Source organism: Bradyrhizobium sp. NBAIM08 (genome assembly GCF_020193935.1).
Lineage (GTDB): Bacteria > Pseudomonadota > Alphaproteobacteria > Rhizobiales > Xanthobacteraceae > Bradyrhizobium > Bradyrhizobium yuanmingense.
The window spans coordinates 337186-394204 of sequence record NZ_JADYVR010000002.1; the positions used below are offsets into that span (position 1 = coordinate 337186).

Sequence of the window (57019 nt, forward strand, 5' to 3'; positions counted from 1 at the left end):
GTGGTCGCGTTCAGGATCGAGGCCAGCCCACTCGGAATGAAAGTCTGGCCGATCACGATCAGCGAGAACGGGATGACGTTGTTGAGCAGCCCGATCGCGAAGAACGGCGCCCAGCCCGCCCAGCTTTTGGGAAAGCCGATGCCATGTGCGCGCAGCAGCGGCAGCAGCATCGCAGCGCCGAGCGCCACGCGCAAAAACACCAGTGTCAGCGGCGGCAATTCCCGCAAGGCCGCGCCGTTGAAGAAGAACGAACCGCCCCAGAGGATCGAGAGCAGAGCGAGCAGCGACCAGTCGCGCACGTCGATCCGGTGGTCATTGTCGGGCATGGGGACTTACCTCAGCCCCATGGCCTAGGCCGGTGCGATCAATGTCGCCACCCGATTTCTGACGAGGTCCCGGTTTACAAACCGATGCTCGGCGCGAATGGAGTGACTGAGGGGCACCGGTTAGCGCGGTTTGACTAGGATGGCTTCTTCGGCCGCGACACCAGCTCGATCATCCTGCCTTCATCATCGTCCGGCATCACCGCTTTCGCCTGCGCGTACGCCTCGACCGCGGCGCGCGCGACCAGCGGCTTGCCCGCGAGCAGGCTCTCGGCGAGCTTCACGGCGTAGGCGGCATCCTTGTGCCGCAGCGCTGCGGTGAAGGTCGCGCCGCTGAAATCGCGGGCGACCATGCGCTTGGAGTGACGCGCTACCTGCGGGCTTGCCGCGACGCCTGCCTGGATCGATTCCAGCACCAGGTTCATGTCGAGCCCGGCCTGCTCGGCAATCGCAAGGCCCTCGGCGAGGCCGGCGATCTGGATCGCGCCCATGAGATTGTTGATCAGCTTGTAGACCGTGCCGGAGCCGACCGCGCCGAAATGGCGGATGGTCGAGCCGATCGGCGTCAGATAGGGCCGCGCGCGCTCGAGATCGGCCGCGTCGGCGCCAACCAAGAGCGTCAACTTCCCGGCCGCCGCCGCGTCCGGCAATCCCGTCACCGGGCAGTCGATATAGATCAGCCCGCGCGCGTTGAGCTCGCGGCCCATCTCACGGGAATGGTCATAGGAGACGGTGGAGCATTCGATCGCGATGGTGCCGGCCTTCGCCGTCTTGGCGGCGCCGTCAGGCCCGAGCCAGACCGCGCGCGAGGCCTCGTCGTCGGCGACCATGGTCACGACCGCGTCGGCATCGATCGCGGCATCCTCCGGCGAGGTCGCCCAAATCGCGCCGCGCGCGATCAGGTCCTCGGCCTTTGCCTTGCTGCGATTCCAGATCGTTACCGTGAAGCCGGCATCGAGATAGCGGCCGGCCATGCCATGGCCCATCCGCCCAAGCCCGATGAAGGCGATTCGGGACATGGCTAGTCCACGTCCTCGACGTCGCCGGCGGTGGTGCCGAAGGCGCGCTGCGCCAAGGTCGCGGCCATGAACTCGTCGAGCTCGCCATTGAGCACGCCCGATGTGTCGGAAGTCTGCACGCCCGTGCGCAAATCCTTCACCATCTGATAGGGCTGCAGCACGTAGGAGCGGATCTGGTGGCCCCAGCCGATATCGGTCTTGGCGGCCTGGTCGGCGGCGGCTTTCTCCTCGCGCTTCTTCAGCTCGATCTCGTACAGACGCGCGCGCAGCATGTCCCAGGCCTGCGCCCGGTTCTTGTGCTGGGAGCGGCCGGCCTGGCAGACCACGGCGACGCCGGTCGGGATATGCGTCAGGCGCACCGCGGATTCGGTCTTGTTGACGTGCTGGCCGCCGGCACCGCCCGATCGCATCGTGTCGACGCGGACGTCGGATTCCTTGATGTCGATCTTGATGCTGTCGTCGATGACGGGGAACACCTGCACGCTCGAGAACGAGGTGTGCCGCCGCGCGTTGGAATCGAATGGCGAGATGCGCACCAGCCGATGCACGCCGGCTTCGGTCTTCAGCCAGCCATAGGCGTTGTGACCGGAGACCTGGATGGTCGCCGACTTGATGCCGGCCTCTTCGCCCTCGGACTCTTCGAGGTACTCGACCTTGAAGCCGTGGGTTTCGGCCCAGCGCGTATACATGCGCAGGAGCATCTGCGCCCAGTCCTGGCTCTCGGTGCCGCCGGCGCCGGCGTGGACTTCGAGATAGGAATCGAAGCGGTCGGCTTCGCCCGAGAGCAGTGCCTCGAGCTCGCGCCGCGCCACTTCCTTCTTGAGGTTCTTCAGGGCAGCTTCGGCTTCGGCGACGACGCCGTCATCGCCCTCGGCCTCGCCGAGCTCGATCATGCCGATGTCGTCTTCGAGCTCCTGCTCGACCTTACCAATTCCGCTGAGCGCATCCTCCAGCGAGGTGCGCTCCTGCATCAGCTTCTGGGCTTTCTGGGGGTCGTTCCAGAGGTTGGGATCTTCTGCGAGCTTGTTCAGCTCAGCGAGGCGCGCCGTCGATTTCTCGACGTCAAAGATGCCTCCTCAGCAGCCCGACTGACTGCTTGATCTCTTCTACCAATCGTTCGATTTCGGCGCGCATGTTGTTCTCTGTCTTGCGGAATCCCGCGTGCAGTTCGAAAGGGGATGTAGCGGCGGCGGCCGCAAAGCGCAACCGCCCGAGCCGTGATCGCCGGCCTTATCCGCGGCCTACCACAACCCGCCAGTGCCCGGCCGGAAGAGGAAGCCGGAATCCGGCTGCTGCTGCTGCACCGGCATGCCGCGCCCGTCGGCGTCGGCAACGCCGATGACCGAATAATTGTCCGGCGGCGCCGTGCCGGGCTTGAAGGCTTCGAGGATGGTTCCGCCGGTCTCGCCGGGGCCGGCGCGCATGCCGGTCTTGGCGACGACGCGCACGAGCTTGATGCCGGCGGGCACCTTGAACGGGACCGCGGGCTTGTCGGCGAGCGCGAGCTTGAGGAAGTCACGCACGATCGGAGCAGCGAGATGACCGCCGGTCGCGGCATTGCCCTTACCGAGCGGACGAGGCTTGTCGTAGCCCATGTAAACTGCGACTGCGATGTCCGGCGAGAAGCCGACGAACCAGGCGTCCTTGGCCTCGTTGGTGGTGCCGGTCTTGCCGGCGACGGGCTTGCCGACCTCCTTGATCACCGTGGCCGTACCGGACTGCACCACACCCTCCATCAGCTCGGTGATCTGATAGGCGGTCATGGAATCCAGCACCTGCTCGCGGCGGTCGATCAGCTGCGGCTCGGGCTGGTTCTTCCAGCCGCCCGGCGCGTCGCAGCCGCGGCATTCGCGCTGGTCGTGCTTGAAGATGGTGCGGCCGTAACGGTCCTGGATGCGGTCGATCAGCGTCGGCTTCACGCGGCGGCCGCCATTGGCGAGCATCGAGTACGCCGTGACCATGCGCATCGCCGTGGTCTCGCCGGCGCCGAGCGCGTAGGAGAGATAGTTCGGCAGTTCGTCATAGACGCCGAAGCGGCGGGAATATTCGCCGATCAGGGGCATGCCGATGTCCTGCGCGAGGCGCACCGTCACGGTGTTGAGCGATTGCCGCAGCGCATTGCGCAGCGTCACCGGTCCCTGGAACTTGCCCGAGGAGAAGTTTTCAGGCCGCCACACGCCGGCGCCCTGGCCCTGGTCGATCTCGATGGGCGCGTCGAGCACGACGGTCGAGGGCGTATAGCCGTTGTCGAGCGCAGCCGAATAGACGATCGGCTTGAACGACGAACCGGGCTGCCGGTAGGCCTGCGTGGCGCGATTGAACTGGCTCTGGTCGAACGAGAAGCCGCCGACCATCGCGAGCACGCGGCCGGTCCAGGGATCCATCGCCACCATCGCGCCGGAGACTTCCGGAATCTGGCGAAGCCGGTACTGGCCCTCGACGGGGTGGCCGTCCTTGTAGAGGGGATCGGCATAGATGACGTCGCCGGGCTGGAGCACCTGCGACACCGCTGTCGGCGTCTTGCCTCTCGTGCCGCCCTGCAGCGCCCGCGCCCAGCGCACGCCGTCGACCGTGACGATGCCGGTCTCGCGCTGCTTGCTCACCGCACCGCCGAGCTCGCGGCCAGGCTGAAAGCCGATCCGTGCCGACTGATCGCTGGTCTCCAACACCACCGCCATGCGCCAAGGCGAGATGTCGGACAGCGACTTGATCTCGGCGAGCTTCACGCCCCAGTCGCCCGAAATGTCGAGCTTGCTGATGGCGCCGCGATAGCCCTGCTGCTCGTCATAGTTCACGAGGCCGGCGACCATGGCCTTGCGCGCCATGACCTGAACCTTCGGATCGAGCGTGGTGCGAACCGACAGGCCACCCTCGTAGAGCTTCTTCTCGCCGTAGCGCTCGAAAATGTCGCGGCGGACTTCCTCGGCGAAATATTCGCCGGCAAAGGTGTGGGCGCCGTTGGAACGGCTGGTGACGGCGAGCGGCTCCTTGCGCGACTTGTCGGCGTCGGCCTGCTTGATCCAGCCGTTTTCCACGAGACGGTCGATCACGTAATTGCGGCGCTCGATGGCGCGGTCGCGGTTGCGGACCGGATGCAGCGTCGCCGGCATCTTCGGCAGCGCCGCCAGATAGGACGCTTCCGCCACCGTCAGCTCGTTCACCGACTTGTCGAAATAGACCAGCGAGGCCGCCGCGATGCCGTAGGCGCCGAGGCCGAGATAGATCTCGTTGAGATACAGTTCGAGGATTTTGTCCTTCGAATAGGTCTTCTCGATGCGCATCGCCAGCAAGGCTTCCTTGATCTTGCGTGAGAAGGAGACCTCGTTGGTGAGCAGGAAGTTCTTGGCGACCTGCTGCGTGATCGTGGACGCACCCTGCGGACGGCGGTTGGAGCCGTAGTTCTGCAGATAGAGCAGGCCTGCGCGAGCCATGCCGGTGTAGTCGATGCCGCCATGCTCGTAGAAATTCTTGTCCTCGGCCGCGAGGAAGGCGTTGATCACAAGCTTCGGCACCGCCTGGATCGGCAGATACAGCCGCCGCTCCTTGGCGTATTCGCCGACCAGCGAACCGTCGACCGCGTGCACACGCGTCATCACCGGCGGCTCGTAATCCTGAAGCTGAGAGTAGTCCGGCAAGTCCTTGGAGAAATGCCAGATCAGGCCTGCCACGGCCCCGACGCCAACAAGGAACACCACTGTTCCCGCGGCGAACAGGAAGCCCATGAACCGCACCAGCAAGCGCATTATCTGTTTATCCGTTCAAACTCTGGATCAGCCCAGTATCAGCCCTTTGGCACACAAAACGGTACCAACCTCACGCCGCGAATTCACCGGCTTACGCAATCACATCGAGGCCGGACTTAAGACGCTTGCCGAACAGGTTCTCGCCGATTCCGGAACCCTCTACCGGTTTCTATAAAGCGTCCGCTGTGGCCAAACTAGGGCCTTCGGGCCGGGAGGAACAAACCGGCTCAGTTCGACGTCCCCGCCGTGGCCATCCGCTTCGTCAAAAATCCGTCGATCGCCTGGGCCATCGAGCCCACGGCGCGGGAGCGCCAGCCCTCGGAGACCAGCTGCTCGAGATCGCCCTTGTTGGAGACGTAGCCGATCTCGACCAGCACCGATGGCACGTCGGGCGCCTTCAGAACCCGGAAGCCGGCGGATTTCAGGGGATGCTTGTGCATCCGCACCGTCTGCTTCATTTCGCTCATCAAATGGCGGGCGAAACGGTTTGAAAAGGTGCGGGTTTCCCGCTGTGTGAGGTCGATCAGGATGTCGGCGACGTCGGTCGGCTCCTCCGCGAGGTTGAAGCCGGCGATCGCATCGGCGCGGTTCTCCGCATCCGCCAGCCGCTGGGCCTCGGCGTCGGACGCCTTGTCGGAGAGCGTATAGATGGTCGCGCCCTGCGCATCCCCTTCCGCCCGCGGCAGCGCATCGGCGTGGATCGAGACGAACAAGGCCGCCTTGAGATTGCGGGCGATCTTGGTGCGGTCATTGAGCGGAACGAAGGTGTCGTCGTCCCGCGTCATGACCACGCGGTACTTGCCGGCTTTTTCCAGCTTGTCGCGGAGCGCCAGGCCAAAGGCCAGCACCAGGTTTTTCTCGCTCTCGCCGCTCGACTGCGTCCCGTTGTCGATGCCGCCGTGGCCGGGATCGATCACCACCACCGGTCGAGTATCGGCCTTCTGCTGCGCGCCATCCGGGGCCGCGGCACTGGGAACCGTGGCAGGCGGCGCTTCAGCGATTGCGGGCCGCAGCTCGGGACGGTTCTCGGGGGCACGTGACGACACGAAGGCGGTGCGGTCGACCTCCTCCAGCTCGAGCACGAGCCGGGCGGGTTGGCCGTTGGCCGCCTCCAGCACGTAGGATTTAGCGATCTTCGCCGGTCCGGTCAGGTCGAACACGATTCGCGAGCCGCCGGGCATGACGAGCCCGTAGCGGAAGGCCTTGACCAGCCCCCGCCCCCCGCTTCCGGTCCCGGCGGGCAGCTGAAAATTGACCTGCGGCACGTCCACCACCACGCGGTAGGGGTCGCCCAGCGTGACGGCGCGGAAGGTGACGGTCTGGTCGAGATCGAGGATGAAGCGGGTCTGCTTGCCATCGCCGGCCAGGCGGGCGGCCGAGGCGACCGGAAAATTCGCCGCAACGGCAGCAGGTTGCAGCCGGCTCTCGGCGGCGATCAGGCGCGCGGAATCGGCACAGGGCAATGCCGCAGTGCATAGCAACACGCCCCCCAGCAAAATCCGTCGATTTGTGCGGCTCGCCACCGATTCCGTGCCTCCGAGCAGCTCTCTTAACGCAATAGAACCACAGGGTTAATCGATCCTTAATGACGGAAACGCGAAACTCGGCGACTGTGACCGCCGTGCGACGCTCCCTTGCACGGATGGCTCATTCCTCGTATGTACGGAATGCTGACGGCCGATATTTCCGGTTGTGTCGCATTCAGCCTCCCGGTGCAGCGCCGGAACTCTCAAGGTTTGAGAATTCCAGCGTTTTCCACTTCCCTCTATGACCAGCGCGGTGCGCGGCAGCGAGGTGGAGCGGGTCAAGCCCCGGCGGCGGACGGTCTCGGGCTACCACTCATGTTGCCGGGACGGTTCTGACAGCGGCGTAACCCATTACCCGGTCCCTTGATCCCAAGGGGGCGGTTCGTGATCCCCAAGGCGAGCGCGCTCGCGCCGTGCCTGGCCAGCAGCAACTGATTGAAGGGCGGCCTCGCCGCCCAGTGTTTCATACGGGCCGACGCTTGATGCGCCAGACTGTGCCGACGAAATCTGAAGGAGCATTCGCGACGCTGCGGAGTGACAATCCCGTGCGTCGCAATGGTCCTGAAGCTTCCGGTTCGGCAAGGCGCGAGAGACGGCGTTTCGGCCTTCCCCTCACCCCCGAATCAGGTGGACCGTCGCGTCACCCGCCGGCGCGATACGCGCCCACGGCTTATCGCGTCCGCCGCCGCCAAGAGTTAAGACATGCCCAACAAGATGTTGATCGATGCCACCCACCCGGAGGAGACCCGGGTCGTCGTGGTCCGCGGCAATCGCGTCGAAGAGTTTGATTTCGAGACCGCGCAACGCAAGCAACTGCGCGGGAATATCTACCTCGCGAAGGTCACAAGGGTCGAACCCTCGCTCCAGGCCGCTTTCGTCGAATATGGCGGCAATCGCCACGGCTTTCTCGCCTTCAGCGAAATCCATCCCGACTACTACCAGATCCCGGTCGCCGACCGGCAGGCGCTGATCGAGGCCGAGGAACAGGCCCATCGCGAGGCCGAGGAAGAAAGCGAGAACCGCTCGCACGGCCGTCGCCGCTCGCGGCACCGCAACGCCCGCCGCCGCGGTCATGGCGAGCGCGTGCGCAGCGACATCGTCGAAGGTCTCGAAGCCGGCGCCGATCCCGCCGCTCAGCCGGTCGAAGGCGCCGCGCTGCCCGAGCATGCCGAGGGCGAGCATCCGCACGCCGATACGGAGCATCATGGCGAGCACGAAGGCCACGATCCCGATCATGGTGACCATGATCATGACGAACATCGTCATGCCCGCGATGACGAGCACGATCACGCTCACGATGATGCCCACGGCCGCGAGGACGAGCGCGATCATCACGATCATGATCACGCCGACGAGGCGCCCGCGCCTGTCGCGGCGGTCGGCGCCGAGCCCGCGGTCGAGACCGCTGCCGAGCCGCAGCCGGCGCCAACCTTCGACGTTCCCGCTCCCGAAGCTCATGCCGCGGAAGCTCTGGCGGAGCCTCTGGCGGAGGCCGTGACATCGGCCGCCGAGCCGGCCGAGGCCATCTACGCCGCCGGCGAAAGCACTGAAGCCCCGCATGCGGACGCCGGGGAAGCAGCCGAAGAGGATGACGAGGACGAGGACGGCGAGGATGCCGAAGAGGAAGTCGTCGAATCCGTCGGCGGCGACGACGTGCTCGAGGAAGTGCCGGAGCGCACCTTCCGCCCGCGCCGCCAGTACAAGATCCAGGAAGTCATCAAGCGCCGCCAGGTGATGCTGGTTCAGGTCGTCAAGGAAGAGCGCGGCAACAAGGGCGCGGCGCTGACGACCTACCTCTCGCTCGCCGGCCGCTACGCCGTCCTGATGCCGAACACCGCACGCGGCGGCGGCATTAGCCGCAAGATCACCAGCGCGCAGGACCGCTCGCGCCTGAAGGAAGTGGTGCAGGACCTCGACGTGCCCGAGGGCATGGGCATCATCCTGCGTACCGCGGGCGCCGCCCGGACCAAGCCCGAGATCAAGCGCGACTTCGAATATCTGATCCGGATGTGGGAGACGGTGCGCGACCTCACGCTGAAATCGCAGGCCCCGACCCTCGTCTACGAGGAAGGCTCGCTGATCAAGCGCTCGCTGCGCGACCTCTACAACAAGGAGATCGACGAGATCCTGGTCGCCGGCGAAGCCGGCCACCGCGAGGCCCGCGACTTCATGAAGATGCTGATGCCCGCCAATGTCGGCGCGGTGAAGCAATATCGCGACGGCCAGCCGCTGTTCTCGCGCATGGGCGTCGAGAGCCAGCTCGATGCGATGTTCTCGCCGACCGTGCAGCTGCGCTCCGGCGGCTACATCGTCATCAACCAGACCGAGGCGCTGGTCTCGATCGATGTCAACTCGGGACGATCGACGCGCGAGCACCATATCGAGGACACCGCGCTCAAGACCAACATGGAGGCGGCTGAAGAGGTCGCCCGCCAGCTCCGCCTACGCGACCTCGCCGGCCTGATCGTCATCGATTTCATCGACATGGACGAGAAGCGCAACAACCGCGCGGTCGAGCGCAAGCTGTCCGATTGCCTCAGGCAGGATCGCGCGCGCATCCAGGTCGGCCGCATCTCGCATTTCGGCCTGCTCGAGATGTCGCGCCAGCGCATCCGCGCCAGCGTGCTGGAATCCTCGACCGATCCGTGCCCGCATTGCGGCGGCACCGGCCACGTCCGCTCGGTGTCCTCGGTGGCGCTGCAGCTCCTGCGCGGCCTCGAAGAGATCCTGATGAAGGGCGCCACCCACAATCTCGTGGTCCGCACCCGCACCGACGTCGCGCTCTATGTGCTGAACCACAAGCGCGGCCATCTGCGCGATCTCGAGAACGGCTTCAAGGTCACGCTGTCGGTGATCGCCGATCCCGGCGTCAGCGGTCCGCAGGCCTATGTGATCGACCGCGGCGAGCAGGTGCATACGCTCGAAGCCGCCAAGGCGCTGCTCGTTGCGCAAGCCGCTGCGAGCCCGCCGCCACCGGCCGAAGAGGCCTATGACGACGAGGACGTCTTCGACCTGGAGACGGAATCCGAGGTCGAAACCGACGAGACCGAAGGCCTTGCCGACGAGCAGGCTGGCGGCGAGGCAGCCTCGGAGCAGGACGGCCAGCGCCGCAAGCGCCGGCGCCGCCGGCGCGGCCGCGGCGGCCAGCGCGAAGGAGAGTTGCGCGAGGATACGGCGCCGACCGTGCCTGAGCCCGCGATGATCGCCGGCGAAAGCGAGGAGGAGACCGAGTCCGAGCAGGACGGTGAGGAAGGCGAGGAACAGGCCGCCCGTGGCGAACAGCAGGGCAGCGGTGATCGCCGGCGTCGGCGTGGCCGCCGCGGCGGTCGCCGCCGTCGCGGTGGCGGCGAGGAAGGTCTTGCTGGCTCCATCAGCGACGAGCTCGGCACCAACCCGCCGCCGGAAGCTGCCGATGCAGTGGCCGATTTCGACGGCCTCGGCAGCCAGGCTTCGCCTTCGATCGCGCAGGCCGAGCCGACCGGCGAGCCGCAAGTTGCGGAGCCTGAGCCGCACGCCGAGATCCGAACCGAGGCGCCGGCCCAGCCGGAGCCCGCTCCCGCCGCGACGACCGCAACGCCGGACGAAGAGTCAGCCGGCGACAGGGCCGCGCGGCGCCGCTCCACCGTGCGCGAAAAGGTGAGCTTCCTGGCGAACAGCCAGGCGGAGCCCGCAACGCCGGCGGCGGAGGCGACCGAGCCGGTTGCTGCACCCGCGCCGGCACCTGAGCCCGCGCCGGAGGCGGCAAGCGAAACCCCGGCCGCCCCACGTCGTGCCGGCTGGTGGTCACGCCGTTTCGGCGGCGGCGAGTAAAGGGACAAATGGAATCGAAACCGCCCGGCCCAACCGGGCGGTTTTGATTTGATGAGGTCAGTTGCGATGCAAAGCGCGATCATTCTCGGCGGCGGCATGGTGGGCGTCGGCGCCGCGCTGCATCTGCAGCGGCGCGGCTGGTGGGTGACGCTGATCGATCGCAGGGAGCCGGGCCGCGAGACCAGCTACGGCAACGCGGGGATGATCCAGGCCGAAGCGGTACGCCCCTATCCGATGCCGCGCGACCTCGCTTCGCTTTTGAAGATCGCGACCGGCCGCACCAACGACGTGCGCTACAGCCTCTCCTCGCTGCATCTCCACATCGAGCCCCTGCTCCGCTATTGGTGGCATTCGGCGCCGAAGCGACATCGCGAGGCGATCGAGGCGTGGGCACGGCTGATCGCCTACGCAACGGCCGAGCACGACATCCTGATCCGCGAGGCGCATGCCGACAATCTCATCCGCCGCGCCGGCTACCGAGCGCTGTTTCGCGATGCCGCTTCGTTGGATCTCTCGGTCAAGGCTGCCGAGGAAGATCAGCGCGAATTCGGCGTGAACTACCGCGTGCTGTCGGGCAGCGAGCTTGCCAGGGCCGAGCCGATCCTGCGCGACGATCTCCCGGGAGCGATCCATTGGCTCGACACCTGGACCGTGTCCGATCCCGGCGCGCTGGTCACGGCCTATGCCGAGCTGTTCGCACGGCTCGGCGGCAGGATCGTGCTCGGTGATGCGCAGTCGCTGCGACACACCGCGACCGGCTGGTCGGTGGACACCGACCAGGGCCGCATCGACGCTGCCCACGCCGTCGTGACGCTCGGGCCGTGGTCGCCCGATTTATTGTACAAATTCGGCTATCGCATCCCGCTGGTGCGCAAGCGCGGCTACCACATGCATTACAGCGGCGGCGCTTCGCTCGACCTGCCGCTGGTCGACAAGGCCCGTGGCTACGCCATGGGGCCGATGGCCAAGGGCATCCGCATCACCACCGGCGCGGAATTGACGGGCGCGGACGCGCTCGCAACCCCGGTGCAGCTCGCCAGCGCCGAAGCCTCGGCGCGCGAGCTGATCGACCTCGGCAAGCGGGTCGAGCCGGATCCATGGTTCGGAACGAGGCCCTGCACGCCCGATATGCTCCCGGTGCTCGGCCCGGCCCCGCGCCACCCCGGCCTGTGGATGAATTTCGGCCACGGCCACCAGGGTTTTACGCTGGGACCTGCGACCGGGCGCCTGCTCGCGGAAATGATGAGCGGCGAAACGCCCGCGGTCGATCCCACGCCGTACCGGCCCGAGCGATTTTAGCGAGCGCGTCCTATCCGCGACGCTCGACAATCCGGCGCGCCGCCGGCATCAGGGTCGAGCCGAGCGCATTCTTGACCAGCGAGGCCGCGATGAACGGCACGATGCCGACCTGCCAGGCCTTGGTGGCGCCGAGACCAAGGCCGAATGCCAGCCAGCCGAATCCGGTCGCGAGAATGACGATGTGCCCAACAGCCATCGCCGCAAACAGCAGCATGACGCTGCGATCCCAGCCGCGCTCGGCGAGCCAACCGGTCGCGAACGCGGCCACAACGAAACCGAACAGATAGCCCGCGGTCGGGCCGACCAGCGGCGCGATCCCACCCACGGGACCGGCGAACACCGGAAGCCCGATCGCGCCCTCGGCGAGGTAAGCGATCATGGTCGCGCTGCCGAGGCGCCAGCCATAGGCGGCGCCGATCATCAGCACCACCAACGTCTGCAACGTCATGGGCACGTAAGGCAGCGGCAGATTCACCTTGGCCGACAGCGCCATCAACGCCGTGCCGAGCGCGACCAGCACGACGGCACGCAGCGCGCCGACGGCTTCGCCCGGTCGCGTCGGCCACATCAATGCGGCGAGAGAAGAATGTGGCGTAGCGGCGGACGGGACGGAACGGTCTGACAAGCTGAACTCCGGAAGGCTGAAGAAAACTGGCGCAGTTATTTAAGCCACTCAGCAATCCGGTCAACTGCCTCACGCATCTCCCCTGGCGAGCGCGCATAGGAGAAACGAATGAACGAGCGGCCATGGATGGGATCGAAATCAAGGCCGGGCGTTGCCGCCACGCGCGCCTGCTCCAGCATCTGCTTTGCGAATTCGAAACTGTCGGCGGTGAAGTCCGAGACGTCTGCATAGAGATAGAAGGCGCCGTCGGCCGGCAGGAATTTCGTCAGTCCCGCCTTGGGCAAACCATCGATCAGGACACGCCGGTTTTCCTGGTAGCCGTGCTTGATCTCCTCCATCTCGGCCGCGCCGTCGAAGGCGGCCTCCGCCGCGATCTGCGACAGCGAGGGCACCGAGATCGAGAGGTTCTGCTGCAGCCGCTCGATCGGCCGCACCAGGATTTCAGGCACCACCATCCAGCCGACGCGCCAACCGGTCATACAAAAATATTTCGAGAACGAATTGATCACGAGCGCGTGCTCGGACAGCGCGGCCGCAGTCACGGCCGGAAACGCGTAATCGAGCCCGTGATAGATCTCATCGGAGATGAAGCGGATGCCGGCATCTTCCGCGGCCGCGATCAGGCCGGCGAGCGCTTCACGGGACATCATCGTGCCCGTCGGATTGGCGGGGCTGCCGACTAGAACACCCTTCAGCGGCGCCTTGCGATGCGCTGCGAGCAGGGCCTCGCCGGTGAGCGCGTGACGCGTTTCGTTCGTGGTCTCGATCAGCACCGGCTCGCAGCCGAGCGCGGTCAGAATATGTCGATACGGCGGATAGCCCGGCACCGTCACGGCGACGCGATCGCCAGGTTCGAACATCGACAGAAAGGCCAAGATGAAGCCGCCCGACGAGCCCGTCGTCACCACGATCCGCTCGGGGCTGACATCGCAGCCATAGGCGTCGCGATAATGGCGCGCGATGCGCGCGCGCAAGGAAGGGATGCCGAGCGCGGACGTATAGTCGATTCGTCCGGCCTCGAGCGCCGCATGGGCGGCCGCGATCGCGGTCCTGGGCGCGCCGGCCGCGGGCTGGCCGACCTCCATGTGGATCACATGACCGCCGGCGGCCTCGATTCGGGCCGCCGCGGCCATGACGTCCATCACCATGAACGGGGGAACATCGCTGCGGCGGGAGGGCTCGAGCCACTGCCCCAACCGGTTCCTCAATGTCGCGTCGTGCATCGATTTCTGCTATTGGCTGGCGAACCGGTCCGTCCGGTCCGTAAACGGGGCGCTTGTGCCCCAGACTGGCCGCATTGTACGGCTCATAAGGGCACCGCTCACAAGGGCATATCGCGTATCCGGTCCGCCGCCAATCGCCAAAACCAATCACTGAACTGCTTGACCAAGACCACTTGACCGAGCCCCTTTTGACCAAGACCGCTTGATGTCGCTCCAGATCGCATTGCGCAAGAAGGCCTCCGCCCTCACCGCCCTCGTCACGGCCACGGCGATCGCGCTGACGCCGTTCTCGGCCGCGCGCGCGCAGGCCAAGGGGCTGCCGGTCCTGCGCGACACCGAGACCGAGCAGCTGCTGCGCGAATACACGCGTCCGATCCTGCGCGTTGCGGGTCTGGAGAAGCACAACATCCAGATGGTGATCATCAACGACGGCTCGTTCAACGCCTTCGTCGCGGATGGCCGCCGCATCTTCGTCAATTGGGGCGCGATCCTGCAATCGGAGACGCCGAACCAGATCATCGGCGTGCTCGCGCACGAGACCGGACACCTGGCGGGCGGCCATCTGTCCAAGCTGCGCGAGCAGCTCGCCGCCGCCCAGACCCAGATGATCATCGCGATGCTGCTCGGCGCCGGCGCGATTGCGGCCGGCAGCACGCAGCGCAGCAGCGTAGGCAACAACGGGCTCGCCAATGCTGGCGCGGCCGCCATCGCCGCTCCGCAGGAGGTGATCCGCCGCACGCTGCTCTCCTACCAGCGCCAGCAGGAGGAGAATGCCGACCGCGCCGGCGTGAAATTCCTGGCTGCGACCCAGCAATCGCCCAAGGGCATGTACGAGACGTTCAAGCGCTTCACCAGCGAGAGCCTGTTCGCCGCGCGCGGCGCCGATCCCTATCTGCAGTCGCATCCGATGCCGGCCGAGCGCGTCGCTGCACTACAGGAGTTCGCAAGCTCCAGCCCCTACTGGAACAAGAAGGACGATCCCGCGCTCCAGCTTCGGCATGACATGGTCCGCGCCAAAATCTCCGCCTTCATGGAGCGGCCGGAGACGGTGTACCGCCGCTATCCCCAGACCAACGACAGCCTGCCGGCGCGCTATGCCCGCGCCATCAGCACCTATCTGCACGGTGATCTGCGCAGCGCGCTCGCCCAGATCGACGCGCTGATCCAGGTGCAGCCGAACAACCCGTATTTCTACGAGGTGCGCGGCCAGGCGCTCCTGGAAAGCGGCAAGGCGGCCGAAGCGATCGCTCCCTTGCGCAAGGCCGTCGCCCTCTCGAACAACGCCCCCCTCATCGAGATGTTACTTGGGCAGGCTCTGGTCGGAACCGATAATAAGGCCTACACCGACGATGCCGTTCGAATTCTCCGCGCCGCGGTGGCCCGGGAGCCCGAGGCGGCGCTCGGTTATACCCAGCTCGCGATGGCCTATGGCCGGAAGGGAGATTATGCGGAGGCAGATCTCGCCTCTGCGCAGGCCGCATATTTGCGCGGCGACAACAAAACCGCCCGCGAGCTTGCCACGCGCGCGAAAACACGTTTCGCCGTCGGCACCCCCGGATGGGTCAAGGCCGACGACATCGTGGCGGCGAAGCCGCCGCGCAACTGACGCAAACTCGAACGACGCCCGACCACGACGTCACGACACCGGGCTTGAATCCGCCGGGACGTTTCTCGAAACCTGCTTTGGATAAGAGGATTTGACTATGCCTTCGCTGCGCCTGCTCGCTCCTGCCCTGTTCGCGCTCGCCATGTTCGGCGCAGCCGTGCCCGCCTCGGCCGACAGTTTCTCCGACAGCCAGCGCACCGAGATCGAGAAGATCATCAAGAACTATCTCGTCAGCCATCCCGAGGTGCTCGAGGAGGCCATGGCCGAGCTCAGCAAGCGCCAGGCCGCGGCCGAAACGCAGAAGCACCAAGCCAGCATCGCGCAGAACGCCGAGGCGATCTTCAACTCGCCGCGCCAGGTCGTGCTCGGCAACAGGGACGGCGACGTCACCTTCGTCGAGTTCTTCGACTACAATTGCGGCTATTGCAAGCGCGCGATGGACGACATGCTGACCATCATGAAGGGCGATCCGAAGCTGAAGGTGGTACTGAAGGAATTTCCGGTGCTGAGCCAGGGCTCGGTGGAAGCGGCGCAGGTCGGGGTCGCCGTGCGCATGCAGGATCCCTCCGGCAAGAAATATCTCGACTTCCATCAGAAGCTGCTCAGCGGCCGCGGCGCCGCCGACAAGGCCCGCGCGATGCAAGCCGCCAAGGAAGCCGGTCTCGACACGGCTCGCATCGAGAAGGACATCGCCAGCCCCGAGGTGCGCGCCACCCTCGAGGAGAATTTCAAGCTCGCCGAAGCGATGGGCATGAACGGTACGCCGAGCTACGTGATCGGCAAGCAGATCGTGATCGGTGCCGTCGGTGTTGAAAGCCTGAAGGAGAAGATCGGCATTGCCCGTTGCGGCAAGGCGACCTGCTGATCACAGTTTTACGATAGCGAGAACACAAAAAGGCCGGCAGACATGCCGGCCTTTTTTCTTGCGCTGAACGTTGGCGCCTTCGTGCAAAGTCATTCATCTGGCGTTCAACAAACAAAAGCCGCGGAACAGTCGAAGTTCCGGAACAACTCAAATCCCCTTTCGTTGTCGGCGCGGGCAATGACGCGAATGAACACGTGAGGAGAATTTCGATGTTGAACCGCTTTATGATTTCGGTTGCCGCAGTCGCGCTCGTCGCGGGCACTGGCCTCGCGAACGCGCAGGGCAATATGGGCCGCGACAGCGGCGGCGGCGCCGGTGGCGCGCAGATGCAGCATTCGCAGCCTTCCGGCGGCGCTGCTGAGCGCGGTGGCTCGATGAGCCAGGACAAGGGGACCGTTGGCCAGGCCGGCGGCTCCGGGACGATGAAGTCCGAAGACAAGTCCGGCGCGATGAAGGACGAGCGCTCCTCGGGCGGCGCGATGAACAAGAACGCGGCCGAGGACAAGTCTGGTACCACCAAGGGCCAGCGCACCGATGATCGCGCGCAGGGCCAGATGGACAAGTCCCAGCAGGACAAGTCCAAGAGCATGAGCCAGGACACCAGCAAGTCCGGTGCTAAGGACCAGAAGGACATGAAGGCTGAGGGCAGCAAGAGCGGCACCTCGACCACCGAGACCCGACAGGGCACCGGCACGAGCACCAAACAGAATGCTCAGGGCCAGACTGGCACCAGCACCAACCAGAACGTGCAGGGTCAGACTGGCACCAGCTCGACCCAGAACGCGCAGGGCCAGAGCTCGACCACGGTCGGCCAGGCCGGCGCCGCTGCCAAGCTTTCGACTGAGCAGCGCACGCAGATCACGTCCGTGATCCGCGAGCAGCGCGTCGCCCCGGTGACCAACGTGAACTTCTCGATCTCGGTCGGCACCCGCATTCCGCGGGAGGGCATCACCCTTCACGCCCTGCCGTCTCGGGTCGTGTCGATCTATCCGGAATGGCGGAGCTACAAGTATGTCCTGGTCCGGGAAGAGATCGTCATCATCGATCCGGACACCTACGAGATCGTGGCTGTGCTGAACGTCTAAGGCGGACACGGGCAATCTCAGGGGCGGGCAGCGATGCCCGCCCCTTTGCATGCGCCCGGCAGCCATGCTTCGGACTGGTTAACAAGCAATTTCCGTGGTTTCCGCACAGGTTTTTGCGCACTGGATGAGGTGCTTGAACCCAACCTCAAGGCCCTTCAAGGCTTCCCCTCACGCGCTTTGTTACCTATAACCCCCGCCACGCCGAAGCACCTCTTCCGGGATTGGAATGGCCGAACCTGCAACCGACACGATCCTCGTCCTGAACGGGCCGAACCTCAACATGCTGGGGACCCGCGAGCCCGACAAGTATGGCCATGCGACGCTGGCCGACGTCGAGGCGCTGTGCCGGGACACGGCCGCGACGTTCGGCCTGAAGGCGGACTGCCGGCAATCCAACCGCGAAGGCGAGTTGATCGATTTCATCCACGAGGCGCATGCGCGCAAGATGAAGGGCATCATCATCAATGCCGGCGGCTATTCCCACACCTCGATCGCACTGCACGATGCGCTGCTCGCGGTGCAGATTCCGACGGTCGAGGTGCACGTGACCAACATCCACGCCCGTGAGAGTTTTCGTCACCATTCCTACACCGCGCGCGCGGCTTTCGCCTCGCTCTGCGGTTTCGGCATCGAGGGCTACCGCCTCGCCATCCAGGGCCTTGCCGCCAAGCTCGGCATCAAGCCCAACGCCTGACGCTCCCTTCCAACAGAACATTCGGATCAAACAACATGGCGCGCCAGCCAGACGACAAAGCAGCCGCAAAGTTTTCCAGCGAGGATTCCGCGCTCGTCCGCGAGCTGGCACTTCTGCTCGATGAGACCAGCCTCACCGAGATCGAGATCGAGCGGGCGGGTCTGCGCCTGCGCGTCGCCCGCAACATCAGCGTTGCCGCGACCATGCCGATGCAGGTGACGGCTCCTCCGGCCGCCCTGCCGCTGGCAGCAAGCCCCGCGGCCCCTGCCGCGGCCGATCTGTCGAAGCATCCCGGCGCCGTGACCTCGCCGATGGTCGGCACGGCTTATTGGGCGCCGGAGCCGGGCGCAAAGCCGTTCATCGACGTCGGCACCAAGGTCTCGGTCGGCCAGACCCTGCTGATCATCGAAGCCATGAAGACGATGAACCAGATCCCCTCGCCGCGCGCCGGCACGGTGACGCAGATCCTGGTCGAGGACGGCCAGCCGGTCGAGTACGGCGAGCCGCTGGTGATCATTGAGTGACGCGAATGGGGAATAGCGAATAGCGAATGGCGTCAGCCTTCCCTACTCGCCATTCGCCACTCGCCATTCGCTGCAGGACAACATGTTCGACAAGATCCTCATAGCCAACCGCGGCGAGATCGCCCTTCGCATCCTCAGGGCCTGCAAGGAGCTCGGGATCGCCACCGTCGCCGTGCACTCCACCGCCGATGCCGATGCCATGCATGTGCGGCTGTCGGACGAGAGCGTCTGCATCGGGCCGCCGGCGTCCAAGGACAGCTATCTCAACGTGCCCGCCCTGCTCGCGGCGTGCGAGATCACCGGCGCCGATGCCGTGCATCCCGGTTACGGCTTCCTCTCCGAGAACGCGCGCTTTGCGGAAATCCTCGCCGAGCACAATCTGCACTTCATCGGCCCCAAGGCCGAGCACATCCGCCTGATGGGCGACAAGATCGAGGCCAAGAAGACCGCCAAGCGCCTCGGCATCCCCGTGGTGCCCGGCTCGGACGGCGCCGTCGGTCCCGACGACGATGCGACGGCGATCGCCAGGAAGATCGGCTTCCCCGTGCTGGTGAAGGCGGCGGCGGGCGGCGGCGGCCGCGGCATGAAGGTCGCGCACAGCGAGGCCAACCTGCAGCTGGCGCTGTCGACGGCGGCCAACGAGGCCAAATCCGCCTTTGGCGATGCTTCCGTCTATCTGGAAAAATACCTGCAGAAGCCGCGCCACATCGAGATCCAGATCCTCGGCGACGGCCGCGGCGGCGCGATCCATCTCGGCGAGCGCGACTGCTCGCTGCAGCGGCGCCACCAGAAGGTTTGGGAGGAAGGCCCCTCGCCCGTGCTCGCCGCCGCCGCGCGCGCCAAGATCGGCGAGACCTGCGCGAAAGCGATGCGCGAGATGAAATATCTCGGCGTCGGCACCATCGAATTCCTGTTTGAGGACGGCGAGTTCTACTTCATCGAGATGAACACCCGCATCCAGGTGGAGCATCCCGTCACCGAGAGCATCACCGACATCGACCTCGTGCTGGAGCAGATCCGCATCGCCGCCGGCGGCGACCTGCCGGCCAGGCAGGATGAGGTCCAGGTCATCGGCCATGCGATCGAGTGCCGCATCAACGCTGAGAATCCGCAGACCTTCCGCCCCTCGCCCGGCCGGATCCTGCAATATCATCCGCCCGGCGGCCTCGGGGTGCGGATCGATTCCGCCGTCTACCAGGGCTACACGATCCCGCCCTATTACGACTCCCTCGTTGGCAAGCTGATCGTGCACGGCAAGACCCGCGCCGAATGCCTGATGCGGCTGCGCCGCGCCTTGGACGAGATGGTGGTCGAGGGCATCGAGACCACGCTGCCGCTGTTCCGCGCGCTGGTGCGCGAAGCCGACATCATCAACGGCGACTACCACATCCACTGGCTGGAGCAGTACCTGGCCGGCAAGGTGGAACCAGCGCCGCGATAATCACGTCCTCTCATGGAACCCCTTGCCTCCAATCGCGTTCTGGATGGTTGGGGCCAGTTCCAAGGGGGCGTTTTGAACTCCATTGCCTGCAGACAGGTGAACCGTCGTGACGGCTGAAGGCCAGCGACGGCGCGCATTCTGGCAGATCCTGCTGTTCGCGGCGGGCCTTTTGGTGCTGACCGTGATCAGCGCCGGTTCCGTCTACCTCGTCAACAAGGCGCGGGAGGACAGCAAGTGGGTGGTTCACACCATCGAGGCTGAAAACCAGATCAACGCCCTCCTCTTGGAAATCCGGCGTGCGGAAAGCACCGCCCGCGGCTACCTGCTGACCCAAAGATCGGATTTCAAGGCAGACCACGACAAGGCCATCGCTGCAATCGTGCCAGCGCTCGACAGGCTTACACGCCTGATCGGCGACAATCCGCAACAGCGCAAGAGCATCGAAAAGCTGAGTTCGGTGATCGAGACGCGGCTCGGCCAATTCGCGCAGGAGATGGATTTCATCCGTCAGGGTCAGCCGGAGAAGGCCGCAGGGTTGGTGCGCGAGCTAGCCTCCGCCGATACCACGGCGGCGATTGCCGAAGTCGCGACGGGAATGCTTCAGGAGGAGGAACGGTTATTCCGCCTCCGCACGGCCAACTCCGACCGCAGCCAGACCCTGGCCGCTTCGATGACCGGTATCGGATCCGGCCTGGTTGTGGTGCTGGCGCTGATCTCGATCTGGCTGGTGCGGCGTTCGACACGCGAACGCGATGCGGCCGAAGCGCGCCTGCGCGATGCCAACCTCAATCTCGAGGCCGTCGTCGACGAGCGCACGGCGGATCTGCGCGAAGCCAACGACGAGATCCAGCGCTTTGCCTATATCGTCAGCCACGATCTGCGCTCGCCGCTCGTCAACATCATGGGCTTCACGAGCGAGCTCGAAGAGCTCGGCGGCGACATCTTCCGCCGCATCGGCAGCCTCGCGCACGCCCCCGCGGATGGAGCGCCGCTCGCGCCCGCCGCTCCGGGCGAGATCGCGCTCGAGGGCGCCGACAAGCAGCTCCATGAGGATTTCTCCGAAGCGCTCGGCTTCATCAAATCGTCGATCGCCAAGATGGACCGGCTGATCTCGGCCATCCTCAACCTCACACGCGAGGGCCGGCGCGAATTCCAGCCGGTGAAGGTCGACACGCGCGAGCTGATCGAGGCCATCGTGACGACGCTGGCGCACCAGGCCGCCGAGGCGCAGGCCGAGATTCACGTCGAGCCCCTGCCGGACCTCGTGAGCGACCGTCTCGCCCTCGAGCAAATTTTCTCCAACCTGATCGACAATGCCATCAAATATCTCAAGCCCGGCGTGCCCGGCGAGATCAGAATCCGCGGGCGGACCAAGCTCGGCTACGCTATCTTCGAGGTCAGCGACAACGGCCGCGGCATCGATCCCAAGGACCACCAGCGGATATTCGACCTGTTCCGCCGCGCGGGAACCCAGGACAAGCCCGGCCAGGGCATTGGTCTTGCCCATGTGCGTGCACTTGTGCGTCGCCTCGGCGGCACCATGTCGGTATCATCGGAACTCAACACGGGCAGCACCTTCACGATCACGCTGCCGATCGCCTGGAACGTGAGCAACCGGAACAGAGATCGATGACCCAGCCTGTCACCATCATCATGGTCGAGGACGACGAGGGCCATGCCCGTCTGATCGAGCGCAATATCCGCCGCTCGGGCGTCAACAACGAGATCGTCTCCTTCACCACCGGGACCGACGCCATGCGGCACCTGTTCGGCGCCGACGGCTCCGGGCTGGTGCAGAAGGGCAACGCGCTCCTGATCCTGCTCGACCTCAACCTCCCCGACATGACCGGGATCGACATCCTGAAGCAGATCAAGGAGAACAAGTACCTGAAGGCCTCGCCCGTGGTGGTGCTGACCACCACCGACGATTCCCAGGAGATCAAGCGCTGCTACGAGCTCGGCTGCAACGTCTACATCACCAAGCCCGTCAACTACGAGAATTTCGCCAACGCCATCCGGCAGCTCGGTCTGTTCTTCTCGGTCATCCAGGTCCCGCCCGCCGCCACATGAACCAGCGCACGCCGACACTGCTCTACATTGACGACGACGGGGCGCTGGCGCGCCTGGTCGATCGCGGCCTGACGCGGCGCGGCTTCCGGGTCGTCCATGCCGCGAGCGGCGAGGAAGGGCTCGAGCACATCCGCCGCGCCGCCGCCCAGAACAGCACCGAAGGCGGCATCGACGTCGTCGCGCTCGATCAGTACATGCCGGGCCTCGACGGGCTCGAGACGCTCGAGCAGATCATGGCGATCCCGGACGCGCCGCCCGTCGTGTTCGTGACCGCCTCGCAGGATTCCAGCATTGCGGTGACGGCGCTCAAGGCGGGAGCGGCCGACTATCTGGTCAAGGACGTCCAGGGCGACTTCATCCCGCTCCTCCACGTCGCCGCCGAAGGCGCGCTACGCCAGGCCGAGCTGCAACGGGCTCGCGAGGAAGCCGAGGCCGAGATCCACGCCTCGCGCGACCGCTACGCGGCGCTCGCCGCCGAACGCGAGCTCCTGCTGCGCGAGGTCAATCACCGCGTCGGCAACTCGCTCCAGATCATCGCCTCGCTGCTGCATCTGCAGGCAAGCTCCGCCGCGCAGGACGAGGTCAAGGCGGCGCTGACCAACGCGATGGGCCGCGTCGCCGCGGTGGCGCAGGTGCACCGCCGCCTCTACACCTCGCAGGACCTCAAGAGCGTGGTCCTCAATCAGTATCTGGACTCGCTGCTCGAGGATCTCCGCCGCTCGGCCGAAGGCAACCGCATGTCGCGCCTGACGCTGAAGGCTGAGCCGATCGAGATCGATCCGGACCGTGCGGTCGCCGTCGGCATCATCGTCAACGAGCTGGTGATGAACGCGGTGAAATACGCCTATCCCGACGGCGCCGGCCCGATCCATGTCGAGCTGATCTCGCAAGGCGACGACCTCCTGCTCTCGATCACCGACGACGGCGTCGGCGACAACGCCAAGGCCGATCCGCGCTCCACCGGCATGGGCCAGCGCATCGTCGCGGCCATGGCCACCAAGCTCGACGCCGCGGTCGAGCGCGATCCCGCGCATTCCGGAACCCGGGTCGTGCTGAAGTTCGGCCGCATGCCCGCAAGCGTCGGCAAGACCAGCACCGCTGCCGCCAGCTGAGCGGTCCGGCCGCACCCATCGCAACTGCATTGCGATCCTGCTATGATGGCAAGCCATGACTTCGCGCGACTCCGCCCCGTCTGAAATCACGCCGGCCGTGCTGCTGCGCGCTTATGCCTGCGGCATCTTTCCGATGGCGGAAAGCGCCGACGATCCGACCCTGTTCTGGGTCGAGCCGGAGCTGCGCGGCGTCATCCCGCTCGACGGCTTCCGCGTCGCCTCGCGCCTCGCGCGCACCGTGCGCTCGGATCAGTTTCGCGTCACCGTCAACACCGCGTTCAAGGCGACCATCGCCGGCTGCGCGGCGCCGCAAGTGGGCCGCGAGGATACCTGGATCAACAAGCGCATCCGCGACCTCTATGGCGGGCTGTTCGAGCTCGGCCATTGCCACAGCGTCGAAGCTTGGCAGGGCGACGAGCTGGTCGGCGGTCTCTACGGCGTCAGCCTGGGGCGGGCCTTCTTCGGCGAGAGCATGTTCCACACTGTGCGCGATGCCTCGAAGGTCGCGCTGGTGCATCTGGTCGCGCGGCTCATTCACGGCGGCTTCGAGCTGCTCGACACCCAATATGTCACCGAGCACCTGAAGAGCTTCGGCGCCGTCGAGATCTCGCGGCGACGCTATACCGCGCTGCTCGACAAGGCGCTGGCGGGCGAGCCCGGCGATTTCCTGAAGCTCTCCGCCGGCGAAGCGATCCCGGGCGCACGAGCCCTCGAGATCATCGCTGCGCGGCAATAACGAACAGCTCGGTTAGCGGCCAAATCCGGGAATGCCGAACAGGCCTGGGCGCTGCTCCGGTGGTGGCGGCGGTGGCGGCGCCGGTTGCTGCTGCTGGATCGGCGGCAGCGGCTGCGGCGGGCGCTGCTGCACCTGCTTGGGCGCGGCCTTCTTCTGCGCGGGCGGCGGTGGCGGCGGCTTGGCCGCGGCCGGATCCGGTGCCGCCGTCGCCACAGTCTGCTGCGGCTCTTTGCAGTCGGTCAGCCAGATGTCGTAGATCGGATGCTCGACGCCGTGCAGGCCGGGGCTCGCCGCGTACATCCAGCCCGAGAAGATCCGCTTCACCTCGCCCTGCAAGGTGATCTCGTCGACCTCGACGAAGGCGTCGGTGTTGGCCGCTTCAGTCGCCGGACGCGTGTAGCAGGCGTTGGTCTTGACGCGGAGCGCACCGAACTGGACGGTCTCGCCGATCTCCTCGTCGAAATTGATGATGCGCCCGGTGATCTTGTCGAGGCCGGAGAACGTCGCCTTCTTGTTCACGATCTTCTGGGCCGGCGGCTCCGTCACGACCTCGTCGCCCGGCTGGAGGCTGGCCGGCGTCTGCGGCACGCCGCCCTTCTGCTGGGGCTGCCGCTGACCGGGCGCTCCGGGAGCGCCTTGCGGACCCGGCGGAGTGATCGCGGCCGAGGGCGGCTGGTTCGGCGGTGCGAGGGTCGAGCCCGGCGGCGGTGCTAGGGGCTGGGTCTCGACCGGCCCGGGCATCACGTTGCCCTGCCGGCCCGGAGGCGGCGGCATCGGGCGCGACGGCAGCACTCGGCCCTGCGGCGGCAGCTCCGGCACCTCTTCGTCGTCCTCGGGCATCTGCTGCGGCTGGGGCTGGCCGCGCGGAATGCTGCCGGGCGGCCGCAGCGGCGGCGGATCGGAGAAGATCGTGCCGATCTGCGCACTTGCCGGCGTCGCAGCCGTCAGTGCGGTGGCGGCCAAAAGCGCCGCAAGACCGGTCAGGGAAAAGGTTTTGAACATTTCGCGCGGCTTCAACAGCGAATCGGGCTCGTTGGACATTCTACAGGGGATACCGCCGCTCGCAGGCCCTCCGGTTAACACGCCGAATACGGCGGGGGAAGGGCGGCATCCCTGCCCTTCCCGGCCCGGTCTGGCCAGGCCGGCTCCCGGATGGGATAGTCCTGAGCCCCTCGCCGGGGCACCCCCATGGCCGAAGGCGAGCATGCCCTCCAAAGCGCTACGCAGCCGATAATACCGACAGAAATGCCCTCCCTCCTCCGAGCCGTCCTCGCCCTTCCCCTGCGTGCCCTCGGCTGGCTTGGTGGCCAGGGCACGCGCGCGGTGGCGGCGATTGCCTTCATCGCGGTCGCGGTGCCGCCGCTCGGCGCGCTGCTGCGCCCCTACGTCACCGAGGCGATCTTCCTTCTGCTCTGCATCTCCTTCATGCGCGTCGATCTCGGCGCGCTGTACGGACATCTGCGCCGGCCGGCGCTGGTCGCGGCCGCCACCGCCTGGACCACGATCGGTGTGCCGCTAATCTTCGCCCTCGCTGCCCACGCGACGGGGCTCTCCACGAGCTCTCCAGGCCTTGCTCTCGCGCTGATGCTCCAGGGCATGGCCTCGCCGATGATGGCGGCGCCAGCGCTTGCCGCGCTGATGGGCCTCGATGCCGCGCTGGTGCTGGTCACGCTGGTGACCTCGACCGCGCTCGTGCCATTCACCGCCTCGCTGTACGCGAGCCTGTTTCTCGGCGGCATGCTCAGCATCTCTCCGATGACGCTCGGCTTGAAGCTGCTCGGCATCCTCGCCGCATCACTGGTGACCGCCACGATCATCCGCCGTCTGGTGGGCAGTGATGCAATCCAGCGCCACAAGCGGCCGATCGACGGCCTCAACATCATCATACTCTTGGTGTTCGCCTCCGCAGTGATGGGCGACGTCGCAACCGAGTTTCTCGCCGATCCGCTGTTCACGATCGCCGTCGCGCTGCTCGCTTTTGCGGTCTACTTCACCCTCCTCGCCGCAACCACGCTGATCTTCCGACGTGCCGGCACCGAGCGCGCGTTCGCGCTCGGCCTGATGGTGTCACAGCGCAATCTGGGCCTGATGCTGGCGGCCACCGCCGGCGCGCTGCCGGCGACGACCTGGCTCTATTTCGCGCTGACGCAGTTTCCGATTCACTTTGCGCCGTACATGCTGATGCCGATCGCAAGGCGCCTGACGGCACGCACGAATGGGTCCAGCGAGGCAAAAAAGGCCGAAGTTCACTCGTTTGTGTCACAGGAGCGCCGTGAAGGAACAACAATCTAAGGTGGCCGTTCAAGGTCTGTTACCCAAAGGAGGTCGCGATGAGGTTTGCCGTGATTTTGGTTCTCGGCTCGCTCGCGCTGGGCTCGGCCGCGAGAGCCGATCGACCCGGCCCCGACTGGATGCCGATGCAACAAGTGATAGCCAAGATCCTGGAGGCGGGCTATTCCGAGGTCACCAAGCTTGAAGCCGACGATGGCCGGTGGGAGGGCGAAGGCATCAAGAACGGCCAGAAGATGGAATTCCGTGCCGATCCCAAAACCGGCGCCATCGTGAGCGAGAAGCCGGACAAGTGAGCATCGCCGAAGTCCGCTTCTGAGCAACGCCCGACTTCGCCGTTCCGCAGGGCTCGCCAAGGTCAAGAGAAACGTCCTACCCCGCCCGCGCCGCGCGCCGCAGCGCCTGCGGCGGCTGGCCATAGGCGCGGATGAAGGCACGCCGCATGCGCTCGGGGTCGCGGAAACCGGTCACCTCCGCCACGCGCTCGATCGCCTCGCGCGAGGACTGCACGCGCTCGCGCGCGACTTCGAGCCTGAGCCGCTCGATCGCCTTGGACGGCGTCGTGCCGGTCTCGGCGGCGAAGGCGCGGGCAAAATGCCGTGCACTCATGCCGGCGCGATCGGCGAGATCCTCCACGGTCAGCGGCGCATCGAGATTTTCGCGTGCCCAGGACAATAGCGTGCCGAAGCGTCCGTTCGGCGCCTTCAGCTCCAACAGCGACGAGAATTGCGACTGCCCACCGCTGCGGCGGTGATAGAGCACGAGCTGCCGCGCGGTTGCCTGCGCGATCTCCTCGCCGTGGTCCTCGGTGATCATCGCCAGCGCGAGGTCGATCCCCGCGGTGATACCTGCGGATGTCCACACATTGCCGTCGCGGGTAAAAATCTGGTCCGGCTCGAACTTCACCTTGGGAAAGCGCGCGATGAAATCGCGCGTCCGTCCCCAATGGGTGGTGGCTCTGCGACCGTCGAGAAGCCCCGCCGCGGCGAGCACGAAGGCGCCCGAGCAGACGCTCGCGACCCGCACGCCGCGCCGTGCCAGCCGCTGCACGAAGGCCCGCGTGACCTCGCAGCGCGCGGCCTCCGCGACGCCCATGCCGCCGGCGACGACGAGCGTCGTGATCGCGTTCGCGGTCTTGAAGTCGCGCGCCATCATCTCGACGCCCGACGAGCTGCGCACCAGCCCCGGCTTGGCGGCCAGCACGCGGATGGCTGGCGCCTTGCCGAGGCAGCGCGCTGCGATCTCGAACGCCGAGATCGGACCTGCCGCATCGAGCAGCTGGAAGTCCGGGAAGATCAGGATGCCGATCATGGGCCAAGCCTGGTATGTAGAGTTGGTATGTCCGAAAGCGAGGGAATTATGCCATTTCAGACAGAAGGGCACCATGCCATTCTGCCGGCGTCAAGCGCATTATCGGAGGCTCCCATGTCGTCACCGCTCCAGATCGGAATCCTGGTATTTCCGCGCGTCACCCAGCTCGATTTCACCGGCCCCTTGCAGGTGTTCGCCATGGTCCCGGACGCAAAGCTGCACCTGATCTGGAAGCGGATCGAGCCGGTGCCGAGCGATTCCGTGCTGACGCTGACGCCGACTACGACCTTTGCGGATTGCCCCCAGCTCGATGTCATCTGCGTGCCGGGCGGCCAGGGCACCAACGACCTTCTCAACGACGAGGACGTGCTCGCATTCCTGCGCAGGCAAGCGGCAGGCGCCAAGTACGTCACCTCGGTCTGCACGGGATCGCTGGCCCTCGGCGCCGCCGGCCTTCTGAAGGGCTACAGCGCCGCCACCCATTGGAGCGCAATGGAGATGCTCGCACAGTTCGGCGCGACGCCGACCAAGACACGCGTCTGCGTCGATCGCAACCGCATCACCGGCGGCGGCGTCACCGCCGGGATCGATTTCGCGCTGACGCTGGTCTCGATCATGGTCAATCGCACCATGGCCGAAGCGATCCAGCTCCAGATGGAATATAATCCAGCCCCGCCGTTCAATGCCGGATCGCCCGACACCGCGCCAGCCGAAGTGCTGGCGCTGCTGAGGGAGCGCGGCGCGCAGAACCATGCACGGCGGCTCGAGGCGGTGCAGCGCGCGGCCGAGCGGGTGGCGTAAAGGATCGGGCTTGCTCTTGTACCCCGGACGCAGCGCAGCGCTGCACGCTGCACCGCGTCCGGGACACGCGAGGCGAACAACGACAGAAAAAGGCCGCTCGGTTTCCCGAGCGGCCTTTCCTGTCTCACGGTGGCTGCACATTCACATCGGGCGATGTCGGAGCTTCCAGACCGGGGGCCTATCTCCCGATCGAGTCCTTCCTCGGCGGCCGCTGCATCTCGGGACAGTCGCGAACTGTTGCCCGAACCGAACGCGATGGTCTCCCATCTCCGTAAGATGGGATCATTGAGCCGCATCGCCCGCCTCGCGGCAACACCTGCGCAGGCGGCATCCCCGCTGTTCCCGTTGTCCACAGCGGCGCGGCGCGGATGCATGTGCATCCGCTTTGGACGATGGTGATTCGTGGGTCGGCCGAAAGGGGCTTAGCCGGGCGTCCAGGGCTGATAGTCGCCGGTCGCCTTGGGACGCCTGCCGCTGGCGAGCGTCGAGCCGGAGGGACGATAGGCCTTGGCCGTGCCGGTGAGATTCGGCTGGTGCGGCTTCTCCCACTCGCGCGGCTGATAATCGATCTCGGTCGGCGGCTTGTCGACGACGTGGTGAATCCAGCCATGCCAGGACGGTGGAATCCGGCTCGCTTCCGCGTAGCCGTTATAGATCACCCAGCGCCGCTCGAAGCCGAGCGCCGGATCGATCGCCCCGCCCCGCGTGCGGTAGTAACGGTTGCCCTGCTCGTCCTCCCCGACCAGCTCGCCATACCGCTTGGTCCAGAGCTGGGTGCCAAAGGTCTGGCCATTCCACCAGGTGAAGAACTTGAGGAAGAATTGTTTCATGCGGCAAGGGCCCTGCTTCGTGGGGTCCTGATGCCATCCGGGGGCCGAAATGTCCAGTTCGGCAGGCGCGTCGGCGCCCCCGCAAATCCGCCTGCCGCGCACGCCCCTGCCGCAAAGCCGACGCGATTCATTCATGCGCGGTACAGCGGCGGGACCTGAGGCTCCATGCGCGCGCAAACCGGCGTGATCCCAGGAACCCCCGCGCTTTCTCAGGGTTGCTTTCCGGGAAAGGAGTTTACCATGAACAGTCTGAAATTGTTGAGTGCCGCTGCGACGGTGGCGTTGGTTCTTCCCTTGGCGAGCCCGAGCTTTGCGCAGCAGAGTCGTGCCGCCGCGGTCGGAGCGGGCGGTGGTGCGGCGATCGGTGGCGGAGGTGCCGCGGTCGGTGGCGGAGGCGGCGGCTTCGGTGGCGGCGCCCGCATGGGCGGCGGCGGCGCCGCGTTCCAGGGCGGTGGCGGCGGTTTCGGGGGCGGAGCCGCGATGCGCCCGAGCGGTGGCAATTTCGCAGGCGGTGGCGCGGTCCGTCCGGGCGGTGGCAGTTTCGTCGGGGGCGCGGCAGACCGTGCCGCTATCTCGCCGAGCTTCAGTGGGACCCGTAGCGCTGCAGTTGCGGGCAACTGGCAGGGCGGCAGCGGCAATTGGCAGGGCGGCAGCGGCAACTGGAGCGGTCGTCACTGGCACGGTCGCCACCACCATCATCATCGCCACGGCGGCTTCTGGCCGGGCTTTGCGGCTGGCGCGGCGATCGGAGGCCTCGGCTCCTACGCCTATTACGGCAGCGGCTACGGCTATTACGATGATCCCTACTACTACGGCTACTATGACGAGCCGTCGGTTGCCGTAGTGCAGGATGGCGGCGGCGACGCCGCTTATTGCGCGCGGCGCTTCAAATCTTACGACCCGGCCTCGGGCACCTATCTCGGCTACGACGGCCGGCGGCATCCTTGCCCGTAAGCAGATCGCGAAGACTAGAGGCGAAAGGCGTCGCAGCAATGCGGCGCCTTTTTTGCAATCGGCGCCTTCCTCGCTCCTTTCGGCTCCATCACCCTCGCAGATAAATACAAATCGATGCAAATGGACCTTTATGCACCAAACCGTGCATATCCTGCGCGATCCAATCGCAAATTGACCGGACCCACGATTCGCGGATATCACAAATCACAGTGGGGACTTCGATCTTCTGGGAAGTGTCATGCCGCGTATTCTCGTGGTTGATGACGATCCGATGGTCGGCGCGACCATCGAGGTCCTCCTCCAACGTCAGGGCTTCGACGTCACGCTGACCGACGGCGGCGAAACAGGACTGGCTGCGCTGGAATCGCAAGCCTTCGACGTCATGCTGGTCGACATCTTCATGCCGCATATGCGCGGCTTCGAATCCATCCGCATCTTTCACGAGCGCGCCCCTGCCACGCCGCTGATCGCGATGTCAGGCTATGCCTTCGCCTCGTCCGCCTCGCCCTCTCCCGATTTTCTCCGCATGGCGCTTGAGCTCGGCGCAACGCGCTGCCTGCGCAAGCCGTTCACGCCGGAAGCGCTGCTGACCACGATCCGGGAATGCCTTGCCGGCGCGGGCGAGAGCGCGCCGCCGAAGGACCAGAAAGAAGCCCCTTGATTCCAACGCAGCGCGTCATTCTCGGTGTTGGACTTGCCATCCTCCTGATCATCACCGCGGCCTCGATCGCCCTCGACGTCAAGTCGCGGTCCGACGCGGCGTCGGTGAACCACACCGTCCAGGTGCAAAAGAAGATCTCCGATCTGCGCGTGCTGCTGCGCCGGGCCGAGAGCGCCGCGCGCGGCTACGAGCTCTATCGCAGCCAGGGCTTCAGCGACGAGTTCCAGGCGGTGCACGCCAAGCTCGCGCCGGCCCTCGCCGAGCTCAAGCGCGACGTGCGCGACACCCCCGATCAGGTCGCCCTGCTTGAGGGCACCGAGCCGCTGGCGCTGCGCCGGATCGAGATCGCCGCCACCGCGATGCGCCTGCGGGCCGCCAACGACCAGGCCGGCATTGCCGCGCTCAACAGCAAGGCCGAGGGCCGCGGCCTCATGGACACGGTGATGCGCAATCTCGACCGCCTGAGCGCGGAGGAAGAACGCCTGCTCGCCGCCCGCTCCCAGGATTCGCGCCGCACCGGCATCGTGCTGCTCGGCATCGACGTCGCCGGCGCCGTGCTGATCCTGCTCCTGGTCGCGTTGGTGATGCGCGAAAGCCGCCGCACGACCGGTGAGCTCCAGAGCTCGCTCGAGCAGACCCAAGCCGCCAAGGCGGCGCTCGAGGCGGCGGTGGCCGAACGCACCGAGCACCTCGTCGCCGCGCATGACGAATTGCGCCTGTCGGTCAACGTGCTCCAGAGCACGTTTCGCAGCATGGCGGAGGCGGTGCTGGTCATCGACGCCGAGGGCACCGTGCTGCTGTCCAATCCGGCCGCCGAGCGCATGCTGCTGCATCGCACCGGCATGAACGTCGGCAATCTGCGCGCGCTGTCCGACGTGTTTCACGGCGACGGCGTCACGCCGCTTCCGGCCGACGAGCTGCCATCGACGCGCGTGCTGCGCGGCGAGCAGTTCGAAGAGCTGGAGATGATCGTCCGCCCGCACAGCGGCAACCCGCCGCGCCATCTCATGGTCAGCGGCCGGCCGATGCGGGACGGGCAAGGCAACATTTCCGGCGCGGCGCTGGTCTATCACGATGCGACGACCTCGCGCGAGACCGAGCGGCAGTTGCACCAGTCGCAGAAGCTGGATGCGATCGGCAAGCTGACCGGCGGCGTCGCGCACGACTTCAACAACATGCTCACGGTCATCTCCGGCAACACCGAGACGCTGGTGGAGCGCCTGAAGGACCAGCCCGAGCTGCAGCGCACGGCCCGGCTGATCGACGATGCCGCCGAACGCTGCGCCGAGCTGATCCAGCACCTCTTGGCATTCGCGCGCCGGCAGCCGCTCGAGCCGCGCAACGTCGACATCAACGCCGCGATCTCGGACATCGCAAAGCTTCTGCGCCCCACCCTCGGCGAGCAGATCCAGATCGAGACTGTGCTGGAGCAGGGGCCGATGACGACGCATATCGATCCGTCCAGGCTCACCAACGCCGTGCTCAACATGGCGATCAACGCCCGCGACGCCATGCCGGGCGGCGGCAAGCTGCTGCTGGAGACCCACCGCGTCGTGCTCGACGAAGCCTATGCGCAGGCCAATGCCGACGTGGCAGCGGGCCCCTACATCATGCTCGCGGTCAGCGATACCGGCACCGGCATGCCCTCTGACGTGCAGCAGAAGGCGTTCGAGCCCTTCTTCACCACCAAGGAGGTCGGCAAGGGATCCGGCCTCGGCCTCTCCATGGTCTACGGCTTCGTCAAGCAATCCGGCGGCCACATCAAGATCTACAGCGAGGAAGGCCACGGCACCACGATCAAGCTCTACCTGCCGCCGGGCGAAGGCGCAGCGGACATCGCAACCGGCGTCACGCCGACGGCCGAAGGCGGCGCCGAGACCATTTTCGTGGTCGAGGACGATCCGCTGGTCCGCAACTTCGTCACCGCGCAGCTCCAGAGCCTTGGCTACAAGACGATCGCCGCGTCCGACGGCAAGGCGGCGCTGGACCTGATTGAGGCCGGGCAGAGCTTCGACCTGCTGTTCACCGACGTCGTCATCCCCGGCGGCATGAGCGGCCGCGAGCTCGCCGACGAGGTGGCGAGGCGCCGGCCGGGCGTGAAGGTGCTCTACACCTCCGGCTACACCGACAACGCCATCGTCCATCACGGCAAGCTCGACGACGGCGTGCTGCTGCTGACCAAGCCCTATCGGCGCAACCAGCTCGCCGAGATGATCCGCAAGGCGCTGAACGGCGGCGGGATGGCGCCGAGCTAGCGCAACGAACTTGATCGCGGCTCAGTCGGTGATGTGCAGTAGAGCATCGACATCAGGCGAACGGATGATAGTGCCGTCGCGTACAAATGCTTCGTGATTGGTCTCAATGGTGTTGTGGTCATAAAGATAGTTGACCATGATCCCGAAGGATTCTTGAATCGCACGCAGAGCGGTATTGCCGAGCCAATTGATGCGTTCGAGCCGTGCGCCGTTGCCGAGGTGAAAACGCGCCACGGGGTCGATGCGTATCGAGGGCTTCCGTGTCAGATAGCTAGCGCAGAGCCGCAGCAAGGGCACGCGCAGCTTCTCGCTCTGCGCCGGGTCATTCCACCAGCTATCGCTCTCCAGTTGCGATAACAGCGCCGCATCGGGATCACTTGCATTTGCAAGCCGATTAGCGAGCCATTGCCGAAATCCCGGTACCGGAGATAGGGTGGAAAAACGCTTCAGCTGCGGAAACTCCGACTGCAGCTCTTCAACGACCTGCTTGATCAGGAAATTGCCGAACGCCACGCCGCGCAGGCCGTCCTGACAATTGGAGATCGAGTAGAAGATCGCGGTGTCGGCGCGCGCGGCGCGCTGCTGCGCGATGGCTTCACCGTCGTCCTGCGACAACAACGGCTGCACGGCCGTGGCCAGTCCTTCCACCAAAGCAACCTCGACGAAAATCAGTGGCTCGCCTGGAAGTGCGGGATGAAAGAAGCCAAAGCAGCGCCGATCGGGTGCAAGGCGCCGGCGCAGGTCGTCCCAGCCCTTGATTTCGTGCACGGCTTCGTAGGCGATCAGCTTTTCCAGCACCGCGGCCGGTGTCTGCCAGTCGATGCGCCGCAACTCGATGAAGCCGCGGTTGAACCATGAGGCGAACAAATGCTTGAGATCCGCGTCGAGCAACTTCAGTTCGGGGTCAGTGCGCATGTATGAAGCAATTTCGCTGCGAATCGCGATCAGCGCGCTGATCCCGCCGGGTGCCATGTTGATTCGCCGCAGCACTTCCTGGCGCGGCGGTTCGGCAGCACGCGCGAGTGCGGCCGCGGCTTCTGCGGTGCCTTCGGCGAGGTAGCGCTGCGCCGCCGCGCGCAAAGCCGGACCGTGAGGATGGAATTCCGTGGCGAGATAGCGCTGAAAGCAGCGGCGATCGTTGTCGTCGAGTGCACCAAGCATCTCGCGCAATTGCCGCGCGACCAGCGCTCCTGAGGCCTGGCTGCGCTCGGAGAGCAGCGATGCTGCGAGCTGCTTCGCGCGATCGAGGGGCGGCATTGTCGTGCTGGATGGATCGTTGAAAGTTTGGCGGATTGCGGACATGACTATTCCTCCTCAAGCTTGGGCGGTGACGGCGCGGCGGAACTTGGCCGGTGGCGCGTAGAGTCCGCTCGAGGCGGCCACGAGGTCATCGATCGTCTTGGCGGCGAGCAAATCGCGCGTCGCCGTGCCGACGTCGATGCCAAGGTCTGCCGGAAACATCACGATGCCGCGACGGCGGAGGCTCTCGGTTGTGTCCGGCGATTGGCGCTTGCCAAATTCGGTGTCGCCGGCGATCGCGCGCAATGCCGCCTCGCGATCTTGCGGTGATCGGCAGCGCAACAGGTTCGCCACGGCCTTCTCGGTGATGACATGGCTCACGTCGTCGCCATAGATCATCACCGGCGGCAATGCGAAGCCGGCGGAGGCGGCCAGATCGAACGCGTCCAGACGCTCGACAAAACTGGGCGTGCCGTTTGGCTGATGGGTCTGCACCATCTGCACCACAAGCTTGCGGCCGCGTAAGAGATCGCCTGCTTCCTGACCGGCGCGAAGCCAGGTGGGGCTGTCGTGGCGACGACCGCGTGCATCCGCGCCCATGTTCGGCGCACCGCCGAAGCCTGCGATCCGGTCTTTCGTGGCCGTCGAACTGTTGCCTCGCGCGTCGATTTGCAGCGTGGCGCCAACAAACATGTCGCAGGCATATTGTCCGGCGACCTGCGCCAGTGCCCGGTTCGACCGCAGGTTGCCGTCGGCGCCGATCGGGAATATATCGGCGTGCTTTGCGACGTAGCGCTCCATACCGAGCTCGGAGCCGAAGCAATAGACGCCGTCGACGAAGCCGGCTTCGATCACCGGGATCAGGGTCGGGTGCGGGTTGAGCACGAATTGGCTCGCGATCTTGCCCTTCAGGCCCCGCCGGGCGGCAAATGTCGGGAGGATCAGCTCGATCGCCGCGGTGGCGTAACCGATGCCGTGGTTGAGCCGCCGGACCTCAAATGGCTCATAGACCGCAGCAATCGCCATCATCGCCATCAGCACGTTCTCGTCCCTTACCTTGGCGGGGTCGCGCGTGAACAGAGGCTCGATCGCGTAAGGCTTTGGGCTCGGTATGACGAAATCGACCCAGTCGCCGGGGACGTCTACTCGCGGCAACCGGTCAACGATCTCGTTGACTTGCGCCAAGACAATGCCGCCGCGAAAGGCCGCGGCTTCGGCGATGGTCGGCGTGTCTTCGGTGTTGGGACCGGTGTAGAGATTGCCGTTGCGGTCGGCCTTGTCGGCGACGATCAGCGCCACGTGCGGCGTCAGGTCCACCAACATCCGAGCATAGAGCTCGAGATAGGTATGGATTGCGCCGATCTTCACCGTGCCGCTGCCGACCAGTTCGGCGAGCTTGCGGCTCTGCGGACCTGCGAAGGCAAAATCGAGCCGATTGGCGACACCGCGCTCGAACACGGCGAGATGATCGGGCAGCGCCAGCACCGACTGCACCATGTGCAGATCGTGAATCTGCGCCGGATCCACGCTCGTCAGGGCGGCGGCAAGAAAATCGGCCTGCTTCTGATTGTCGCCCTCGATGGCAACGCGGTCGCCCGGCTCGATGATCGCTTCGAGCAACTCGGTCGCGCGCTCGGCAGGGCAGAGCTTTTCAGAGCAGATCGTGGCGGCCCGAGCTAGCCTCGCGGAGCGATCCGCTCCCGGTCGTGATGTGGCGTGCATGATGAACCTCCTTCGCTCGACGCTGTCTTCGATGCAGAAGTTAGGTGACCAGTATTGATTATAGAAACGATATTTTGTAATATGATTGATCATGAATTTGGATCAATCGGCATGCTGGAATTCGAGCTTTTGCGTTCCTTTGTTGCCGTCGCGGATTGCGGCGGCTTCCACCGCGCCGCCGAACGGCTCAATCTGACGCAGTCGACCATCAGCCAGCAGGTCAAGCGATTGGAGCTTGAAACCAAACGTCCGCTGTTCCGGCGCACGACCCGCAGCGTCGCGCTGACCGACGATGGAGAGATGCTGCTGGGTGACGCCCGTCGTCTGTTGCAACTCGAGGAGGCGGCCCGCCATCGCCTGTCAGCGCCGCGCTTGTCAGGAGCCGTGCGTCTTGGAGTGGTCGAGGAAGTCGCCGGCGGCTCGCTGCCATCGGCGCTGGGACGCTTCGCCATGTTGCACGCGAGCGTGAAGCTCGAGGTGCAGATCGGCGTTAGTGCGGAATTGATCGAGCAGTTGAACAAGGGACGACTCGACGTCGTGTTCGCTAAGCGTCCGCTCGGTACGTCGCGTGGGCGCCTGGTCTGGCGCGAACCCATGGTCTGGGCCGCCGCCGACGCGTTTGATCTGGTTCCGGGCGCGGTGCTGCCGCTGGCGCTCTATCGCGAGCGGTCAGTATCGCGTGAGGCAGCGCTCGCCGCGCTAAATGACAGCGAACTGACGTGGGAGATCATCTATACCAGCCCCAGCCTGACAGGTGTGCGCGCGGCGGCGCTCGCTGGTCTCGCCATCGCGCCGCTTCCCGCGAGCGCGGTCATTGCAGGTTTGCGCATTCTGGGATCGCAAGAGGGGCTGCCGCGCCTTCCTGACCTTGAGTTCGCAATCTATGAGAAAGCCCGGCCCGAAAAGGCCGCGGCGGCGCTGGCCGCAGCGCTTCTGGCACTTGGGCAATCGCCAGCGCGCCCGACGATTTAGCGCCATATGTTCCGTTGCGGGTCCAAACCCCAGGGTACAGATTGGTTCATCTCGCAATGATGAGGATCCGTCAGGCGGTATTGAGCGCATCGGTGTCATGATGGCTCTGGGTCACAAGCAGTGATGCTCTGGCAGATCAGAATATCTCCGCTCGTCCCTCAGGAGCGAACATTGCCTTTATGAGCCCCTAGCCCGTATGAGTACACGCGCTAGCCCGTGAGTTGCCGAAGGCGCTGCAGTCACCCAATCTATGAGGTCGTGGGCACTGGCTCAGGATGTGAGTTCCAACTGTCCTTTTGAGACGCCATAGCTAGCCCGGATCCGCGCTGGAGGTGTTCGGACACCGCGCGATGCAACGCGTAAGGCCGTTTTGGTCTTAACCGGGCCGGTCTCAAGTAAAAATCAAGCGCATCTCAAGGACAAATCGTCTCGCCAGCCCAGTCTCTGAGCATGCTCACGAGGACAAATGTCGGAGCCGGTGGCGCGACAGTCCGCTTGCGGAGCGCAACAGTCATCAGACGCACAGCTAGGATCTTGGTCTGCGGCCGGAACTGCAAGGCCCAGCCTCGACAGGTGCTCGCATGAAAAGACGAGAGTTCATCTTTTTGATTGGTGGGGGGTTGGCCTGGCCTGCGATCGCACGGGCGCAGGGCGGAGCCAAGCTGCATCGAATCTTCTGGGTCTCGACTGAGTCCGAACCGGATCCCTTCCTGGACGGCTTTCGCGATGGAATGCGCGCCCTGGGATATGTCGAAGGCAAGACCGTAACCTTCGAGACGCATTATGCCCCTGGAAATCCGCAGGCACTGCGGAAGATCGTCTCCGAGTTGCAGCGAGGGGATGTCGACCTTGTGGTCTCGAGCGGTCCGGCGACACGCGGCATGACTGCAATCACCGACATCCCAGTGCTGTTTGCATTGAGCGGCGACCCCGTCGCTTTGGGTGTGGTGAAGAGCCTTGCTCACCCCGGCACCAATTTCACCGGCAGCACATTCCTGTCGCTCGAGCTGGCAGGAAAGCGCGTTGAGCTGCTCAAGGACATTTATCCAAAGCTGCGAAAACTGGCGGTCCTGTCGAACACGGATCATCCGGGAGAGCCGCTGGAATGGCGTGCGACGTTGGAGTCGTGCCGAAATCTTGGGATAGAGGCAGCCTACGTTCCGTTCTGCGGCGCGCGCGAAATCGAGAATGGGTTGATGGCTGCCGGCAAGGTGGACGCGGATGCTCTCCTCGTGTTTCCCGATGCTGTGACGCTGGTGCATCGTGCGAAGATTGCGGAGCTTGCAATCGCGCACCGGCTGCCTTCGATGTTTGGCTGGTCTGAATATTGTGACGCTGGAGGTCTCTTGAGTTACGGCGCAAACCAGCGCACGACCTATTTTCGGCTTGCCACTTATGCCGATCGCATCCTGCGCGGTGAATATCCGTCAGACCTTCCGGTGATGCGTCCCGAGAAGTTTGAACTGGCAATCAATATGAAGACAGCCAGGCTTCTGGGTATCGAGCTGGATGTGTCGTCGATCCTGTTTCGCGCCAGCAAGGTGATCTCCTGAGCGTAGCTATGAAGGACGGTGCTGCGCAGCCCTCTTCGTGTACGATGCCTCCGCGTCGCTCGCTGTTCTGCAAGTACTTCGCGACGTTGTTTGTCGCTGCGGTCGTGCCTCTGATACTCGGCGCGGCCGTCGAGGCTTCTTTCGGTTACCGAGACCAGCGTCGCCAGATCAGCGCGGTGCTGCAGGCCGATGCTCGCGCGGCGTCCGACAGGATCGAGGCGTTCACCGATGGCATGCGAGATCAGCTGGGTTGGATGGTGCAGCTTCCCTGGTCTGCCGGAGACGATGCGCAACATAAGATCGATGCCTTGCGTCTCCTCCAGCAGGTGCCTGCAATCGTTTCGGTTTCGCTTCTGGATGAGACCGGCACCGAACGGGTCTTTGTTTCCAGGCTGCTTCTGAACAGGACCGGGCGCGGCATCGATATGTCTGCGGATCCCGCTGTTCTGGGCGCACGCGGCAACAAAGTCTGGTACGGACCGGTTCAGTACCAGCAAGATTCAGAGCCCTATATGAGGATCGCGGTTGCCGGGAGCCTGCCGGCCGCAGGGGTTGCGATCGCCGAGGTCAATCTGAAGCTGATCTGGGATGTCATCGCAGCCATTAGAATCGGCGAGACCGGCTACGCCATTGTCGTCGATGATTCCGGTCATCTGATCGCACATCCCGATATCAGCCGGGTTCTGCGCGGCCGCGCCAGCTCCGGCAGTTTTGGCCGGATCAAGCATCTCGTTGGCGCGGCGAGCGGAGCGGCGGTGATAACCGGGGAGCGAGGCAACCCGGTGGTGGCGCTATCCGTTCAGGCCGCCGATGTGGGATGGACGGTGATCGCGATGCAGCCAACCGCGGAAGCCTTTGCATCAATTCGGGCGGCCTTGTGGCGCTCGTCAATTCTCATTGCCTTTGGTGTTCTTGTCGCGCTGGCGCTCGCCTATTGGCGCGCGCACAGAATGTCCGGTCCGATCAAGCAACTGGAAGAGGGCGTGGAGCGGATCAGAACCGGACAATTCGAGCATCGCATCAAAATCTTCAGCGGTGACGAGTTGCAGCAGCTGGCGTTGCGTTTCAATGAAATGGCTTCTGAACTGGCGATCTCGCAGCAGAAATCTGCGCGGATCGAACGGCTGAAGCAGTTCCTGCCATCACAGGTCGCCGAATTGGTCGAACATTCTCACGAACTGCTCGAAGGGCAGCGACGTGAAGTGGCTGTCATTTTTGGCGACTTGCGCGGCTTCACGGCGTTCTCCACTCGCAATGAACCCGATGTCATCATGGCCGTCATGCGAGAGTACTACGAGGCCGTCGGCGCCGTGACGACTCGTCACGAGGCAACGCTCATCGGCTTTGATGGCGACGGAGTCATGCTGCTGGTCAATGCCCCGATCGCATGCGAACAGCCGGCAACTCAAGCGGTCCGCCTCGCGATCGACCTGCAAATGACGGTTCAGTCCCTTGCCGGCAAATGGTGTGACGCCGGCCACGCGATCGGCTTTGGTGTGGGCGTTGCCATGGGACCGGCAACGGTAGGAACGGTCGGTTACAACGGCCGGCTGGATTACACGGCGATGGGAGCCGTGGTGAATTTGGCCTCGCGGCTCTGTAATCTCGCCAAGGACGCGCAGATCCTGGCTGATCCCACGATCGCTGGAAGAGTGAGGGATAGCGTCCCGATGGCATCGCTCGGACAGCGGACCATCAAAGGCTACGACCAGGCTCTCGAGGTCTTTGCCGTCGCACCTGCTGACCTTCCGTCGAAACTGCCGGGCTTGGCACAACGCCGGCGAGAGAAAGAACCTCAGGACCACTGATACCCCGACCTCCGGACGGCTACCCCCGTGTCGCCAGCACCACCGCGGCTAGCGTAAACACCAGCCCCGCGATCTGCCCCGGCCCGAGCGGCTCGCCAAGCGCGACCGCCGAGGCCACGACGCCGATCACCGGCACCGCCATGGTGCCGATCGCGGCGACCGAGGCCGGCAGGCGCGCCAGTGCTGCGAACCAGCTGACATAGGCGATGCAGAACTGCCCGACGACCGAATAGACCAGCAGCCACCAGCCGAGCGGCGTCACATGCGACAAATGCGTCGTCTCGATCAGGAGGCCGACGATCGAGATCGGCAGGCAGCCGATCCCGATCTGCCAGGCTGCCGCCGCGAGCGGCGGCAGGTGAATCGGGTACTTCTTTGAGAGCACGGTGCCGAGGGCAAAGCCGAACGCACCGACCAGCACCATGATGATGCCCGGCAGCTTTTCCGTGCTGGCGGCAAGGCCGTTGCCCCCCATGATCGAGGCAAGCCCTGCGAAAGCCAGCACCAGCCCAAGCGTGCGCAAGACCGTCGGCCGCTCGCCCAGGACCGGCCAGGCGAGGATCGAGGCCCAGACCGGCATCGTATAGGCGATCAGCGCCGCCTCGCTCGCCGGCAGCCAGAGCAGTGCCAGCCCCATCAGCACCATCCAGCAGGTGACGTTGAGCGCGGCCGAGGTGAGCAGGCGCGGCCAGATCGCGCCCTCCACGTACAGGCTTTGCCGCCGGATCACCGCAAGCAGCGCCAGCAGCAGCGCGCCGAGCACACCGGTGACCCCGCGCAGTGTCAGAGGCGGCAGCTCGGCAAGTAGGAATTTCGTCACCGGCCAGTTGAAGCCCCAGCCGATCGAGGTGATCGCAAGGAACATCAGGCCGGCCGGGGCGATGCGCGGCCGCACGCCCGGCGTCGTCGAATCAAGCATGTCGGCTAGTCCGGCAAATCGGGCGGTCACCTTGGCCCGGATTCGCGGGTCCCACCACCGCTTTGGCGGGCATGCCTGCCCTAACCGTCCGTAGGGCTACGTGAGTCCTGCTGACGCAATCCCATTGCTCAAAAATATACCTGCCCTGTGAACAGCGGGATGAAGGCCCCGCGTCATCACGGCATGCAAATTTTTTCAGTTGGGAATCCCTGAGGACTCACTGATACTTGGGTCCACGACAGGCGCGGCGAAGACCCCTGTTATCCCCCGCAATCCACCATATTTAGTATTTGATTCAGGAACTCGCACTAGTTCTTGACGGGCGCAGCGGAGAGTCCTAGCTTTCGGTCCGTTCGGCGCGAGTGAGTTTGCGTCCCGCCGGCACTCCCCCAAAGGGTCTCGCAAATTTCAGCTCCGCCAGCCGGCCAAAGGCTGCGGATGAGGGCTTGTCTGCCCTCGGAATGCAGGCTCTTCGGGGCGCCAGAACGGGCCGGCAACAGGCTCGGATGGCATCGATGACGAAGTGACGTTGTGGGGCGTTGAACGCATGTCGCGCACATCCCCTTGGGGGCGGATGGGTGTGGACATGCCGGCGGGATGATCGATGCGACGCATCGAGCTCGCGCCGGGAAAAAACAGGGCCGGATCCACCGGCTGAACTGCGGTGCCCCAAGGCCGAACGGCCGAAGGCAACGCGAGATGCAATGACGACCCGGCACGCCTGAACGGAGGCGGGACCGGTCAAAGAAAAGGACGGGGCAAGACCATGCGGATTGAGCGGCGCCACACCACTGCGGGACAGTCACCTTATGCGGGTATCGAATTCCGCCTGACCACGTCGGAGATTCGTAATCCCGACGGCTCGGTCGTGTTCAAGCTTGATAACGTCGAGGTGCCGAGCGAGTGGTCGCAGGTCGCCTCCGACGTGCTGGCCCAGAAATATTTCCGCAAGGCCGGCCTTGCCGCGCGCCTGAAGAGGATAGAGGAGGAATCCGTCCCCTCCTTCCTGTGGCGCTCCGTGCCCGACACTGATGCCCTCGCCGCGCTGCCCGAGAAGGAGCGCTATGTCAGCGAGCTCAGCGCCAAGCAGGTGTTCGACCGCCTCGCCGGCTGCTGGACCTATTGGGGCTGGAAGGGCGGCTATTTCACCAGCGACGACGACGCCCAGGCCTTCTATGACGAGCTCCGCTACATGCTCGCCATGCAGATGGTCGCGCCGAACTCGCCGCAATGGTTCAACACCGGCCTGCACTGGGCCTATGGCATCGACGGCCCCGGCCAGGGCCATTATTACGTCGACCCCTTCACGGGCAAGCTGACCAAGTCCAAGTCGGCCTACGAGCATCCGCAGCCGCATGCCTGCTTCATCCAGGGCGTGGGCGACGACCTCGTCAACGAGGGCGGCATCATGGACCTCTGGGTCCGCGAAGCCCGCCTGTTCAAGTACGGCTCCGGCACCGGCTCCAACTTCTCGCGCCTGCGCGGCGAGGGCGAAAAGCTCTCCGGCGGCGGCCGCTCCTCGGGCCTGATGAGCTTCCTCAAGATCGGCGACCGCGCCGCCGGCGCGATCAAGTCGGGCGGCACCACGCGCCGCGCGGCCAAGATGGTCGTCGTCGACGTCGATCACCCCGACATCGAGACCTATATCGACTGGAAGGTGAAGGAGGAGCAAAAGGTCGCCGCCCTCGTCACGGGCTCCAAGATCAACCAGAAGCACCTCAAGGCCGTGCTGAAGGCCTGCGTGAATTGCGAAGGCTCGGGCGACGACTGCTTCGACCCCGAGAAGAACCCTGCCCTGCGCCGGGAAATCAAGCTCGCGCGCCGCAGCCTCGTGCCCGACAATTACATCAAGCGCGTCATCCAGTTCGCCAAGCAAGGCTACAAGGACATCCAGTTCGACACCTACGACACCGACTGGGATAGCGAAGCCTACCTCACCGTTTCGGGCCAGAACTCCAACAACTCGGTCTCGCTGAAGGACGACTTCCTGCGCGCGGTCGAGACCGACGGCGACTGGAATCTCAACGCCCGCACCTCGAAGAAGGTGACGAAGACTCTGAAGGCGCGCGACCTCTGGGAGAAGATCGGCTACGCCGCCTGGGCCTCGGCCGATCCCGGCCTGCACTTCAACACCACGATGAACGACTGGCACACCTGCAAGGCGTCCGGCGACATCCGCGCGTCCAATCCGTGCTCGGAATACATGTTCCTGGACGACACGGCGTGCAATCTCGCCTCGGCGAACCTGCTGACGTTCTACAACACCGACACCAAGCGCTTCGACGTCGAGGGCTATGAGCACCTCTGCCGGCTCTGGACCATCGTGCTGGAAATCTCCGTCATGATGGCGCAGTTCCCGTCGAAGGCGATCGCCGAGCTCTCCTACGAATTCCGCACGCTCGGCCTCGGCTACGCCAATATCGGCGGCCTGCTGATGACCATGGGCCTGCCCTACGACTCCAAGGAAGGCCGCGCGCTCTGCGGCGCCCTCACTGCAGTCATGACCGGCATCACCTACAAGACCTCCGCGGAAATCGCAGCTGAACTGGGCACCTTCCCCGGCTACAAGAAGAACGCCGCGCACATGCTGCGCGTGATCCGCAACCACCGCCGCGCCGCGCATGGCCAGTCCAACGGCTATGAAGCGCTCAGCGTCAACCCGGTGCCGCTCGACCTCGTCTCCTGCCCGCAAGCCGATCTCGTCAGCCATGCTCAGGCGGCCTGGGATGCGGCGCTCGAGCTCGGCGAGAAGCACGGCTATCGCAACGCCCAGACCACTGTCATCGCGCCGACCGGCACGATCGGCCTCGTCATGGATTGCGACACCACCGGCATCGAGCCCGACTTCGCGCTGGTCAAGTTCAAGAAGCTCGCCGGCGGCGGCTACTTCAAGATCATCAACCGCGCGGTCCCCGCAGCGCTGCGCGCGCTCGGCTATCGCGAGAGCGAGATCGCCGAGATCGAGGCCTACGCCGTCGGCCACGGCTCGCTGGCGAACGCCCCCGGCATCAACGTCACCACGCTGAAGGCCAAGGGCTTTACCGATGAGGCGATCGCCAAGGTCGAGAAGGCCCTGCCGACCGCGTTCGACATCAAGTTCGCCTTCAACAAGTGGACCTTTGGCGAAGACTTCATCCGCGACCAGCTCGGCATCGGCGCCGAGGCGATCGCAGCCCCCGGCTTCGACCTGCTCCAGGCCGTCGGCTTCACCAAGCGCGAGATCGAGGCGGCCAACGTCCACATCTGCGGCGCGATGACCGTGGAAGGTGCCCCGCACCTCAAGGCCGAGCACTATCCGGTGTTCGACTGCGCCAATCCCTGCGGCAAGATCGGCAAGCGCTACCTGTCGGTCGAGAGCCACATCCGCATGATGGCGGCGGCGCAGCCCTTCATCTCGGGCGCGATCTCCAAGACCATCAACATGCCGAACGACGCCACGGTGGAGGACTGCAAGTCCGCCTACATGCTGTCGTGGAAACTGGCATTGAAGGCCAACGCCCTCTATCGCGACGGCTCGAAGCTCTCACAGCCGCTCAACTCGCAGCTCATCAGCGACGATGAGGACGAGGATGATGCGGTCGAGCTGCTGCATGAAAAGCCGATGGCGGCGCGCGCCACGCATGTGGCCGAAAAGGTCGTCGAGAAGCTGGTCGAGCGCATCGTCGTGATGCGCGAGCGCGAGAAGATGCCCGATCGCCGCAAGGGCTACACCCAGAAGGCGGTCGTCGGCGGACATAAGGTGTATCTGCGCACCGGCGAATACGATGACGGCCGTCTCGGTGAGATCTTCATCGACATGCACAAGGAAGGCGCGGCGCTGCGCTCCTTCATCAACAACTTCGCCATCGCGGTGTCGCTCGGCCTGCAATACGGCGTGCCGCTCGACGAATATGTCGACGCCTTCACCTTCACCCGCTTCGAGCCGGCGGGCCCCGTGCAGGGCAACGACAGCATCAAGTACGCGACCTCGATCCTCGACTACGTCTTCCGCGAGCTCGCGGTGAGCTATCTCAGCCGCTTCGACCTCGCCCACGTCGATCCCAACGAGACGGGCTTTGACGCGCTCGGCAAGGGCGTCGAGGAAGGCAAGGAGCCGGACGAGGACGGCGGCCAGCACGCCACCAAGCTGGTCTCGCGCGGCCTCACCCGCTCGCGCACGGACAACCTCGTCGTGATGCGCGGCGGCTCGGCCGCGGTCAGCCAAGGCAACGACAGCGCGCCATCAGGCGGCAGCCGGGTCACCGCGCTGGCCGCCCACGGCGCTAGCGCCCGCGTCGGCGACGCCATCGAAGGCGCCGTCGCGCTGAAGCAGGAAGCCCAGCACGATCTGTCTCCGACGGAGAAGCTCGAGCAGCTGCAATGGAGCAAGGCCGGCACCGCCGCGACCGCAGCTCCGACCAAGGCCGAGCGCCGCGCCGAAGCCAAGGCCAAGGGCTACGAGGGCGAGATGTGCTCAGAGTGCGGCAACTTTACGCTGGTGCGGAATGGCACGTGCATGAAGTGCGATACGTGTGGAAGCACGACGGGGTGTTCGTGAGACGGCGCGAGGCATTGTCGTCTATAGCTCAGGGCGGCCGAAAGGTCGCCCTTCCTCGTTTTTCGAGTTACAGCTTATGACCTTCTGCCATCTCAATCCGTAAACAGCTTTTGGAAGCAATCTTTGAGGCAAAGATCCCGTTTCCCGGCGCAGCCAAATACCTTGCCATTGGAGCCGATTACGGGAGCTAATCTTTGAACGAGGGCTACCATGAGCTTTGGAAGACTTGGAGCCCGCGGAGGCGGTCCGTCGAGGAATATTGCAGCCGTGACAAAGTATGCATTTATCGATGGTGGATTTGTCGATGCAATGGTGCGAAGGACATCCGAATACTTCGCGACCGATCTCAGCCTCAACAAGATCGATTACCGAGCCATTGCCGGTGGACATCAGAGGACGTTTTACTACGACGCGTTGCCCGCCAAAAAGGACAAGGAGTCTGACGAGGATTACGAATTACGTGTAAGAAAAAAGCGAGAACAATTCGAGTTGGTAAATCGTACGCCCTTCATGCACGTTCGAGAGGGCCTGACACGGGGGCAGAACAAGACCCTGCGCCAGAAAGGCGTTGATATCTTACTCGCAATCGATGTTTTCAAACATGCGACGTCTGGGCATATGTCCGAAGCCCACATCATGACGAAGGACCTTGATTTCTTCCCGCTCTTTGAAGCCCTGCGCGATACTCCAGTCGCCGTCCACCTACACTGCTATCCTGCAGAGACTTCCAACGAACTGATGGCGCTTGCTGACGTCGTGGTGCCAGTTAATCCATTCAAGGTGCTGCAGTGGATGCATCATCAATCTAGGGACAGCTACGTCGAGTGGAACATTTCAATCGGCGACGTAAATCCTCAGAAGCTCTTCATTGTCGGAAATTGCGAAGAGCTCGACTTTTATATTTATCAGGACGACGGTATGCCATTTTTCGGCCGCGCCATGGCCTACAATCCTTCGAGCTTAATGCGCTCAAATCACTGGGAGCATATCGTGGATGACTTTGAGGCCCGAGTCGGCAAACGCGTCTACTTGGATCAATCGGCAAAGCGATAGCAAGCTATGCTAATCACGCGGGCCTACGCTCAATCCACTCCGTGTGTGTTCTGTCAGCATACCTTTGCAGTTCAGGGCAGGAAATTCTTGTTGGCGACATGCGACCCTGATTGAGTGGACAGCGAAGTCCTCCGAATTGCCTTTGCGGTCGCCCTCTTCCCCCCTAAGCTCCCAACCTCCCCGGCATGGGTTCCGACGGGCCCGGCAGAAGCGGAGTTAAAGTCATGCCCAAACCGGAAAGCTTCCCGATCGAGAAGATCTTCGTTCCGACCAAGCAGAAGAAGGCCGTCAAGCCCGAGACCGTCGGGGAGATCGCGGAAAGCATGCTGGAGATCGGACAACAGGTCCCCATCTCCGTTCGGCTCGACGGAGACCGCCTGGTTCTGGTCGAGGGACTGCATCGGTTAGAAGCCTGCAAGGCGCTCGGCGAGACGACCATTCTCGGTGTCCTCGTTTCGGCCGAGCTTGCTCAACACAAGCCGCAGCTCGCCGAACGGCCCGAGGTCGAGGCGGAACGCATCAAGATGGCGCGATTGAAACAGCTGCGCCTCGAGAAGGAAGCCGCTGAGGCATCGGCGGCTGCCTTGAAGGGCGTCAGGCAGTCGGAAGCGCCGCGTACCCGTCCGACGAAAGGCGTGCGCGACAATCCGAAGGCATCACCGGGCCGGATTGTGAAATCGAAACCGAAATCATTGTCGGACTGGATCACGCAGCAAAAGGGTAGCGGCGGCCGCTATTGATGGCCACGCCGTCATTCCGGGGCGCGCCCGCTTGGGCGCGAGCCCGGAATCCATCGGGCGGCACGACGAGTGGCGCAATGGATTCCGGGCTCGCGCTTCGCGCGCCCCGGAATGACGGTGCTTCACTTGGGGCTGTTGCCACCGCATGACGGCCGCAATCCTAGGGATCGCGGCCATCTCTCCCTCATCGATCACGCCGCCTTCGCCTGCTCCGGCGAGGCCGTCTCCATCGCGCGCATGTAGAGGTCGAGCAGGCTTTCGCGCTCGTCGCGCTCGTTCTTGTCTTCCTTGCGCAGCTTGATGATCTCCTTGAGGATCTTCACGTCGAAACCCTCGCCCTTGGCTTCCGCGAAGACTTCCTTTTTCTGTTCGCTCAACTCCTGCATTTCGCTGTCGAGGTTCTCGATCCGCTCGACGAAGGAACGGATCTTGCCGCCGGGAATGGTGATGTCGGACATGGTGCCTCTTTGCTGACTAAGGTCGTGAAAATGCCCGCAAAGAAATGACCAATGTGTTAACCGAGTTGCCGCACCCGATGCCATCGCGCCGCAGCGATACCCGGGACAGGCGACCACCCCGCAGCTATCTGGATCGGCGACTTCTTGCCGGATGCATCGAAGATGCGGCGGCAAAATCTCACCACATGGCCGCCACGCAAGCGACAGCCCGCAATCGCGATTTCAGCGCAAACGCGACGGAGGCTCGCGGCTTCATCGATATTCAGGAGCCATTTGCAATGTTGAGTGCGGTGGACAACAAGCCAAGGGGAAAATCCGGCCGGCGCGGCGGCAAGAAGAAATCGGGACATCGGACCGGGGCCGGCGAGCAACGCGCAAGTGCAGCGCATCAATTGCCGGATGCCTCGACGGAGAACAGGCAAGAGACCGAGGAAAAGACCGAGCAAGAGCCGAGCCGACACATCAGTGCGGAGATACCTTCGGCTGCGGCCTTGCCGGACGAGGCTTCCGGGATGGAGCTAGCTGCAAGCCCGCCCGTCGTACCGGTCGAACCCTTCCAGGCCAGCACGCAAGCGATTGCCGACGCCTATAGCGACTACATCAGGACCTCGCTTGAGCAAGCCTGGAGCTTCCTGGGAAAGCTCGCGACGGCGCGTTCACCCGTCGAGGCCTTTGAGCTTCAGATGGCGTACGCGAAACAGGCCTGCGACTCGTTTGTCGCCGAATCCCAGAAGATCGCCGAGCTGCATGAACAATTGACCAGAGAAAGGGTCATGCATCTTGAGGGTTTCGTGGCCAGGCTCACCCAGACCACGCTCGAAATCCGCACGATACGTCACTAACGGCAGCTGCCTGTTGCGGCGCCGCGGGGCGTAGGTGGGTTAGCTTGCGGTCGCTCGAAGCGCGGTCCGCCAGCGTAACCTACCATCTCTCCGCCGCCGAGATCAAAGATGTGGGTTGCGCTACCCGACCTGCGCTTGTGCCGTCGCGGAGCTAACTCACCCTGCGCGCCTGAGGACCGCCTGGAGTTCAGTACCCTGACTTCGTGCCAGTGGTCGACCCGGTGCTCGCGCCCGTGGTTTGACCTGTGGTTTGTCCTGTAGTTCTTCCGGGAGCGTAGCTCGACGCGCCGGGGCTGGTTCTCTTCGAGGACTTCGCCTGCTGCTTCTTCTTGTGTCCCGGAGCGTAGCTGGAAGCGCCCGGCTCGCCCTTCTTGCCCATTTGCTGCATCTCATGACCTGGCGTCTTGCTCGATACACCCTGAGCAAATACGGCTGGTGCGGTAGCCATGACAACGGCAGCCGAAAGCGCGATGATCATTGCTTTCATGTTGTCCTCCTCGAACAAGCCCCTCGAAGGAAACGGAATGGACTAGCGCCCGTTCCCCTCAGCGAACGTTCATGGCGCCGCGGGGCTGGACGCCCCTGGGATCGCTTCGATCCGCTCGACTATCCTACGAAATGCGCTTTGCGCAGTCGCGGCGACAACCCATCCTACGCGCTCACGCCGCCCGCTCCCTCGCCCGCCATAATTTCTCCTTTGCACACGCGTTGTGTCGGACAGCGGCGAGACCTATCCTTGATCGGACTGCCTCCCATTGACGCCCGACCGGATGGAGAGCGCATCGATGCCTGACACGAACGACCCCAAGCCTGATACCGGCAAGACCGATAACGCCAAGCCTGATACCGCCAAGCCTGATGCGTCCAAGCCGGACGAGGCACGTGCCTATAGCGGGCTGACTCGGGCTTACGACCGGATCAAGAGCGCAGAGGAAGACCTCGCGCGGCTGGACCGCCTTGTTTCCGGAATGGAACGGAGCAGCGAAGCCCCGCGGACCTCGCACGCAAGCGCCGCCTCGACGGCAGCCGCCACCTCCGCAAACAAGGCGCCGACGCCGGATGACCGGGTTCTAAACACCAAGCCGCGCGATCAGGGCCTGAGGGGAGACAGGGCCATGATGCGCGCTCTGGCTATTCTCGTGATGGCGATCGGCCTGCTCGGTGCCGCCGTCGCATCGCAATATGGCGACGAGGCGACATCGATCGGCAAGTCCATCATGGCGCGATGGGCTCCACCCGCGAGCGCACCCCCGCAAGCGACCGCCGCGGAAAGTCCGGCGCAGCCGGCGACGGTGCTGCTGGCGGCCGCGGATGAGCCGAGCCCGGTGCCTGCACCGCCGGGGCCCAAGGACACGGAAAGCGCTCCGAAGCCTGCCGCCACGGCGGCCGAGCCGTCATCGTCCGAGCTCGCGCAATCGCTCAAGGTCATCACGAGCGAGCTTGCGAACATCAACGGCAAGCTCGAGCAGCTGAAGAGCAGCAGCGAGCAGACCCTGCGCGACCAGGCCGACACTATTCAACAGCTCAAGGCCGCGCAGGAGAAGGATGCGGCGGACAATGCGCGCCTCGCCGCGCAGGTCCAGGCGCTGCAAGCGCAACTGAGCGCGTCATCGGCGTCATCCGCCTCTACACCCGCCAAGCCCGTCGTGCGCAGCGTGGTGAGCAACGACACGGCTGCGCGTGCCCGGGCGCACGCACCAGACGCCGCGCCACGACGGCCCAGGCCGCCGCCGCGAGGCCCCTGGATGCCGCCGCGCTATATGGCCGACCCCTATTATTACGGCGATCCGGATTGGTGAGGCCGTTTCGCGAAGGCGCGATTGGATTTGAAGTGCGTAGGGTGGGTTACGCTGCGCGAGCTGCGCCTTGCGCAGTCGCGCAGCTAACCCACCCTACCGGACCTACGCTCCCCTCAGCGTATCTCGCTCATCGTCACCTTGGCCGCGATCCCCGTCAGCTCGGGCTCTTGCGGCGCAAGCTCCTCATCGGAAGGGCCGACCGAGACTTCAGCCATTCTGCGTTTGACCTGTTCGCAGGTCTTGCGAACGTCTTCGGTGAACAGCGCGCATTCTTCGATGCGCTTGAAGATCTTGCGTCCCTCTTCACGATAGCCTGCCGCCGTTTCTCGCATGAAGGCGATCGCATCATGAACCTGGGCCGTCAGCGCCTCGCATTTTTGCGCGGCGTCGATCAACTCGGTGCCCATGGCCTCGATCTCTTTTGCAGCGGACTCATAGTCGCGAATGACCGCTTCTGCACTGAGCGCACCGACCCGGGACACGCCCGCGGTGTGCTCCACGTAATCAGGCAGATTAACTGAAGTAATGGAGCTTCCCGACCGGATCGAAGTGATGTCCGCTTCGAGTTGGACCAAGTTCACTCCGTCCCGTCTGTGCAATTGTTCGACACTTGCCATGACTGTCCTCCCAATACGCGCTCAAAACCCCAAGCAGCATTGGGTTTATTACGGGGATAAATGCCGTTCTACCTCTATGTATTCTTGACAGTCTCCACTTTGCCACTTTTACCCAATCGCCAACTCTGCACGCAGAGATGACGGGCCATCAAACTTCAATTTGTCCGTGCACCTGTGCGCGAACCTGATGACGAGTTCGACCGGCACTGTCGTCAACCTCAACGTCCGGCGAACCGCCTGCGCAGCGGAAATCCGCATCGCGCCCGCCATGGGCGGGCACGATTATGTTCCGGGGGCGCGAAGGTCGTCGGCGTCGAAGGCATTCCCGACGGCGGCTGGCGCAGGCTCGCCCGGCCCTGCATCCGCCGCACGTTGGCGGCCGGCACCGCCCGCCGCGAAAATATCATGCACCAGCCCGAGCTTCCCCAATCCCAGAATGATCAACCCGTTGATGTCCACCTCGTACCAAGCGTGCGAGATGTAGGCATCGCGCGGAAAGCGGTGATGGTTGTTGTGCAGCCCTTCGCCAAAGGTGAGCAGCGTGGTCACCAGCTCGTTAGTGGTGCCGTCATGGGTCTCGAAGCGACGGTAGCCCCAGCGGCCATCGCTGTGGCAGACCGAGTTGACCAGCGAGGTCGCCATCGTCATCAGGTAGCTGCGGAACAGGCCGGCGAACAGGATGCAGCCGATCATCGTGCGCGCGCCGCCGAAGGCATAGCCGATGGCGCCCGGAATGATCAGCGCCGAGAGCGCATACCAGTACCAGCGCGTCCTGGTGAAGAACATCGCGATCGGGTCGGCCAGGATGTCCTTGGCGTAGTAGCTGGCATCGGTGGTCTCGCGGTCCCACACCCAGCCGCCTTGCGCATGCGTCATGCCCTTGGCGAAACTGGTATAGGGATGGCCGCCGCCGTCGTAATAGGGGCTGTGCACGTCGCCGGGCCGGTCGGAGTGCAGATGGTGCCGCCGATGGTTGCTCACCCATTTCAGGATCGAGCCCTGCACCGCCATGGTCGCGAGCGCGGCGAAGATCGTCCGCATCACCGGACCGCAGCGGAAGCTGCGGTGCACGAAGTAGCGATGCATGAAGCCGATGCCGATCGTGGACATGATGAACGTGCCCGCGAACACCGAGACTTCGACCCAGCCGATGCCTTGCCAGAAGGCCCAGACCAGCGCCGCGATCGAGCCGCCGACCATGATGGCGAACGAGATGTAGGAATCGCGAAACTTGGCGTCGACCACCGGACCTTCGGTCAGCACGCCCGGCGGCATTTTCGGCTCCGCAAGCTGCTCGGACGCCACGCTCTCAACCACGCTCATTTCAGCCGATCCATTTACACTGCACTTTTCTGCAGTGCAGCGTACAACCCCTGGTTATCAGAGGCAAGGACCGGGGCGGCCGTAGGAGCACGGGCGGCGTAGCCCCGCCCCTTTCGCTTCTCTGCCGATAGAGAGTGGTGATCATGACGAGCAGGTGCACGTCGTGCCTCTGCTCAGCTCACCCACCCTCATGCGCCGATCAGTTTGGCGTCGGTCGGTGCCTTCACCACCAATACGGCCAGCGCCATCCCTCATAGCGCACGTAGGACGGCACCAAGGGCGGGCCGTAGGGATCGACCCGGTCGTGCTCGGGGCGATAGCGATAGCGTGGCACGATGTTGTAATCCCACGGCGTCGGCCTCAGCACCGGCGCCGTGACGATGAGCCGCTCCTGCGGCGCGCGAACGACGACGGCTCTCCGCGTCCGGGCTTCGGCGTCCGAGGTTGCAAGGCCGCTCAGCACCAGGGCGGTTCCGAGCGCGCAGGCGGCAGTCATCTTGGTCATGCGTTGGTCTCCTTCGCTTCAAGAGTGCAAAAGGATGCCAGGCGAGGCAAGCAAATTTCGCGCGAGGTGCGGACATAAGCGCTGTGCGCTTTGGCGCTCCGACCTCTCCCCGTCATTGCGAGGAGCACTTGCGACGAAGCAATCCAGAGTCCTTCCGCGGAGGGAGCCTGAATTGCTTCGCGGAGCCTGTCATCGGGCCGCGCTCCGCGCGGACCCAGTGGCTCGCAATGACGGCGAGTACGACGCAAGGGTGGTCTAGGTGAGCAACAGAACTCCCGGACGTCGGCACCTGCCTCTCACTCGCTCGCGCGGCGCAGGGCCTGATCCAGCTTGTGCCTCTGCTTGTCCCAGCGCTCCTGCTCCGCTTCGGCGCGCGCCTCGAGCGCGGCCCGCTCGGCTTCGATCGCCCCGGCCTTCGCGTCGTGCTCGCGTCTTGCTTTGTCGAGCGCTGCTTCCGCCGCGGCAACCGCCTTGTCGCGCCGCGCACGCTCCTTGGCGCGGGCGGCCTCCTCCTTGGCACGCGCTGCCTCGCGCCGTCGCTCCTCCTTCTCGAAAGCTGCTGCGGCCTTGCGGGCGGCCGCATCATCGATCTCGCGGAATGCATTCCGGGCCGTCCTGGCGGGACGCTTCTTTGACGTCGGTTTGCTCTCGGCCTTGCTCTTGGACTTGCGCTTGGACTTGCGCTTGGGCTCGGCCTCACCTGCGCCGAGATCAGTCGGCAGCTCCGCGCTCTCGGTGAACGGGCCGTCCGAGCCGACCGGGCGCCTCAGCACCACGCCCGGCTTCGCCATGGTCGCGGCGACGACATCGGGATCGTCGGTCTCCCTGGCGACGCCCTGATGGAACAGATTGGAGCTGGCGCCCCAGGCGGCAAGCGCCGCCTTCATCGAGGGCGCGGCGATCGCCTGATCGTAGAAGCCGAGCGAGGTCTGGTACGTCTTCAGCTTCTTTGCCATGTCGCTCCGATGTCGGCGCAGCCTTCCGCAGGCGATCGTAGCCCGGATGGAGCAAAGCGCAATCCGGGTGGCTCAGCACGCTCGGCCCCGGATTAGGCTACGCACCTTCAAGCAACGCGTCATACCCTTGCGCGCTGAACGCCAACAGACAAAAACCGTGCCCGAACGGATCGGCCAGCATCGCGATCCGCCCATAGGGCGCATCGCTCGCCGGCACCTCCAGAATCGCACCCGCAGCGAGGGCACGCGCGACGGCCGCGTCGACATCGTCGACGACGACGTCGATATGCACCGGCGTCCAGTGCCGCTCATAGCGGCGGGGGTCGCCGCCGGCGCCGATGGTGTCGGCCTGCTTGGTCAAGAGATACACCGGTGCGGGCCAGCCGTTGAGCTCGACGAAGTCGGCGCCGAAGCGGCGGCCGACCGAGAGGCCAAAGGCTTCGGTGTAGAACGTCGTGGCTTTCGCCACGTCGGGAACATCGATGTTGAGGAGGAAGCTCATGAGCGGCTCGTCGCAAGTTGAGGCGCGAGCGTAGCCCGGACGGAGCGCAAGCGTAATCCGGGATGGTGCCGCACCCGACGCCCCCGAGCGCGTTCCACGATGGCATCATGCCATTGTTTTGCCCGACGGGTCAAATCCTGTTCGATTTTGCCGAAGTCAGGAAAAACCCCGAGCAATTCCATGGGGATGGCTACTGTGCATGGGGTTGTTTTCGCAACACTTGCTTGAGCCGGCGGCGGTGTGGACGACGCTGCAGAGAAACAGCATCGACAGCGCAGCTCGCAGCTCGCGTCCTCAGCACGTCACGAGATCGGTGTGGCCGAATCCCTTGGAATAATCGAGCAGCGAGATCACCGTCGGTGTGAGACGGATCAGCCGCACCTCGGATGGCTTCGGCACGGGGAGGCCGATGGCCTTCTGCTCGGGATAGCGCGCCATCAAAAGCGCGATCGCCTTCTCGGCCTCGGCTGGATCGGTCACGGCCACCGCCCGCGCCGCCATGGACAGGCCGGTGATCTCCATCACTTACGCCGGATCGTCATCGATCGCCAGCGACACGCGGTCGTCGCGAGAGATGTTCTGTGCCTTCTGGCTGTCGGGGCCGCAGAGGAAGTAGATGGTGAAACCTTCGTTGGCATAGCCGACGGTCGTCACTTGCGGCCAGCCATCGGCGCGAAGCGTCGCGATCCGCATCGTGCGGTGCTGGTCCAGCAAGGTCTGGATTTTTCGTCTGAGTGTGTCGTCCATCGCTGCCTCCGGCGGTCATTCCTGAAGACACGGTACGCCCCTCGCGCGCAGTGCCGTTGATGCAGCTCAACGCGCGGCGGCGATGTTGCCTCATTGAAAGCGTCGGCAGGCATCGCCCGGTGATATCGCACCGGCAGGCGCGGCCAGCCCGCGCCGTGCGCAGCTTTTGCTTGCTTTCCCGGTTCCCGCCTCTACGGTCGCGCCGCGAACGAACGCGCGAGACAAGACCGTCATGACCGACGCGATGAAATGCCCGACCTGCAATTCCGAGCACGCCTATCAGGACCGCGATCTCTGGGTCTGCCCGGAGTGCGGCCATGAATGGAGCGGCGCGGCGGACGCGGCCACGGACACGGCGCAGGATGCGGGCGTGCGCGATGCCAACGGCAATGTGCTCGCCGACGGCGACAGCGTCATCGTGATCAAGGATCTCAAGATCAAGGGCTCGTCCTCGGTCGTCAAGGGCGGCACCAAGGTGCGCAATATCCGCCTGCAGGACGCCAGCGACGGCCACAACATCGCCTGCAAGATCGACGGCATCGGCGCGATGAATCTGAAGTCGGAGTTCGTGAAGAAGGCGTGAGGTCCGCTAGCTTTGCCGCTGCGCCAGGTAGAACCCGCACAGCACCGTCACGAGGCCTGCCGTCTGCAGCATCGTGGGCGGCTCGCCGAGCAGCAGCCAGCCGGTGAGCAGCGTCAGCGCGGGCACGCAGGCCGGAAACACCGCGGCGCGGGCCACGCCGAGACGCTGGACGGAGACGGCGTAGAGATAGAGCGCCGCGGGGCCGGCAAGCACGCCCTGCGCCAGCGCCTGGATCGCGTTCTCGGTCACGCCGATTGACGCAATGTGGGCGAGACCCACCGTGGCGACGTAGACCGGCACCAGCAGCAGCGACAGCACGTTGATGACCAGCGCAGCCGGCACGGCCGAGACGCGCCAGCGGCGCAGCATCGCGCCGAACCCGGCGAACATGAATCCGGCAAGCACGAAGATGAGATCGCCCTGAATGCCGTTGGCACCGATGTGGCCGATTGATTCCGCACCGATCACGCCGAGGCCTCCGACGATGACGAGCGCACCAGTCAGGCGCGAGGCGGAGATCCGCTCCTTCAGCACGACCGCCGCGAGCAGAAGGCCGCCGAGCGTGGCGCAAGAGGGCTGGATCACGCTGCCATGGCCGAGCGGGACGAACAGGAAGCCGATGTACGAGATCAGCGACATCACGGGACCACCGAGCACCATCAGCACGAGCCCCCTGCCCCAGCCGATGCCGCAGAGATCGGAGAGTCCGGCGCGCAACACCAGGGGCAGGAATGCGATCCCCGACCAGACATAGCGATGCACCAGCAGATCGACCGGCGTGAAGCCGGCCTTGAGGCCGTGCCGCGTGGCGGCAAAGCCGAGCGCCCAGAACAGCGCTGCGGCAAGCCCGCAGACCACGCCGAGCAGTGCCGGCGCGGTATCCTTCTTCTGAGCGTCGGCGCCGCTCGTCCGCTGATCCATGGATCACTCGATATGTCGGCTCGCTGAGCCGCTCAACCCACGCGGCTGCAGGGCTGTCACGCGAGGGCGATGCCGACTACGCGTGTTACAGCCCCTCATCGAAGACCATCCGCCATCCCTTGCGCGTATCCATGTATTCCCGCACTTGCCTGATCCGGTCGCCCACCACCTCGAACACGAAGCAATACTCGTTCTCGTACGGCTTGCCGCCCGGCAGCGTGGCGCGCATCCCGCTCCTCCACGATCACGACATCGCCGTCGACATAGACGCCGCGGAACGTGATATCGATGCTCGAAAACAGCCTGTGCATTTCCTTGGCGATGAAGCGGGCGATCTGGTGCGCTCCCACCATGTGATCGGTATGATCGAGCGCGACGGCGGTGGCATTGGCCTTCGGCGCGATCCATTCGGCGTCGTCGG

51 protein-coding genes (2 of these 51 running past the window's edge) are annotated in these 57019 nt (G+C 64.8%); 27 read left to right on the forward strand and 24 right to left on the reverse strand.

Features of this window, described 5'->3' with window-relative positions; genetic code table 11:
* The 5 genes from I6F37_RS07695 to I6F37_RS07715 all read right to left on the reverse strand — a co-directional run.
* Positions 1-326 carry the 5' portion of a DMT family transporter gene (locus I6F37_RS07695; protein WP_225150835.1) on the reverse strand. The gene continues 652 nt to the left of window position 1, outside the view, so 326 of the gene's 978 nt are visible here — the first part of the coding sequence; it begins with the start codon at positions 324-326; the stop codon falls past the left edge of the window.
* Between the two features lie 134 nt (positions 327-460).
* Positions 461-1342 (reverse strand): NAD(P)-dependent oxidoreductase, encoded by an 882-nt coding sequence (locus I6F37_RS07700; protein WP_109143907.1) that lies wholly within the window; start codon positions 1340-1342, stop codon positions 461-463.
* 2 nt (positions 1343-1344) lie between these two features.
* Positions 1345-2476, reverse strand: a protein-coding gene (gene prfB, locus I6F37_RS07705) for a peptide chain release factor 2 (protein ID WP_100213427.1) whose coding sequence is annotated in 2 segments (ribosomal slippage) — positions 1345-2406 and positions 2408-2476 — 1131 coding nt in all. Because the reading frame shifts where the segments join, the coding sequence is not laid out codon by codon here.
* A gap of 107 nt (positions 2477-2583) precedes the next feature.
* Positions 2584-5085 carry a penicillin-binding protein 1A gene (locus tag I6F37_RS07710; RefSeq protein WP_225113979.1) on the reverse strand — a complete coding sequence of 834 codons (2502 nt, stop codon included), beginning with the start codon at positions 5083-5085 and terminating at the stop codon, positions 2584-2586.
* 227 nt (positions 5086-5312) lie between these two features.
* The gene (locus I6F37_RS07715; RefSeq protein ID WP_225113978.1) at positions 5313-6608 is read right to left on the reverse strand and encodes an N-acetylmuramoyl-L-alanine amidase; all 1296 of its coding nucleotides are present in this window, start codon (positions 6606-6608) and stop codon (positions 5313-5315) included.
* A gap of 705 nt (positions 6609-7313) precedes the next feature.
* Here I6F37_RS07715 and I6F37_RS07720 point away from each other — a divergent pair.
* On the forward strand, positions 7314-10421 hold the full coding sequence (locus I6F37_RS07720; RefSeq protein WP_225150837.1) for a ribonuclease E/G: 3108 nt from the start codon (positions 7314-7316) through the stop codon (positions 10419-10421).
* A 66-nt stretch (positions 10422-10487) separates the two neighbouring features.
* The gene (locus tag I6F37_RS07725) at positions 10488-11720 is read left to right on the forward strand and encodes an FAD-binding oxidoreductase (protein WP_225150839.1); all 1233 of its coding nucleotides are present in this window, start codon (positions 10488-10490) and stop codon (positions 11718-11720) included.
* Positions 11721-11730: 10 nt separating this feature from the next.
* Here the strand turns inward: I6F37_RS07725 and I6F37_RS07730 are convergent, their stop codons facing one another.
* Together I6F37_RS07730 and I6F37_RS07735 are read right to left on the reverse strand one after the other, a co-directional pair.
* Positions 11731-12288 carry a biotin transporter BioY gene (locus I6F37_RS07730; RefSeq protein WP_036000041.1) on the reverse strand — a complete coding sequence of 186 codons (558 nt, stop codon included), beginning with the start codon at positions 12286-12288 and terminating at the stop codon, positions 11731-11733.
* A 92-nt stretch (positions 12289-12380) separates the two neighbouring features.
* Positions 12381-13568, reverse strand: a complete 1188-nt coding sequence (locus I6F37_RS07735) for a pyridoxal phosphate-dependent aminotransferase (RefSeq protein WP_036000044.1) — start codon at positions 13566-13568, stop codon at positions 12381-12383.
* A 205-nt stretch (positions 13569-13773) separates the two neighbouring features.
* On the opposite strand from I6F37_RS07735, the gene I6F37_RS07740 reads away from it, so the two are divergent.
* The 10 genes from I6F37_RS07740 to aat all read left to right on the forward strand — a co-directional run bounded on the left by I6F37_RS07740 (position 13774) and on the right by aat (position 23701).
* Positions 13774-15174, forward strand: coding sequence for a M48 family metalloprotease (locus I6F37_RS07740; protein ID WP_036000048.1), 1401 nt, complete (start codon positions 13774-13776; stop codon positions 15172-15174).
* Positions 15175-15271: 97 nt separating this feature from the next.
* Positions 15272-16039: a DsbA family protein gene (locus tag I6F37_RS07745; RefSeq protein WP_036022886.1), complete on the forward strand. Its 768-nt coding sequence runs from the start codon at positions 15272-15274 to the stop codon at positions 16037-16039.
* A 209-nt stretch (positions 16040-16248) separates the two neighbouring features.
* Positions 16249-17124 (forward strand): DUF1236 domain-containing protein, encoded by an 876-nt coding sequence (locus I6F37_RS07750; protein ID WP_225150841.1) that lies wholly within the window; start codon positions 16249-16251, stop codon positions 17122-17124.
* A gap of 226 nt (positions 17125-17350) precedes the next feature.
* Positions 17351-17818, forward strand: a complete 468-nt coding sequence (gene aroQ / locus I6F37_RS07755; RefSeq protein ID WP_036022884.1) for a type II 3-dehydroquinate dehydratase — start codon at positions 17351-17353, stop codon at positions 17816-17818.
* Positions 17819-17853: 35 nt separating this feature from the next.
* Positions 17854-18342: an acetyl-CoA carboxylase biotin carboxyl carrier protein gene (gene accB, locus I6F37_RS07760; RefSeq protein WP_036000059.1), complete on the forward strand. Its 489-nt coding sequence runs from the start codon at positions 17854-17856 to the stop codon at positions 18340-18342.
* A gap of 82 nt (positions 18343-18424) precedes the next feature.
* A complete protein-coding gene (gene accC / locus I6F37_RS07765) occupies positions 18425-19783 on the forward strand; it encodes an acetyl-CoA carboxylase biotin carboxylase subunit (protein ID WP_225150843.1) in 1359 nt (452 codons plus the stop codon).
* Positions 19784-19889: 106 nt separating this feature from the next.
* Entirely contained in the window at positions 19890-21416 is a 1527-nt protein-coding gene (locus I6F37_RS07770) for an ATP-binding protein (protein WP_036022881.1), read from the forward strand.
* On the forward strand, positions 21413-21853 hold the full coding sequence (locus tag I6F37_RS07775) for a response regulator (protein ID WP_036000093.1): 441 nt from the start codon (positions 21413-21415) through the stop codon (positions 21851-21853). The genes I6F37_RS07770 and I6F37_RS07775 overlap by 4 nt, the downstream gene beginning before the upstream one ends.
* Positions 21850-22965, forward strand: coding sequence for a sensor histidine kinase (locus I6F37_RS07780; protein WP_225113972.1), 1116 nt, complete (start codon positions 21850-21852; stop codon positions 22963-22965). The genes I6F37_RS07775 and I6F37_RS07780 overlap by 4 nt, the downstream gene beginning before the upstream one ends.
* Before the next feature lie 55 nt (positions 22966-23020).
* On the forward strand, positions 23021-23701 hold the full coding sequence (aat, locus tag I6F37_RS07785; RefSeq protein WP_225150844.1) for a leucyl/phenylalanyl-tRNA--protein transferase: 681 nt from the start codon (positions 23021-23023) through the stop codon (positions 23699-23701).
* A 12-nt stretch (positions 23702-23713) separates the two neighbouring features.
* Here aat and I6F37_RS07790 read toward each other — a convergent pair whose 3' ends face one another.
* Positions 23714-24742 carry a DUF2155 domain-containing protein gene (locus I6F37_RS07790; RefSeq protein WP_192893224.1) on the reverse strand — a complete coding sequence of 343 codons (1029 nt, stop codon included), beginning with the start codon at positions 24740-24742 and terminating at the stop codon, positions 23714-23716.
* A gap of 204 nt (positions 24743-24946) precedes the next feature.
* Here I6F37_RS07790 and I6F37_RS07795 point away from each other — a divergent pair, with 204 nt between their 5' ends.
* Together I6F37_RS07795 and I6F37_RS07800 are read left to right on the forward strand one after the other, a co-directional pair.
* Positions 24947-25993 (forward strand): Na+-dependent transporter, encoded by a 1047-nt coding sequence (locus I6F37_RS07795; protein ID WP_225113970.1) that lies wholly within the window; start codon positions 24947-24949, stop codon positions 25991-25993.
* Positions 25994-26031: 38 nt separating this feature from the next.
* Positions 26032-26286, forward strand: coding sequence for a PepSY domain-containing protein (locus I6F37_RS07800; protein WP_036000102.1), 255 nt, complete (start codon positions 26032-26034; stop codon positions 26284-26286).
* 76 nt (positions 26287-26362) lie between these two features.
* Here I6F37_RS07800 and I6F37_RS07805 read toward each other — a convergent pair whose 3' ends face one another.
* Entirely contained in the window at positions 26363-27301 is a 939-nt protein-coding gene (locus I6F37_RS07805; protein ID WP_225113969.1) for a GlxA family transcriptional regulator, read from the reverse strand.
* A 114-nt stretch (positions 27302-27415) separates the two neighbouring features.
* Here I6F37_RS07805 and I6F37_RS07810 point away from each other — a divergent pair, with 114 nt between their 5' ends.
* The gene (locus I6F37_RS07810; RefSeq protein WP_225113968.1) at positions 27416-28102 is read left to right on the forward strand and encodes a DJ-1/PfpI family protein; all 687 of its coding nucleotides are present in this window, start codon (positions 27416-27418) and stop codon (positions 28100-28102) included.
* Between the two features lie 422 nt (positions 28103-28524).
* Here I6F37_RS07810 and I6F37_RS07815 read toward each other — a convergent pair whose 3' ends face one another.
* Positions 28525-28932 carry an NADH:ubiquinone oxidoreductase subunit NDUFA12 gene (locus I6F37_RS07815; protein ID WP_036022873.1) on the reverse strand — a complete coding sequence of 136 codons (408 nt, stop codon included), beginning with the start codon at positions 28930-28932 and terminating at the stop codon, positions 28525-28527.
* Between the two features lie 240 nt (positions 28933-29172).
* Here I6F37_RS07815 and I6F37_RS07820 point away from each other — a divergent pair, with 240 nt between their 5' ends.
* From I6F37_RS07820 to I6F37_RS07830, 3 genes are all read left to right on the forward strand, one after another.
* The gene (locus I6F37_RS07820; RefSeq protein ID WP_225113967.1) at positions 29173-29886 is read left to right on the forward strand and encodes a BA14K family protein; all 714 of its coding nucleotides are present in this window, start codon (positions 29173-29175) and stop codon (positions 29884-29886) included.
* A gap of 238 nt (positions 29887-30124) precedes the next feature.
* Positions 30125-30547: a response regulator gene (locus I6F37_RS07825; RefSeq protein ID WP_036022871.1), complete on the forward strand. Its 423-nt coding sequence runs from the start codon at positions 30125-30127 to the stop codon at positions 30545-30547.
* The gene (locus I6F37_RS07830; protein ID WP_225150846.1) at positions 30544-32802 is read left to right on the forward strand and encodes a CHASE3 domain-containing protein; all 2259 of its coding nucleotides are present in this window, start codon (positions 30544-30546) and stop codon (positions 32800-32802) included. The genes I6F37_RS07825 and I6F37_RS07830 overlap by 4 nt, the downstream gene beginning before the upstream one ends.
* Positions 32803-32823: 21 nt before the next feature.
* Here I6F37_RS07830 and I6F37_RS07835 read toward each other — a convergent pair whose 3' ends face one another.
* Positions 32824-34104 carry a malonyl-CoA decarboxylase family protein gene (locus tag I6F37_RS07835; RefSeq protein WP_225113966.1) on the reverse strand — a complete coding sequence of 427 codons (1281 nt, stop codon included), beginning with the start codon at positions 34102-34104 and terminating at the stop codon, positions 32824-32826.
* A gap of 12 nt (positions 34105-34116) precedes the next feature.
* Entirely contained in the window at positions 34117-35763 is a 1647-nt protein-coding gene (gene mdcA / locus I6F37_RS07840; RefSeq protein WP_225150848.1) for a malonate decarboxylase subunit alpha, read from the reverse strand.
* Positions 35764-35844: 81 nt separating this feature from the next.
* Between mdcA and I6F37_RS07845 the strand changes: the two genes are divergently transcribed.
* The 3 genes from I6F37_RS07845 (at position 35845) to I6F37_RS07855 (ending at position 40096) form a co-directional block, all read left to right on the forward strand.
* Positions 35845-36735: a LysR substrate-binding domain-containing protein gene (locus I6F37_RS07845; RefSeq protein WP_225150849.1), complete on the forward strand. Its 891-nt coding sequence runs from the start codon at positions 35845-35847 to the stop codon at positions 36733-36735.
* 581 nt (positions 36736-37316) lie between these two features.
* Complete coding sequence (locus I6F37_RS07850; RefSeq protein WP_109143923.1) at positions 37317-38288, forward strand: ABC transporter substrate-binding protein; 972 nt, start codon at positions 37317-37319, stop codon at positions 38286-38288.
* Positions 38289-38296: 8 nt separating this feature from the next.
* Positions 38297-40096 (forward strand): adenylate/guanylate cyclase domain-containing protein, encoded by a 1800-nt coding sequence (locus I6F37_RS07855; protein ID WP_225150851.1) that lies wholly within the window; start codon positions 38297-38299, stop codon positions 40094-40096.
* A gap of 19 nt (positions 40097-40115) precedes the next feature.
* On the opposite strand, the gene I6F37_RS07860 is transcribed toward I6F37_RS07855, so the two are convergent.
* Complete coding sequence (locus I6F37_RS07860) at positions 40116-41015, reverse strand: DMT family transporter (RefSeq protein WP_225150853.1); 900 nt, start codon at positions 41013-41015, stop codon at positions 40116-40118.
* Positions 41016-41781: 766 nt separating this feature from the next.
* Here I6F37_RS07860 and I6F37_RS07865 point away from each other — a divergent pair.
* The 3 genes from I6F37_RS07865 to I6F37_RS07875 all read left to right on the forward strand — a co-directional run bounded on the left by I6F37_RS07865 (position 41782) and on the right by I6F37_RS07875 (position 47345).
* On the forward strand, positions 41782-45552 hold the full coding sequence (locus I6F37_RS07865) for a vitamin B12-dependent ribonucleotide reductase (protein WP_225150855.1): 3771 nt from the start codon (positions 41782-41784) through the stop codon (positions 45550-45552).
* Between the two features lie 267 nt (positions 45553-45819).
* A complete protein-coding gene (locus I6F37_RS07870) occupies positions 45820-46605 on the forward strand; it encodes an NYN domain-containing protein (RefSeq protein ID WP_225150857.1) in 786 nt (261 codons plus the stop codon).
* A gap of 224 nt (positions 46606-46829) precedes the next feature.
* Positions 46830-47345 carry a ParB N-terminal domain-containing protein gene (locus I6F37_RS07875; RefSeq protein ID WP_225150859.1) on the forward strand — a complete coding sequence of 172 codons (516 nt, stop codon included), beginning with the start codon at positions 46830-46832 and terminating at the stop codon, positions 47343-47345.
* 191 nt (positions 47346-47536) lie between these two features.
* On the opposite strand, the gene I6F37_RS07880 is transcribed toward I6F37_RS07875, so the two are convergent.
* The gene (locus I6F37_RS07880; protein ID WP_025575662.1) at positions 47537-47803 is read right to left on the reverse strand and encodes a DUF2312 domain-containing protein; all 267 of its coding nucleotides are present in this window, start codon (positions 47801-47803) and stop codon (positions 47537-47539) included.
* Between the two features lie 44 nt (positions 47804-47847).
* Here I6F37_RS07880 and I6F37_RS07885 point away from each other — a divergent pair, with 44 nt between their 5' ends.
* Positions 47848-48645 (forward strand): phasin family protein, encoded by a 798-nt coding sequence (locus I6F37_RS07885; protein WP_225150861.1) that lies wholly within the window; start codon positions 47848-47850, stop codon positions 48643-48645.
* Between the two features lie 187 nt (positions 48646-48832).
* Here the strand turns inward: I6F37_RS07885 and I6F37_RS07890 are convergent, their stop codons facing one another.
* A complete protein-coding gene (locus I6F37_RS07890) occupies positions 48833-49132 on the reverse strand; it encodes a hypothetical protein (RefSeq protein ID WP_225150863.1) in 300 nt (99 codons plus the stop codon).
* Positions 49133-49430: 298 nt separating this feature from the next.
* On the opposite strand from I6F37_RS07890, the gene I6F37_RS07895 reads away from it, so the two are divergent.
* Positions 49431-50444, forward strand: coding sequence for a hypothetical protein (locus tag I6F37_RS07895; protein WP_225150865.1), 1014 nt, complete (start codon positions 49431-49433; stop codon positions 50442-50444).
* A gap of 113 nt (positions 50445-50557) precedes the next feature.
* On the opposite strand, the gene I6F37_RS07900 is transcribed toward I6F37_RS07895, so the two are convergent.
* From I6F37_RS07900 to I6F37_RS07930, 7 genes are all read right to left on the reverse strand, one after another.
* Positions 50558-51061 (reverse strand): hypothetical protein, encoded by a 504-nt coding sequence (locus I6F37_RS07900; protein ID WP_036033716.1) that lies wholly within the window; start codon positions 51059-51061, stop codon positions 50558-50560.
* A 282-nt stretch (positions 51062-51343) separates the two neighbouring features.
* Entirely contained in the window at positions 51344-52384 is a 1041-nt protein-coding gene (locus tag I6F37_RS07905) for an acyl-CoA desaturase (RefSeq protein ID WP_225150867.1), read from the reverse strand.
* 223 nt (positions 52385-52607) lie between these two features.
* Positions 52608-52889, reverse strand: coding sequence for a hypothetical protein (locus I6F37_RS07910; RefSeq protein ID WP_036000177.1), 282 nt, complete (start codon positions 52887-52889; stop codon positions 52608-52610).
* Positions 52890-53185: 296 nt separating this feature from the next.
* The gene (locus I6F37_RS07915) at positions 53186-53845 is read right to left on the reverse strand and encodes a cell envelope biogenesis protein TolA (RefSeq protein WP_225150869.1); all 660 of its coding nucleotides are present in this window, start codon (positions 53843-53845) and stop codon (positions 53186-53188) included.
* A 97-nt stretch (positions 53846-53942) separates the two neighbouring features.
* On the reverse strand, positions 53943-54347 hold the full coding sequence (locus I6F37_RS07920; protein ID WP_225150872.1) for a VOC family protein: 405 nt from the start codon (positions 54345-54347) through the stop codon (positions 53943-53945).
* A 294-nt stretch (positions 54348-54641) separates the two neighbouring features.
* Positions 54642-54872, reverse strand: coding sequence for a hypothetical protein (locus tag I6F37_RS07925; RefSeq protein WP_225150874.1), 231 nt, complete (start codon positions 54870-54872; stop codon positions 54642-54644).
* Entirely contained in the window at positions 54873-55094 is a 222-nt protein-coding gene (locus tag I6F37_RS07930) for a pyridoxamine 5'-phosphate oxidase family protein (RefSeq protein WP_225150876.1), read from the reverse strand.
* 232 nt (positions 55095-55326) lie between these two features.
* Between I6F37_RS07930 and I6F37_RS07935 the strand changes: the two genes are divergently transcribed.
* The gene (locus I6F37_RS07935; RefSeq protein ID WP_225113952.1) at positions 55327-55677 is read left to right on the forward strand and encodes a zinc ribbon domain-containing protein YjdM; all 351 of its coding nucleotides are present in this window, start codon (positions 55327-55329) and stop codon (positions 55675-55677) included.
* Between the two features lie 6 nt (positions 55678-55683).
* Here the strand turns inward: I6F37_RS07935 and I6F37_RS07940 are convergent, their stop codons facing one another.
* Together I6F37_RS07940 and I6F37_RS45885 are read right to left on the reverse strand one after the other, a co-directional pair.
* Positions 55684-56598: a DMT family transporter gene (locus tag I6F37_RS07940; protein ID WP_036000196.1), complete on the reverse strand. Its 915-nt coding sequence runs from the start codon at positions 56596-56598 to the stop codon at positions 55684-55686.
* 95 nt (positions 56599-56693) lie between these two features.
* Positions 56694-57019, reverse strand: the 3' portion of a protein-coding gene (locus I6F37_RS45885; protein ID WP_368736738.1) for a nuclear transport factor 2 family protein. Its footprint extends 151 nt past the window's final position; the window shows 326 of its 477 coding nt (coding positions 152-477); the start codon falls outside the window, past its right edge; the stop codon is at positions 56694-56696.

Bases quoted from the DNA above. Each gene is read 5' to 3' on its own strand.
- I6F37_RS07850 (WP_109143923.1), top strand. From the start codon at position 37,317: ATGAAAAGACGAGAGTTCATCTTTTTGATTGGTGGGGGGTTGGCCTGG.
- I6F37_RS07935 (WP_225113952.1), top strand. From the start codon at position 55,327: ATGACCGACGCGATGAAATGCCCGACCTGCAATTCCGAGCACGCCTAT.
- I6F37_RS07920 (WP_225150872.1), bottom strand. From the start codon at position 54,347: ATGAGCTTCCTCCTCAACATCGATGTTCCCGACGTGGCGAAAGCCACG.
- accB (WP_036000059.1), top strand. From the start codon at position 17,854: ATGGCGCGCCAGCCAGACGACAAAGCAGCCGCAAAGTTTTCCAGCGAG.
- I6F37_RS07795 (WP_225113970.1), top strand. From the start codon at position 24,947: ATGCCCTCCCTCCTCCGAGCCGTCCTCGCCCTTCCCCTGCGTGCCCTC.
- I6F37_RS07880 (WP_025575662.1), bottom strand. From the start codon at position 47,803: ATGTCCGACATCACCATTCCCGGCGGCAAGATCCGTTCCTTCGTCGAG.
- I6F37_RS07730 (WP_036000041.1), bottom strand. From the start codon at position 12,288: ATGTGGCCGACGCGACCGGGCGAAGCCGTCGGCGCGCTGCGTGCCGTC.
- aat (WP_225150844.1), top strand. From the start codon at position 23,021: ATGACTTCGCGCGACTCCGCCCCGTCTGAAATCACGCCGGCCGTGCTG.
- I6F37_RS07825 (WP_036022871.1), top strand. From the start codon at position 30,125: ATGCCGCGTATTCTCGTGGTTGATGACGATCCGATGGTCGGCGCGACC.
- I6F37_RS07720 (WP_225150837.1), top strand. From the start codon at position 7,314: ATGCCCAACAAGATGTTGATCGATGCCACCCACCCGGAGGAGACCCGG.
- I6F37_RS07900 (WP_036033716.1), bottom strand. From the start codon at position 51,061: ATGGCAAGTGTCGAACAATTGCACAGACGGGACGGAGTGAACTTGGTC.
- I6F37_RS07890 (WP_225150863.1), bottom strand. From the start codon at position 49,132: ATGAAAGCAATGATCATCGCGCTTTCGGCTGCCGTTGTCATGGCTACC.
- I6F37_RS07805 (WP_225113969.1), bottom strand. From the start codon at position 27,301: ATGATCGGCATCCTGATCTTCCCGGACTTCCAGCTGCTCGATGCGGCA.
- mdcA (WP_225150848.1), bottom strand. From the start codon at position 35,763: ATGCACGCCACATCACGACCGGGAGCGGATCGCTCCGCGAGGCTAGCT.
- I6F37_RS07940 (WP_036000196.1), bottom strand. From the start codon at position 56,598: ATGGATCAGCGGACGAGCGGCGCCGACGCTCAGAAGAAGGATACCGCG.
- accC (WP_225150843.1), top strand. From the start codon at position 18,425: ATGTTCGACAAGATCCTCATAGCCAACCGCGGCGAGATCGCCCTTCGC.
- I6F37_RS07700 (WP_109143907.1), bottom strand. From the start codon at position 1,342: ATGTCCCGAATCGCCTTCATCGGGCTTGGGCGGATGGGCCATGGCATG.
- I6F37_RS07725 (WP_225150839.1), top strand. From the start codon at position 10,488: ATGCAAAGCGCGATCATTCTCGGCGGCGGCATGGTGGGCGTCGGCGCC.
- I6F37_RS07750 (WP_225150841.1), top strand. From the start codon at position 16,249: ATGTTGAACCGCTTTATGATTTCGGTTGCCGCAGTCGCGCTCGTCGCG.
- I6F37_RS07860 (WP_225150853.1), bottom strand. From the start codon at position 41,015: ATGCTTGATTCGACGACGCCGGGCGTGCGGCCGCGCATCGCCCCGGCC.
- I6F37_RS07910 (WP_036000177.1), bottom strand. From the start codon at position 52,889: ATGACCAAGATGACTGCCGCCTGCGCGCTCGGAACCGCCCTGGTGCTG.
- I6F37_RS07875 (WP_225150859.1), top strand. From the start codon at position 46,830: ATGCCCAAACCGGAAAGCTTCCCGATCGAGAAGATCTTCGTTCCGACC.
- I6F37_RS07885 (WP_225150861.1), top strand. From the start codon at position 47,848: ATGACCAATGTGTTAACCGAGTTGCCGCACCCGATGCCATCGCGCCGC.
- I6F37_RS07865 (WP_225150855.1), top strand. From the start codon at position 41,782: ATGCGGATTGAGCGGCGCCACACCACTGCGGGACAGTCACCTTATGCG.
- aroQ (WP_036022884.1), top strand. From the start codon at position 17,351: ATGGCCGAACCTGCAACCGACACGATCCTCGTCCTGAACGGGCCGAAC.
- I6F37_RS07855 (WP_225150851.1), top strand. From the start codon at position 38,297: ATGAAGGACGGTGCTGCGCAGCCCTCTTCGTGTACGATGCCTCCGCGT.
- I6F37_RS07780 (WP_225113972.1), top strand. From the start codon at position 21,850: ATGAACCAGCGCACGCCGACACTGCTCTACATTGACGACGACGGGGCG.
- I6F37_RS07930 (WP_225150876.1), bottom strand. From the start codon at position 55,094: ATGGACGACACACTCAGACGAAAAATCCAGACCTTGCTGGACCAGCAC.
- I6F37_RS07845 (WP_225150849.1), top strand. From the start codon at position 35,845: ATGATTGATCATGAATTTGGATCAATCGGCATGCTGGAATTCGAGCTT.
- I6F37_RS07915 (WP_225150869.1), bottom strand. From the start codon at position 53,845: ATGGCAAAGAAGCTGAAGACGTACCAGACCTCGCTCGGCTTCTACGAT.
- I6F37_RS07800 (WP_036000102.1), top strand. From the start codon at position 26,032: ATGAGGTTTGCCGTGATTTTGGTTCTCGGCTCGCTCGCGCTGGGCTCG.
- I6F37_RS07820 (WP_225113967.1), top strand. From the start codon at position 29,173: ATGAACAGTCTGAAATTGTTGAGTGCCGCTGCGACGGTGGCGTTGGTT.
- I6F37_RS07815 (WP_036022873.1), bottom strand. From the start codon at position 28,932: ATGAAACAATTCTTCCTCAAGTTCTTCACCTGGTGGAATGGCCAGACC.
- I6F37_RS07775 (WP_036000093.1), top strand. From the start codon at position 21,413: ATGACCCAGCCTGTCACCATCATCATGGTCGAGGACGACGAGGGCCAT.
- I6F37_RS07790 (WP_192893224.1), bottom strand. From the start codon at position 24,742: ATGTCCAACGAGCCCGATTCGCTGTTGAAGCCGCGCGAAATGTTCAAA.
- I6F37_RS07895 (WP_225150865.1), top strand. From the start codon at position 49,431: ATGCCTGACACGAACGACCCCAAGCCTGATACCGGCAAGACCGATAAC.
- I6F37_RS07905 (WP_225150867.1), bottom strand. From the start codon at position 52,384: ATGAGCGTGGTTGAGAGCGTGGCGTCCGAGCAGCTTGCGGAGCCGAAA.
- I6F37_RS07710 (WP_225113979.1), bottom strand. From the start codon at position 5,085: ATGCGCTTGCTGGTGCGGTTCATGGGCTTCCTGTTCGCCGCGGGAACA.
- I6F37_RS07810 (WP_225113968.1), top strand. From the start codon at position 27,416: ATGTCGTCACCGCTCCAGATCGGAATCCTGGTATTTCCGCGCGTCACC.
- I6F37_RS07835 (WP_225113966.1), bottom strand. From the start codon at position 34,104: ATGTCCGCAATCCGCCAAACTTTCAACGATCCATCCAGCACGACAATG.
- I6F37_RS07735 (WP_036000044.1), bottom strand. From the start codon at position 13,568: ATGCACGACGCGACATTGAGGAACCGGTTGGGGCAGTGGCTCGAGCCC.
- I6F37_RS07745 (WP_036022886.1), top strand. From the start codon at position 15,272: ATGCCTTCGCTGCGCCTGCTCGCTCCTGCCCTGTTCGCGCTCGCCATG.
- I6F37_RS07740 (WP_036000048.1), top strand. From the start codon at position 13,774: ATGTCGCTCCAGATCGCATTGCGCAAGAAGGCCTCCGCCCTCACCGCC.